Here is a 56,913-nt window from a genome sequence, read left to right as displayed (position 1 = left end):
CGGCTTGCGCCAGTCCGGCGAGGGCTTGCCCAGATCGGCTGCGGTGGCGCCGAATCGGACCACCAGGCCGTCGGCGTAGATCGGATCCACCTCACGCGTACCCGGGTCACGGCGTTGGACGAACTGCTGCCACAACCGATTCGAGTTGGGCGGGCCCACCCACAGCGCGCCGTCCACCTTGGAGCGCAGGTCGGCCAGCCCGTCGAAGGCCGACTCCGAGCCCTGCGAGCCCAGGGATTCGCCGTACACCAGCAGTTTCGGCCGATGGTCGGCCGGTTTCTGTTCCCAGCGCCGGTACACCGCGTCGAACATCTTGCGGCCGTTGATCGCCACCTTCTGCCGGTCCGCGAGGAACGACAGCACGCTGGGCAGATACGAGTACTGCGAGGCCACGATGGCGGTGTCGCCGCCCCACAGGTATTCCAGTGCGGCGGCGGCTTCCCCGTTCACCCAGCCGGTACCGGTGGTGGTGGCCAGCACCAGCACCTTGCGGTCGAAGGCCCCGGTGCGGTCCAGTTCGGCGACCGCCAGATCCTCCTCGGTGGTGTCCTGGCCCGCCGATTGCAGACCCACGTACACCCGGATCGGTTCGCGCGCGGGCTTTCCCGTCACGGCACTGATCAGCATGGGATCGGGTCCGTGCGAGACGAACCAGCGGCCCTCTGAGCCGAGCGTCTCCCATTTCGCCAGCGAGGCCGGGCTGCCGGAGCGTTCGGGCTTGGTCGGCTGCACCGCGTACGCGGTCATCTTGTCGTTGCGCACACTGAACGCGGAGTTGGCGACCGCGAAGAACGCGCGGGTGGCGACACCGTTGAACAGGGTCACGATGAGCACGGTGAGTAGCAGCGCGCCCACCGCTGGTGCGAAGGCGGGCGGCACCCGCACCCAGCGGCTGAGCAGCCGGGCGGTGAGACGCACGGCCGCGCGCAGGGTCCGGTAGACGGCCACCACGAGCGCGCCGACCGCGAAACTCAGTCCGCCCGTGCGCAGATACGCGGCGCGCGTGGTGCCTTCCATGTCCATGAGGGTGGTGATCTCGCGCTGCCAGTCGGCCGAGAGCACCAGCATGTACCCGGCCACCAGCACGCAGGCGATCACCACGACCACCTTGGCCAGGTACCGCACCCATTCGGGCGGCGTCTCGAGCTTGATGCGCGGCCGAATCCACTTGCGGAACAACCACTGCAGCACACAGCCGACGCCATACCCGATGGCGGCATTGATGCCGGAGATCAGACCCTGGAACAGCCAGTCGCGCGGCACCAGCGACGGCGTCACCGACCAGGCGAAGAAGATGGTCGCCACGACCAGCCCGGTGTGATTGAGGTCGATGATGTCCTCGACGCGTCGCGCGAACACCGCGACCTTGCGACCCCACCCGCGCCGGAACAGCTTCCGGTACGCCACTATCCCGCGCGCGTAGAGCACGGTGCCCCGCGTGCGCAACCGTGTCAGAGCGTCGACGGGTTCGGGCACCCGTCAAGTATGGAGGCAACCGGCCGGAATCCGGGGAGGCCCCGGTGTGAGAGCGGCCATCGACCCGGCGTGTCGGACACGGCATCTACCCATGCCACTCGAGTAGTTGTACGCGGTCGATCATGGCCGCCGGTCGACAGACTCGAGGACCATGAGCACCCCGAACGCCCAGAACAAGAGCACTACCGCGTTTCTGGCTCAGGCCATGATCGCCTTCGGAATCAGCTTCTCCGCCTTGATAATCGGCATCGCCTACCTGCCCTTGGATATGTGGCAGCGCGGATTCCTCCTGATGGCAACGCTGTTCCTGGTGAGCAGCTGCTTCACCCTCGCGAAAGTCATTCGCGATCAGCATGAATCCTCGAAGGTGCACAGCCGTATCGACGAGGCCCGGATGGAAAAGCTGATGGCCGAGCACGATCCCTTCAAGATCAGCTGATCCGCCGTTTTCCCCGCCGCGGCGCGCGCACCCGAGTTAGGCTGCGTCGTTACCTTTGATAAACAAAGGTATTTCGCAATGGGGAGTAAGAAAAGATGAAGATGTCGGTCCTCGGTCGATCGAGTGTCGGGTTCGCTGCCATGGCGGCGGCGGGGGTGGCCTCGATCGTGACGGCCACGACCGCCTCCGCGGGAGTCGTCAATACCCTGCAGTTGCAGCCCTCGACGGCTTACTGCGTCGGCACCACGTACACGATCTCGCTGTCCGCCACCGATGCCACGGCCCTCATGGCCCAGGCGGCGGGCTACGCGGACATCCAGTTCGGATGGGCGACGTATCCGGAGGGTGGCCTCGTCCAAATCGCCATGGTGCCCTATGTGGCGGGTCAGGGCATCACTGTCAATTGGACGCCCACCTACGCGGGAGCCACGACTCTCACGGCGAGCGCCAATGATCCGGTGAAGGGCCCCAACGCGGAGATCGACGACATGCTCGCCCCGGTCAATGTCGTACAGACGGCTCCCAGCGGCGCGAGCTGCACGCCGACCGCACCCGGTGGCGGCAAGGGCGGAACCGGTAGTGCGAGTTCGATTCCGGTGATCGGCCCGCTGCTGGGCAGCCTGTCGCAGTAGTCACCGAACGCGAAAGCCCGCCGAATCCGATACGCGGAGTATCGGATTCGGCGGGCTTCGTCGTTGGGCAGCTACCCGATCAGTGGTCGGAGTTGCCGAACAGGGCCGGGAGGGTGGCCTCGTGGGCGGCGCGCAGCTCGTCCAGCTTGACGCTGAACTGGCCCTGCACCTCGACCGAGTCCGAGCCGTCGTCGACCACGCCGATGCGCACCCACGGCAGGCCGCGGGCATCGCACATCTTGCTGAAGCGGGTCTCCTCCGAGCGCGGCACGGCCACCAGCACGCGGCCCGCGGACTCGGAGAACAGGGTGACGAACGGGTCCGCGCCCTCGGGAAGGATGATGCGGCAGGCGGTTTCGCCGGCCAGCGCGGCCTCCACGACGGTCTGGATCAGGCCGCCCTCGGAGATGTCGTGGGCGGCGGAGACCATGCCGTCGCGGGAACCGGAGACCAGGATGTCGGCGATCAGCTGCTCGCGGGCCAGGTCGACCTTGGGCGGCAGGCCGCCGAGGTGGTCGTGCTCGACCTGCGCCCAGATGGAGCCGTCGAGCTCGTCGCGGGTCTCGCCGAGCAGGATCAGGGTCTCGCCCGGCTCGGTGCCCAGGCCGGTCGGGATGCGGCGGTGCACATCGTCGATGACGCCGAGCACGCCGACCACGGGGGTCGGCAGGATGGCGGTCTGGCCGGTCTGGTTGTAGAAGGACACGTTGCCGCCGGTGACCGGAATGCCCAGCGCCGCACAGCCGTCCGCGAGACCGCGCACGGCCTGCTGGAACTGCCACATGACGCCCGGGTCCTCCGGCGAACCGAAGTTGAGGCAGTTGGTGACGGCCTTCGGCACCGCGCCGGTGACGGCGACATTGCGGAACGCCTCGGCCAGCGCCAGCTGCGCGCCGGTGTAGGGGTCCAACTTGGTGTAGCGACCCGACGCGTCGGTGGCCAGCGCGATGCCGCGGCCGGTCTCCTCGTCGATGCGGATGACACCGGCGTCGGCGTTCTCGGCCAGCACGGTGTTGCCGCGCACGTAGCGGTCGTACTGCTCGGTGATCCACTTGCGCGAGCACAGCTGCGGGCTGGCCAGCATCTTCAGCAGGGTGGCGCGCAGTTCGTCGCCGGTCTTCGGGCGGTTCAGGGCGGCGGCCGAATCCGCGTTCAGCGCATCCTGATCCGCGGGCCGCTGCACCGGGCGCTCGTAGACCGGGCCCTGGTGGGCGACGGTGCGCGGCGGCACGTCCACCACGGTCTCGCCGTGCCAGGTGATGAGCAGGCGGTCGCCGTCGGTAACCTCACCGATGACGTTCGCGTTGACGTCCCACTTCTTGCAGACGGCCATGAAGGCGTCCACGTTCTCGGGCGTCACGACCGCGCACATGCGCTCCTGCGACTCGCTCGAAAGGATCTCGGCGGCAGTCATATTGGCGGCGCGCAGCGGGACCTGGTCCAGGTCGATGAGCATGCCGCCGTCACCGGCCGCGGCCAGTTCGGAAGTGGCGCAGGACAGTCCGGCACCGCCGAGGTCCTGGATGCCCACCACGAGTCCGGCGTGGTACAGCTCGAGACAGCACTCGATGAGGACCTTCTCGGCGAACGGGTCGCCGACCTGGACGCTGGGGAGCTTCTTACGGCCGGAACCGGATTCGTCACCGGAGAAGGAGTCCGAGGCCAGCACGGACACGCCGCCGATGCCGTCGAGGCCGGTGCGCGCACCGAAGAGAATGATCTTGTTGCCCTCACCCGAGGCGAAGGCCAGGTGCAGGTCCTCGACCCGCATGACGCCCGCGCACAGCGCGTTGACGAGCGGATTGCCCTGGTAGGACGGGTCGAACACGGTCTCGCCGCCGACATTCGGCAGGCCCAGCGAGTTGCCGTAACCGCCGACGCCGCGCACCACACCGTCGACCACGCGCCGGGTGTCGGGGTGATCGGCCGCGCCGAAACGCAACTGGTCCATCACCGCGATCGGGCGCGCGCCCATCGCCATGATGTCGCGCACGATGCCGCCGACGCCGGTGGCCGCACCCTGGTAGGGCTCCACGTAGGAGGGGTGGTTGTGCGATTCGACCTTGAAGGTCACCGCCCAGCCGTCGCCGATGTCCACCACGCCCGCGTTCTCGCCGATACCGGCGAGCATCGACGCCTTCATCGCCTCGGTGGTCGTCTCACCGAAGTAGCGCAGGTGCACCTTCGAGGACTTGTAGGAGCAGTGCTCCGACCACATCACCGAGTACATGGCCAGCTCGGCGTCGGTGGGACGCCGGCCGAGGATCTCCTTGATCCGGGCGTACTCATCGTCCTTGAGGCCGAGTTCCTTGTAGGGCTGCGGGTGGTCCGAGGTGGCCGCGGCGTTGCTGACCGTGTCGACGTGGCTGGTCACGGGAATACCAGAGTCCTTTCGGCCGGGCAGGTCGAGAGCGATTGCCGGCGTTGCTGGAAGTCGGCGAGATATACGAACCGAGTCTAATTGCCTGCGTTTTCGTGCTTTACCCCGGCTGTCGCTGTGTTCGAGACCACTTTCTTCGTAGGTTCACACACCCGCGCCCATGAAACCGACCGCGACGGGGTACCCGCTACTCTGAGCCGGTGAACGATCGATCCGGGGTCGCGGATCCGACCGATGAAGCCATGCCCATGCCGGGAAAGCTGACTGCACAGCAGCGAAAGCTGTTGGTGCTGGCGGTCGCGCTGTTCGCGGTGTCCGCGGTGATCAGTTATGTCACCAAGTGGCACGGATACATCGATCTACGGGTGTATCGCAACGGTGCGCGAGCCTGGCTGGACGGGCGGGACCTGTACGGGCCGATGCCCGCGGTCTACGGGATCGGGCTGCCGTTCACCTATCCCCCGCTGGCCGCGCTGTTCTTCGCGCCGCTGGCGCTGATGCCGCTGGCCGTCGCCGAATGGGCGGTGCTGCTGGTGTCGCTCGCGTCGCTGGCGGTGACGCTGTGGCTGGTGCTGGATCGGTTGCGCCCGAGCCTGGCCCGGCCGACCCGGATCGCACTGATCCTCGGCGCGGTCGCGCTGACCCAGCTGCTGGAACCGGTACGCGAGACCTACGGGTTCGGGCAGATCAACCTGGTGCTGATGGCGGCGGTGGCACTGGATTGTCTGGCGCGCAAGCCGTTCTGGCCGCGCGGCATGCTGATCGGCATCGCGGTGTCGGTGAAGCTCACGCCCGGCGGCTACCTGCTCTACTTCCTGCTGCGCAAGGACTGGAAGGGCGCGCTCACCCTGATCGCGTCCACCATCGGCGCGGTGGCGGTGGGATTCGCGATCTTCCCGCACGATTCGGTGCAGTACTGGTTCCACACGCTGTCCGACACCGGCCGCATCGGTCCGCCCTGGTACGCGGGCAACCAGTCCATCAAGGGCTTCGTGTTCCGGCTCGGCTACTCCACCTCGGTGTCGACGGTGCTGTGGCTGATCCTGTCGGTGGTCGCCATCGCGCTGGCCGCGGTGTGGATGAAGCGGCTACTGGACGACGGTGAGACCGTCGCCGCGCTGATGGTGAATGCCGCTGCCGTGCTGCTGGTTTCGCCGGTCTCCTGGTCGCACCACTGGGTGTGGGTCGCGCCCGCCCTGCTGGTCGCCGCGGACGCCGTCGCCCGCGGCCGCCGCAACCCGTGGTTCCTGAGCGCGGTCGGACTGGCCGTGGTCATGTTCGCCATCGGCCCGATGTGGCTGCTCCCGCACAACGGCGATCGCGAACTCACCTGGAACTGGTGGCAGCAGCTCATCGGAAACAGCTACGTACTGTTCACGTTCGGGGCCTTCGTGGTGGCGGCACTGATGTACCGCCCGGCCACGGACCGCGTCGAGCCGGTCGACGCCTAGCGGGTCAGCTCCGGCGTCAGGAACGCCGCCAGCGCGGAGGCGTAGGCGGGAACGTCTGCGGCGCCCATCATTTCGCGGGCCGAGTGCATGGCCAGCTGGGCCGCGCCGACATCCACGGTCGGCATGCCGGTGCGGGCCGCGGTCATCGGGCCGATGGTGGATCCGCAGGGCAGGTCGGCGCGGTGGACGTAGCGCTGCACCGGGACCTTGGCCTGGGCGCAGGCCAGCACGAACGCGCCCGCGCCGGTGGCGTCGGTGGCGTAGCGGAGGTTCTGGTTGACCTTGAGCACCGGTCCGCCGTTGACCTCGATGCGGTGCGCGGGCTCGTGCCGCTCCGGATAGTTGGGGTGCGTGGCGTGGGCCATATCGCCCGAGGCGCAGATCGAACCGGCCAGTGCCGCCAGGTATTCGGCGCGCCCGCCGCCGCGGGTCAGCACGATGCGCTCCAGCATGGTGGGCAGCAGTTCGGATTGCGCGCCGCGGTCGGACTGGCTGCCGACCTCCTCGTGGTCGAACATGGCCAGCACCGGCACCGCCGCACCGGGTTCGGCGATGGCGGCCAGGAAGGCGCGCAGTCCGGCGTAGCAGGTGACCTGATTGTCGAGCCGGGGCGCGCTCACCAGATCCAGGTCGCGGCCGATCAGCTTGGACGGCACCAGATCATGGGTCATCAGCTCCCAGCCCAGGATGGCGTCGGCTTCGATGCCGCAACGTTCGGCCAGGAACGCCAGGAACGAGCGCGGCTCGCCGCCGATCCCCCACACCGCGTTCACATGCCGCTGCGGATCCAGCTGCACCCCGCGCCGATCCTCCGACAGGTGAATGGCCAGCTGCGGCACCCGCAGGATCGGTTCGTCGATGCGAATCAGGCGCTCCCGCACCACATTTCCGTCCCGCACCGACAACCGGCCGGAGATGCCGAGATCGCGGTCGAGCCAGGAGTTCAGCCAGGCCCCGCCGTAGGGTTCCAGCCCGACCAGCTGCCAGCCCGCCGAGGCCAGATCCGGGTGCTGCTTGACCCGCAGATTGGGGCTGTCGGTGTGCGCGCCGACCACCCGGAACGGGGTGGACTGCCCGACCCGGAATCCGGTGGGCGCGCCCGGCCCGCCGTCGGCCCAGGCCACCAGGGAGCCGCCGCGCACCACGTAGTAGCGGCCCGCGCTGCTGGAGGGCCAGGCGGCCGCCTCGGACAGCCGGGTGAAGCCGTGATCGTCGAGTTCCGCTGCGACAGTGCGGCAGACGTGGAACGGGGACGGCGAGGCGTCGATGAATTCACACAGTCCGGCGGCTGTCGCGGTGGTCTCGGCAACGGGCATGTGCACGATCCTAAGCACAGGCGCGTCAGATGGACTCTGGGACTCGCGCCCGGCGCTAGTCCGGCAGCGGCGCTTCGGCGACGCGGCCGAGCAGGCGGACCAGCTCCAGGTAGTCGTCACTTCCGAGACTGCGGCGCATTTCGGCCTCGGCGCGCACCTCCTCGGCCCGCACCTCCTCGACGAGCTCCTCACCGCGACGGCTGAGTCCGATGAGAATGCGACGCCGGTCGTCGGCGGCAGCCACCCGGAAGATGAGGCCGCGCTCGGCCAGATGGTCGGCATGCCGCGTCGCCGACGAAGGCGGCAGTTGGGTGCGCCCGGCCAGCTCGCTCATGGTGATGCCGATGTCAGGGGACAGATTGGTGAGCATGCACCATTGATCCGCGGTGAGTCGGCGCGCACACAAGGCAGCATCCAGGTGACGAAGCCAACTCCGCTCGGCCGCCCGGAGGGCTCCATGCAAGGTGGAAAATCCACCTAGAATTGTCGCCATATTTCCCGCCCGTCAGAAAACCGCTTGAACCAGGGGAAGGGTAACCGATGTCCCCGTTCGACGGGAATCCCGAGAACATCTTCGAGATCATCAACATAGTTCCCCAGCAGGGTCCCGGCGGAATCTTCGCACCTTCCTGTGAGGCCGCCATTTCTTTGGCGTTGGCGGAAATCAACTCCGGTGCCGGAATTCTGGGAAGGGAATTGCGCGTCACCCACATTGACGGTGGGCGGGAACCGCACGTGGTGGCGGGAGAAGTGGCGGCACTGCTAGCGACGGGCATGGTGCACGCGGTCACCGGGTGGCACACCTCGGCGGTACGACGGGCCGTGGAGCAGGTGACAGCGGGCCGCGTGCCCTACCTTTTCGCCACCGACCACGAGGGATCCGACGCCACCGCACCCGACGGGCTGTTCATGATCGGCGCCGATCCGGGGCATCAGATCCTGCCCGCATTGGACTGGCTGCAGCGGTCCTTCGAAGCGCGGCGCTGGGCGATCATCGGCAACGACTACGTGTGGCCGCGGCGGACGGCGCAGGCCATCCGGGCCACGCTGCTGGATCCGGATTTGATTCCGCTGGAGATGTTCGTGCCCATGGGAACCCGCGATTTCCGGCGGTTCCTCGGGGATCCGCTACTCGATCAGGCCGATGGCATCATCGTGCTGCTGGTCGGGGCCGACGTGGCGCGCTTCAACCTGCAGTTCTCCCGGACTGGCCGCTCGGATCAGCAGGTGCGGGTGAGTCCCGCGGTGGACGAGAACGTGCTGCTGGCCGCGGGCGGCGGAGCCAACCACAATCTGTTCGTGCCGTCGGGATTCTTCGTCAACGGCCCGCACGATCGGGAGCGGCTGGACCGGTATCACAAGCTGCACGGCTGGTTCGCGCCCACGCTCACCAATTTCAGCAATACCAGCTACGAGGCCATTCACACGCTGCGCGGTATGGCGGAGCTGGCGGGATCAATGAATGTACGACGCATCCAGCGGGCGGTCGCGGACCGGCCCGTCATCGAAACCCCGTGGGGCGAGGTCGGTTTCGAGGGCAATCAAGCGGTCCGCCCGACCTGGATGGCCAGGGCGGGCGGCGTCGACTTCGAGATTTTGGACGGGATTTAAGCGGAGACCAGGCTGTCCAGCACGGACAGGAACAGGCCCAGGCCGTCGTCGCTGGGGCCGGTGAGCGGCTCGGTGGCGTGCTCGGGATGCGGCATCAGGCCGACCACCCGGCGGTTGGCCGAGGTGATGCCCGCGATGTCGCGCTGCGAACCGTTGGGGTTGCCGCCCGCGTAGCGGAACACCACGCGGCCTTCGCCCTCGAGCTCGTCGAGCACCTCGGCGGTGGCCTGGAAGCGGCCCTCGGCGTTCTTGACCGGCACCAGGATCTGCGCGCCCTTCTCATAGCGCGAGGTCCAGGCGGTATCGGTCTGCTCGACGGTCAGCCACTGGTCGCGGCAGACGAAGTGCAGGCCCTCGTTGCGGGTCAGCGCGCCGGGCAGCAGGCCCGCCTCGCACAGGATCTGGAAACCGTTGCAGATGCCCAGGATCGGCATGCCGCCCTGAGCGGCCTTGATGACCTCGCCCATGACCGGGGCCATGGCAGCGATCGCACCCGCGCGCAGGTAGTCGCCGTAGGAGAAGCCACCGGGGACCACGACCGCGTCGACCTGCTTGAGGTCGGCGTCGGCGTGCCACAGCGAAACCGGCTCGGACCCGGCCAGTTTCACCGCGCGGGCCGCATCGACATCATCGAGCGTGCCCGGGAAGGTGATGACACCGATGCGAGCGCTCACAGCCGGACGACCTTCCAGTCCTCGATCACGACGTTGGCCAGCAGCGATTCGGCGATCTGCTCCAGGTCGGCGTCGGTGACATTGTCATCCACGTCGAGCTCGAATCGCTTGCCCTGCCGCACATCCGAGATACCGGGATGTCCGAGACGCCCCAGCGCGCCGACAATGGCTTGTCCCTGGGGGTCCAGGATCTCGGCCTTCGGCATCACCTCGACCACGACACGTGCCACGCGTTGCTCCTCAGCTGGTGGGGCGGGCCCGGCGGCAAACGGCCGGGCTGGTTCGCTGCTCAGAGTAGTTGCTATGGCTACGCGCCCAACCTTCGGGGCAAGCCGGTTGTGGCCCCCGACACAGCGGAACCTCCAAGCTCGGCCGGACTCGAGCCGCTCCGGCTTGGACGGAGCTACGGTTACGTATGCGCATAGCCCATTTCGGACATTCCTGCATTCTCGTGGAGATGAACGGTATCCGGGTGCTATTCGATCCGGGCACCTTTTCGCACGGTTTCGAGGGCATCACCGGATTGGATGCCATCGCGGTCACCCATCAGCATCCGGACCACATCTGCCCGAATCGCATCCAGGCGCTGATCGACGCCAATCCCCAGGCCAGGCTGTTGTCGGATCCGCAGACGGCATTGCAGCGGGGCGAACCCTGGGAGGCCGTTCATGCCGGAAATGTCCTAAAAGTCGGAGATGTCCAAATAACCGGCGGTGGCGGCCGGCACGCGGTCATTCATCCCGAAATCCCTGTCATCGACAACACCGTTTTCCAACTCGGCACCCCGGAGGATCCCGCACAACTCGTGCATCCCGGAGATTCCCTGTGGGTGCCCCCCACTCCGGTGGGCGTACTCGCCATTCCCGCCGTCGCCCCGTGGATGCGGATCAGCGAGGCGGTCGATTACCTCCGCGCCGTCAATCCCCGCGTCGCCTTCCCCATCCACTACGGCATCATCGAGCCCCAAGCACAGGGCATCTATTTCGGTCGCCTGAACGAAATGGGGCCCGCGAATACCGAATTCAAGATCATAGAACCCGAGGACCACGCCGAATTCTGATCATTCCGAACGCATTACAACCAGCCGAGCGCACCGAAGACGAGTAGGCCGAGGGCGTCGATGCCCAGAATCGCGCCCACCGCAAGGACTTTCGCGCGCACGGTGGGTAGGTCGTGCACCCAGAAGCAGGCGACGAAGAACGGGACGTAGCCGATCAGCCAGATCAGGTACGGGAAACCGGCGTGCCACCAGGACCAGTCCCAGGTGAGCACACCTGCCTTGTTGAGCAGCACCTCGACACCCACGGCCGCCGCCGAGTTCGCCGCGATCAGCACCGGGCGATTGGGCAACCCGAGGATGCGGGTTTCCTTGGGCGGCAGCATCTTTGCGGCCGCCACGCCCATAATCGCGAACATGAAGCAGATCTCGATATTGAGGCCGATCAGGATCTGATACGCCGTCGGCCCGGTCGCGCCCCAGACCGGTGCACGGCCGGTGGCATGGAAGACGAGCGAATTCCAGATCTCGTTGAACCAATCCATGCCCCAGAGCGCGAGACCGGCGAACAGCACGTTCCAGTTCCGGCGCTCGACCTCGGTCGCGTAGACGTAGATGACCACCAGCAGCAACGGGATGACGTACCACTGAAAATGACTGCTGTCGCGCACGCCCAGAGTCTTTACAGAGCGCCACTCATTGTCAACGTGTAAGTACCTCTTCTTGCCCCTCCTCGGCCTCCCGGGCCTGGATCTCGCGCAGGCGCGCGCCCTCCACGTCGATGTCCGGCACGATCTTGCTCAGCCAGTTCGGCATCCACCAGGCCCACTTGCCCATGAGCACCAGCAGGGACGGGATGAGGACCATGCGGACCAGGAAGGCGTCGAAGAAGACACCGGCGGCGAGGGCGAAGCCCATGGACTTGGCGCTGATGTCGGGCTCCATCATGAAGGAGCCGAAGACGAAGATCATGATGACCGCGGCGGAGGTGACCACGCGCGCGCCGTGATGGTAGCCCTTGATCATGGCTTCCTTCGGCGGTTGCCCGTGCACGAACTCCTCGCGCATGCGGGTCACCAGGAACACCTGGTAGTCCATGGCGAGGCCGAACACCAAGCCGATCAACATGATCGGCATGAAGCTGATGATCGGGCGGGGTTCGGAGATGATGCCGAACTTGCCGTCCTGGAAGATCGCCACGGTGGCGCCGAAGGTGGCGGCCATGGACAGCAGGAAGCCCAGCGCGGCGGTCAAAGGCACCAGGACGGAACGGAATACGGCGATCAGCAGCAGGAAGGCCGCACCGGCCACGATGGCCAGATAGGGCACGATCTTGCCCAGCAGCACATGGTCGATATCGGCGTAAATGGCTGTGGTGCCGGTGATTCCGTACTGCATGCCGTAGTCGGCGTTGAGTTTCGCCTCGGCGTCGCGGGCGTCGCGCACCAGATCCTTGGTGCTCTGGTCGTTGGGCCCGGTCTTGGGCACGCCCTCGAATCGCGCGCCCTGCCCGTCCTGACTCAGCACCGGATCGGTCACGTAGTTCATGTCCGAGTACCCGGCGAGCTTGTCGTGCAACGCCGTAAGAGCGGCCTGGCGCTGGTCGGGTGCGACCTCCGACAGGTCGACCGCCACCTGCAACACGCCATTACTGCCCGCGCCGAACCCGTGGGTGCGCAGTTCGTATGCCTTTCGCGCGGTGGAGGTCTTGGGCAGGCTGTCCTCGCCGGGCAGGCCGAGCTGCAGGTGGGTGGCGGGCGCGGCGATCAGCCCCAGCACGATGATGCTCAGGATCAGGGTCAGCACGGGCACCCGGCCGATCATCCGGGCCACCCGCACACCATTGGTGACCTGGGTGTCGTCCTCGGGATCGCCCTGGGCGACCAACGGTAGCTTCGGTTTGAAGATGGAGCCGCCGAACGCACCCAGTAGCGCGGGCATCAGGGTCAGCGCCACCAGCACGGCGAAACCGGCCGCGATCGCACCGCCCAGACCCATGAAGGTCAGGAACCGCACGCCCACGATGCTCAGCCCGACCAGGGCGATGATCACGGTCAGACCGGCGAACACCACGGCCGAACCGGCCGTGCCCAGCGCCACGCCCGCCGCCTCGGCGGGTGAATCCTGTACCGACAGTTCATGTTTGTAGCGGGACACGATGAACAGCGCGTAGTCGATGGACAGCGCGATGCCGATCATGGAGGCCAGGAAGGTGGTGAAACTGGGGACGTCGAGGAAGGACGTGCCCAGGAAGATCATCATGGTGGCCGCGCCGAGTCCGACGACGGCGGTGATGATCGGGACGAAGGCCGCGACGATGGCGCCGAAGCAGACGATCATGACCACGAAGGCGAAGGCCATGCCGACCATCTCGGACTTGCCGCTGGGCTGCGTCTGTTCCATCGCGATGGTGCCCGACAGTTCCACGGTGAGCCCGGCATTGCGGGCGTCGTCGGCCACGTCGTAGGCGGCCTTGCGGTCGTCGGCGGTGATCGCCCCGAAGTCCTTGATGGTGAACGGCACGCTGAGCACCGCGACGGTATCGGGCTCGTCGGGGTTGAGCACGTTCAACGGCGCGTTGCTGCACTTGCTCACGAAGTCCCGGGCGTTGCGGTCACCGGTGAGGCAGCCCATCTGCTCGGCCGTGGTGAGCGGGGAGGCCAGCGGCTTGGTGTGGTCCACGATGCCGAGCTCGTTGAGTTTCTGCACCAGCCCGTCGAGCGCCTGCCGGTTCGCGTCCGAGGTGAGTTTGCTGCCGCTCGGCGCGCCGATCACGTACACGCCGGTGACCGCGTCGAACTTGTACGCCTGCGACATGCCCGGGAAGTGCTTGTCGAGAATCTGATTGGCCCGCTCCGACGGCAGGTTGGGGATGTCGAAGGAGTTGCTCATCGGCTTCTGCAGGGCCACCCCGAGGATGCCGAGCACGATGAACAGGATCAGCCACACCGGCAGCACGATCCACTTCCGCCGATACGCGAACTTGCCCCACCGGTACAGATAGACGGACACGAGCTCTCCTAGCGGTCGCCGGGCGTGCTGTGGTCTTCGTACTACCGGTACCCGAGTTTGCTATCGAATTGCCATCGAAGCAAGCGGCAGCGGATTTGGGGCCGCACCGCCGGGCAGGTCGAGGCACCGCCCGGCGGCGCGAGCTGGAGGGAATTGTCGAGATTCCGACGATCCGACCAGTTCATACTTCACTGTTTGCGACAGATTAGCGGTGGAATTGTGAAAATGGATCTCCCACCAGCGTCAACGGTAGGAAGCCAGGAACAGGGCCTCCGCGAGCGCCATGTTCTCGATCTCCGTCGGATCGACGCTCTCATTGGGTGCGTGGATGAGGCATTTGGGTTCCTCGACGCCCATGAGCATGATCTCGGCCTGCGGGTAGGTGTCGGCGAAGACGTTGCACAGCGGGATGGAGCCGCCCTGCCCCTCGGTGGTGGCGGGGCGGCCGTAGGCGGCTTCCATGGCCGCGGACATGGCGTTTCGGGCCGGGCCGTCGGTGCTGCCGACGAACGGGGAGCCGGTGGCCTCGGTCTCGACGGTGACCTTCGCATTCCACGGGGTGTGCGACTTCAGGTGTGCCGTCAGGGCTTTCAGGGCGTCGTCCGGCTTGATGCCGGGCGGGATGCGGAGGTTGAGGCGGGCGCGGGTCTTGGGCTGGATGGCCGCCGAGGAGCCGACCACGGGCGGGACGTCCATGCCGAGCACGGTGAGAGCCGGTCGCGCCCAGAGCATGTCGGCGGGCTTGCCGCTGCCGAGCAGGTCGACACCGTCCAGAACGACCGCGTCGGAACGGAATTGGTCGACCGGGTATTCGTGGCCCTGCCAGACCTGATCGTTGCGCAGGCCGTCGACGGTGGTGTTGCCGTCGGCGTCGCGCAGGGTACCGAGCAGGCGGATCATGGCGGCCAGGGCGTCGGGGGCGGGGCCGCCGAACATGCCGGAATGCATGGGGCCGTTGAGGGTTTCGATGGTGACGACGACGTTCACATTGCCGCGCAGGGTCTGGGTGAAGGTGGGCACGCCGACCGCGAAATTGCCGCAGTCGCAGATGAGCAGGGTGTCGGCGCGCAGCAGCTCCACATTGTCGGGCACGAACTCCTCGAGCCCGCCGGTGCCCTGCTCCTCCGAGCCCTCCGACACCAGCACCAGCCCGACCGGGAAGTCGTCGCCGTACACCTTGCGCAGCGCCCGCAGCGCGGTCAGGTGCATGACGATATTGCCCTTGCAGTCGGCCGCGCCTCGCCCGTACCAGCGGCCGTTCTGCTCGGTGAGCTGCCAGACCGGGGTCTTCCAGGCGGCGTCGTCGAGCGGCGGCTGCACGTCGTAGTGGCAGTACAGCATCACCGTCGGCTTACCGGCCGGGGTCTTGCTGCGCGCCACCACCGCATTGCTGCCGTCGGGCGTCTTGTGCAGGCCCACGTCGGTGAGGCCCTCGGCCTTGAAGGCGTCGGCCACCCACTGCGCGGTCTTCTCGCACTCCTCGATCGGGAACTGCCGGGCGTCGTAGACGGATTTGAACGAAACCAGCTGCGTGAGATCGCTCTTCGCGCGCGGCATGAGTTCCTTGACGGCGGCGCGCAGCGCGGCCACCTTCGAATCCTCCCGCACCCCTGCGGTTGTGGTCATGAGGTCCTCCTGATCACTTGGCGGTATCGGGTTTCAGCGTGCCACCCCTTTTGAGGTGACCGGTGGTTTCCAGATAGGCGGCCAGCTTGTCCGGGCAATAGGTCTCGATGGCCAGCGAGGTGGCGGTGAAGACATCGGTGTCGGCGATTACGGGCCGGCTCCCGGGCCCGGACGCGCCATTGCTGATGGCCTCGTTGTAGCGGGCCTTGATGAGCGGAGAGGACGGGTCGGAGCACACCAGCCCACCGTCCTCACCCAGCGAGTCGGCGATCACCTGCGGGTCCGGTGCGTCGAAACCCGCTGCCACCAAACGGGATTGCAACACCTGCGCCTTGCGCAGCGCCTCGTCGCTGGAGTGGTCCCGTTTGAAGATGATGGCCCCGCCCACCGCGAGCGCCACCAGCACCACGGCCACCGAGATGTAGACCAGCCGCCGGGCACGTTCGGGCGCGCCCTCGAAATCGAATCCGTCGGTCATGCCAGCGCCTCCTGCGGAACGTCGATCTTCCAGCCGGGCTTGCGGAATCGGAAGAACAGGTACGGGATGAGCAGGCCGACCACGCCCATTCCGGCTCCGATGAGCAGCACGTAGCTCAGGGCATTGCCGTTGCCGTACTGCGAGGGCGGCACGAATCCGATGAGGAAGGCCGCGATGGAGGCCGCGGTGCCCAGCCCGCACAGGGCGACCAGCGCGGGAGCCTTGTATCCGCGGGGATGGTCGGGCTGGTTGCGGCGCAGGCGAATCGCGGCCACGAACATGAGCACGTACATGATCAGATACACCTGGGTGGTGATCACCGACAGGATCCAGTAGGCGCTGGAGACGTCGGGGATGAAGGCGTAGAGCAGCGCCAGCAGGGTGGTCACGATGCCCTGCGCGACCAGCATGTTCTGTTGCACGCCATGCTTGTTCATCCGGGTCAGGATGGGCGGCAGATAGCCTTCCTTGCGCCCGATCAGCAGCAGCCCCTTGGACGGCCCGGCCAGCCAGGTGAGCATGCCGCCCAGCGCCGCCGCCACCAGCATGATGCCCAGCACCGGGGTCAGGAAGCCGATGTGGAAGTGGCTGAAGAACCCGTCGAACGCCTGCATGACGCCGGCGGTGAGGCTCAGGTTCTTCGACGGCACCACCCAGCTGATCACCACCGCGGGCACGATGAAGATGAGCAGCACCAGGCCGACGGCCATGGCCATGGCCTTGGGGTATTCCTTGCCCGGATCCTTCAGCGACGACACGTGCACGGCGTTCATCTCCATGCCCGCGTACGACAGGAAGTTGTTTACGATGAGCACCAGGCTCGCCAGCCCGGTCCAGGCGGGGAGCAGGTGCCCGCTGTCCATCGGCGCGGCGGACGGATTGCCCTGCGCCAGGAATACGAAACCGAGTATCACCAGCAGCGCCCCGGGAATCAGCGTCCCGATGATGAGACCCATACTCGACAGTCCCGCAACGGTTTTGGTGCCCTGCGAGGACACGTACACCGCGACCCAGTAGATGGTGATGATGACGATGGCCACGTACGTCCCGTTGGCGGCCAGCGACGGATTGATGATGTAGGCGAAAGTGCTTGCCACATAGGCCAAGAGACTCGGGTAATAGAAGATCGTCATGGCGAACTGACACCACACCGCCAGGAACCCCAGCGGCTGCGAAAGCCCCTCCCCGACCCACTTGTACACCCCGCCGGTCCAGCCCGAGGCCAGCTCGGCGGCCACGAACGCGGTCGGCAGCAGGAACAGCAGCGCGGGCAGCAGGTAGAGGAAGACGCAGGCCAGACCGTAGACCGCCATGGTCGGCGCGGCGCGCAGACTCGCCACCGAGGAGGTGGTCATGAGCGCGAGCGTCACCCACGACATGTATTTGGTGGCGGTCGCCGCCTTGGTCACCGTGCCGGTCATCACCGATCCTTTCCGAACCGTCGACAATCGAGAACTACTCAGCGCCAGGCGAATCCGTGGCGCGGCGAGTCAGAAGACCGAGAATTTGCCCGCCCGCACGAACGCCTCGAGCGCGACCCCGCCGGAGGCGGAATTGCCCTTGGCGTCGAGCCCGGGCCCCCACGCCGCCACCGCGCACTGGTCCGGAACCACGGCCAGCAGACCACCGCCCACACCGGACTTGGTGGGCAGGCCGATGCGATATGCGTATTCGCCTGCGCCGTCATAGGTTCCGCACATGGTCATGAGCGCGGTGATGTGGCGGGCATCCTCGCGGGCGAGCAGGCGGCTGCCGTCGGCGCGTAGCCCGTGCCGGGCGATGAGCAGGCCCGCTTTGGCCAGTTCGGCGCAGGTGATGCTGAACGAGCACTGCCGGAAGTAGTGGTCCAGTGCGAGATCCACCGGATTGCGCATGTTTCCGAAGCTGGACATCAGATAGGAGATGGCGCGATTGCGGTCGCCGGTGCGCAATTCCGATTCCGCGATGACGCTGTCGACCTCGAGCGTCGAGTTCCCTGTTTCCGCCCTGAGCAGATCCCGCAGCGCGCTCACGGCGTCGCCGGTGTCGGCCAGCAGCTGATCGGCAACCACGATGGCCCCGGCGTTGATGAAGGGGTTGCGCGGGATCCCGTTCTCCAATTGCAGTTCGATGAGGTCGTTGAAGGCCATGCCGGAGGGCTCGCGCCGGACCCGCTTCCAGACGTCGGAGTCCTTGCGGCCGAGCACCAACGCCAGCGCGAAGGCCTTGGAAATGCTCTCGATGGCGAAGGGGACATCCACGTCACCGCCGGTGTAGAGCTGTCCGTCCACGGTCGCGATGGCGAATCCGAACTGCTGGGGATCGACCTTCGCGAGGCCGGGAATGTAATCGGCAACCGCACCTTCCCCTACGTGCGGCTTCGTGGCGGACATCACCTGCTCTATGACATGCTGATAGTCCATAAGGCTGAATAGTAACCGTTCAGCAACTATCTCTTGATTACGAAACGGTAGCTTGCAGAACCAGTTTCGATCATGGGTATCTGGCTACCATCACCTCGGCAAACCCCTGCCGTATTTCGATCGGAGGCCGCATGACCGCCTTGGAACCCGACGACGTCTTCGCGATGCCCGGCATCAAACGGGCCGCCCCGCATCGCGGATTCCCCGACCGCGAGATCTTCCCGCAGGTCGCCTACCAGATCATCCACGACGAGCTGCTGCTCGACGGCGTCTCCCGGATGAACCTGGCCACCTTCTGCACGACGTGGGTCGACGACCAGGCGCGCCGGCTGATGAACGAGTGCCTCGACAAGAACATCGTCGACAAGGACGAGTACCCGCAGACCGCCGAGATCGAGCAGCGCTGCGTGCACATGCTGGCCGATCTGTGGAACTCCCCCGACCCGATGGGCACCCTCGGCACCTCCACCACCGGCTCCAGCGAGGCCGCCATGCTGGGCGGGCTGGCCGCGAAGTTCCGCTGGCGCAAGCGCGGCGGCAAGGGTGTCCCCAATTTCGTGTGCGGCCCGGTGCAGGTGTGCTGGGAGAAGTTCGCGCGCTACTTCGATGTGGAGATCCGCCAGATCCCGCTGCGCGGCGAGCGCTACACCATGCACCCGGACGATGTCGCCGCCTACTGCGACGAGAACACCATCATGGTGGTACCGACGTTCGGCCAGACCTTCACCGGCCTGTTCGAGGACGTGGAAGGCATCAGCAAGGCCCTCGACGAGCTGCAGGCCAAGACCGGCCTCGACATTCCCATTCACGTCGACGGGGCCAGCGGCGCGTTCCTCGCACCCTTCTGCGCACCCGAAATCTGTTGGGATTTCCGGCTTCCGCGCGTGAAGTCGATCAATGCCTCCGGCCACAAGACCGGTCTCGCCCCGCTGGGCGCGGGCTGGGCGATCTGGCGCACCAAGGAGGATCTGCCCGACGACCTCATCTTCAATGTCGACTACCTCGGCGGCAATATGCCGACGTTCAACCTGAACTTCTCCCGGCCGGGCGGGCAGGCCGTCACCCAGTACTACGAGTTCATCCGGCTCGGCCGCCCCGGCTACCGCAATGTGCAGACCGCCATCTACACCGCGAGCCAGCACCTGGCCAAGGGCATCGCCGAGACCGGTCGGTTCGAGATGATTCACGACGCCGACCCGCGCCACGGCATCACCGCCGTTTCGTGGAAGTTGGCCAAGGGGCAGGACTTCAACCTCTACGACCTGTCCGATCGGCTGCGCACCCGCGGCTGGCTGATCGCCGCCTACCCGCTGCCCGCCGACCGCGAGGACGAGACCATCATGCGCGCGGTGCTGCGCCACGGTTTCACCATCGACATGGCCGACCTGTTGCTCGCCGACCTGGACCGCAGCCTGAAGGTGCTGTGCAAGCACCCGATGAAGGTGCCGCTCACGCAAGAAGAAGCGGGCGGGTTCCCGCACAACGCGCACGCCGTGGTGCCGACGCCAAAGGCGAAGCCGGTACGCAAGGCGGTCGGCAAGCCCGAAAGCAACGGCAAGGCAGCCACTTCCAAGGCCACCAAGGCGGTCACCGCAAAGGCCAAGGGCGCGAGTAAGTCCAAGGGCGGCAAGAAGTGACCGCGGCCGAGAGTTCGGCCGCCACCGGGACTTCCACCGCGACGCCTGCGAAACGCGGTGCGGGAGTCAAGTATCTGACCGTCTCGGCGCTGGGCTTCACCACCGCCGCCTCCATCGTCACCAGCCTGCGCGGGCTGCCCATGATGGCCAAGGAAGAGATGACGATGTTCTTCTACATCGGCTTCTCGACCGTGCTGTTCCTGATCCCCGCCGGGCTGGTGGCCGCCGAACTCGGAAGTATGTACGCGGACAAGGCCGGTGGTCTGTACGCGTGGATCAGCGGGGCGTTCGGCAAGCCGGTGGGCTTCTGGATCATCTTCCTGTCCTGGATCCAGGTGATCGTGTTCTATCCGACCGGCATGAGTTTCGCCGCCGCCGGTGTGGCCTTCGCCTTCGACCGGCCCGATCTCGCCCAAAACCATATCTATGTGGGCATTTTCGCCATCGCGGCGTTCTGGCTGTGCACGGGCGTGGCCTTCATCAGCAATCAGTTCGCGCTGAAGGTGACCCGCTGGGGCTTCCTGGCGGGCACCGCGCTGCCGGGCATCATCCTGGTCGTCATCTTCATCTGGTGGATCTCCACCGGGCACTCGATCGGCTGGCAGCACACCCACGACACCGCGGTCACGGTCGTACAGGACGGCCACGATTCACCACGGTTCTTCCCCTACCTGGTCGGACTGTCAGGGCTGTCGTTCCTGGCGGGCATCCTGCTGAATTTCGCCGGTGTGGAATCGCAGGGTGTGCACTCGACCGAGTTGAAGAATCCGGCCAAGGGTTATCCGGTCGCCATCATGATCGCGGCGGCCGTGGCCTTCGGCATCTTCACCCTCGGCGCGCTGGCGGTCGCGGGCATCGTGCCCTACAGCAAGATCGACCTGAACACCGGCGTCTTCGACGCCTTCAGTTCCGGATTCACCGAGATGATCCACTCCACCTGGCCGGTGCGCATCCTGTCCGCGCTCATCGCCTACGGCGCGCTCGCGGGCGTGCTGGCGTGGATCCTCGGGCCCAGCCGCGGTGTGCTGGCCACGGCGCACGACGGGATGCTGCCGCCGGTGCTGCAGAAGGTGAATTCCCGTGGCGTGCAGGTCAATATCCTGATCATCCAGGGCATCATCGTCACCGGGCTGTCGTCGATCTACCTGTTCATGACCGACGTGAGTTCGGCGTTCTTCCTCATCTCGGCCATGGCGGTGAGCCTGTACTTGATCATCTACATGTTCATGTACGCCGCCGCGATCCGGTTGCGCTACACCCAGCCGGATCTGCCGCGCGCCTTCAAGATTCCGGGCGGCACGGTGGGCATGTGGCTCTTCGCCGGAATCGGTTTCCTGGCAGTGGCTTTCGCGTTCGTGCTGGCCTTCGTGCCGCCGTCGCAGCTGCCGATCGGCAACCCGGGTACCTATATCGCCCTGGTCGCGGGCGGTGCCATCGTGTTCAGCGCGGTGCCGTTGATCATCGAACGGATGAAGAAGCCGTCGTGGATTCCGCCGGACGATGTGAAGGCGAAGGCGCTGGGCCCCAGCGCCGACACCTCGCATCTCACGACGACCGGATAACAGCTCAGCCGACCAGCGCGCCCAACGGCAGTCCGATGGCGATCGCCACCAGCATGAAGATGGTGTTGGGCAGCTGGAAGGAATGGTCGAGCACGAACCGGCCGATCCGGGTGGATCCGGTCTGATCCATGGCGACGGTGGCGATCTGGGAACCGTTCGCCGGCAGGATGTACATGCCCTGGCAGGCGGGCCACATACCGGTGATCACCGCCGGTGTGAGGCCCAATGCCACACCGATCGGCACGATGGCCTGCGTGGTGCTGGACTGGCTGGTGGTCAGCATGGCCACCACCGCCAGCGCGACCGCGAACAGCCACTTGTGGTCGGAGACGGCCTGTCCCAGCCCGTGTTCGATCTGCTTGTGGTTCTCGGCCACGAAGGTATTGGCCAGCCAGGCCAGGCCCAGTACCGCGACCGCGCCGACGATGCCGGGGCCGAAGATGGACTGCTTGGGCACCTGCGCCGGATCGGCCTTGCAGATCACGAAGATCAGCGCCGCCACCAGACCCATCACCAGCTCGATGGTGGTGACGACGCTGAGCCGGTCCCCGCCAACCATCGGCCGCAGGCGCGAGAACAATCCCATGGCCACCACCAGCAGCACACCGCCGAGGAAGATGAGCGCCGAATTACGGGCCGCGGCAGGCAGTTTCGAGTTCAGATCGACCGGCTCGGGCGGGGTGATCTCGCCCGCGGCCAGCCGCCGCTGGAATTCGGGATCGTCGGCCAGCCCCTTACCCACCCGGGTCTCGACCAGCGCCGCCACGAACAGCCCGGTGATACACGCGGGCCAGGTCACCAGCAGGATCTTGCCGAGCGGGAAGCCGTGCGGCTCCAGCAGTACCGCCAGGGACGCGGTGGCCGCCGACACCGGGCTGGCCAGAATGCCGGCCTGCGAGGCCACCGCCGCCATCGCCAAAGGCCGTTCGGGGCGCAGCTTCTGGTTGTAGGAGACGCTGTAGATGACCGGCAGCAGCGCGTAGTAGATGAACCCGGTGCCCGCGCCGACGGTGAACAGGAACGACATGGCCGGGGCCAGGAACACCACCGCCTTCGGGCGGCTCATGATCACCCGGGTGGCCTGGCGGACCATCCAGTCGGTGCCGCCGACGGTCTGCATCACCGAGGCCGCGGTCACCACGGTCAAGACGATGAGAATGATGTCAACGGGCGGGTTGCCCGGCTTCACGTGGAATCCGAAGACCAGCACCAGCAGTCCGACCAGACCCCACGCGCCGATCCCGACGCCACCCGTGCGCACGCCGAGCAGGATCGCCAGGATGACGATCGCGCCCTCGATCGCCATCATCATGTGCTCGGACCCGTCATCGGCCCGCCGGTGCTCACCAAATGCCGCACCGGGATGGGGGTTTCGACCACGCGATCCCCGTCTGCGGCGACCCGCCAGGCCCGGCCGTGCACGTTCGAACTCACCGCGTCGATCAGCTCGCCGCCGTGGAAATGCAGCGAGACCATATTGTCGATGGCGTAACCCGGTGGTAGCTCACCCTTCTGGATGGCCCGGTGATAGAGCGGTTGCCGCTGATCCTCGGCGTCGTAGTGCGGGCAGCAGCTGCCCGCCAGCAGGCCCAGCCCCTCCGGCAGGATCTGCAAGGTCGGTCCATAGGAATCGGTGGTGCCGCCCTGGAACCAGCAGATCGCGCCCGCGCTGCCGCCGGTCATGACCGCGCCGTTCTCCCATGCCTCGCGCAGCAACACATCCACGCCCTGGCGTCGCCAAACATCCAGCATGTTGGCGGTATTGCCGCCCCCGACGTGGATCACGTCCATGCTCAGGATGTATTCACGCAGGTCGGTAATGCCCCGCGAGAACAGCCGCAGGTGAAAGGGTGCGCAGCGATCGGAGTTGTAGGTCTCGTAGAAGCTGACCGTGTAGTCCGAATTGTCCCCGGTGGCGGTGCCCAGAAACAGCACCCGGGGTCGGGGTTTCCCGGTGAGGCCGAGGATGAAGTCGTGCAGCGGGTCGCCCCGCCGATCCATCATCGCCCGGCCCGCACCGGTGGCTACCACGTGACCGAGCATGAATCCGCCTCTCGCCGAGGGAGATCACCGAATAGTCGTTCACATGGTAGCCGTGATGTTGCTATCTAGTTGTCACCGGCGCCCGCGGTCTCGATGATCCAGGCGAATTCGAAGGCCGCTTCCTTCCACTTCTCGTAGCGGCCACTGACGCCACCGTGACCCGCGCTCATCTCGGTCTTGAGCAGCAACGGGGCATCGCCGGTCTTGGTGGCGCGCAGCTTGGCCACCCACTTGGCCGGTTCCACGTACAGCACCCGGGTGTCGTTGAGCCCGGTGATGGCCAGGATCGCCGGATAGTCCTTGGCCTCGACATTCTCGTAGGGCGCGTAGGACTTCATGTACTCGTAGACTTCCTTGTCCGCCAAGGGATTACCCCACTCGTCCCATTCGGTGACGGTGAGCGGCAGACTCGGATCCAGGATCGAGGTCAGCGGGTCCACGAACGGCACATTGGTCAGGATGCCCGTGAACAACTCGGGAGCCATATTGGCCACCGCGCCCATCAGCAGGCCGCCCGCGCTGCCACCCTCGGCGACCATGCGATCGGGCGCGGTCACCCCGGCGTCGATCAAATGCCTTGCCACCGCGACGAAATCGGTGAAGGTGTTCTTCTTCTCCAGGGTCTTGCCGTGCTCGTACCACAACCGGCCCAGCTCACCGCCGCCACGCACGTGCGCGACCGCGAACACCATGCCGCGGTCCAGCATCGACAGCCGTCCCACCGAGAAGTACGGGTCCATCGGAGCCTCGTAGGAGCCGTAACCGTAGAGCAGCAACGGCTTCGGGCCATCGACGGCGTCCTTGCGCATCACCAGCGAGATCGGCACCCGGGTGCCGTCCGGCGCGACCGCCCAATCCCGTTGCTGCACATAGTCACCGGACTCGTAGCCGCCGAGCACCGTCTGCTCCTTGCGCAGCAACAGTTCCCCGGTCTCCGGCACGTAGTCGAAGATCTGGGTGGGCGTGATGTAGGACAGCAGCGCCACCCGCAGCAGGGGCTGCTCCCATTCCGCGTTCGCGCCCAGCATCGCGGAGTACAGCTCCAGATCGAACTCGATGTCGCGCAGTTCGCCGTAACCGTCGGCGGTCAACGGCCACACCGCGACTCGCGGCAGCGCCTCGCGGCGGTAGCTCAGCACCAGCTTGTCGGAGAATGCGTCGATGTCCTCGAGCCGCACATCGTCGCGATGCGCAATCAGCACGGTCATGTTCGACGGATCGTCCAGCGGGGCCTCGGCCAGCACGAAGTTGACCGCCTTCACCCCGTCCACCACGTCGTTGTGCCGGATGAGCAGCCGGTCCTCGCCGCCGATGACGGCGTGCTCGGCGGAGTACTCGACGCCATCGCGGCGCGGCATCAGCACCCGGAACTCGCCCTCGGGGTTGTCGGCCTCGAGAATCCACTCCTCGCTGGTGATCTTCGAACTGGTGAAGATGACCAGGAACTTCTCCGAACGGGTCGACCCGATCCCGACCGAGAAACGCTCGTCCTCCTCGTGGAAGATCAGCACGTCCTCGTCGTTGGCGGTGCCGAGGCGGTGCCGCCAAACCTTGTCGGCGCGCCACGCGTCATCGAAGGTCTGGTAGAAGACGTGCACCCCGTCCGGCGCCCAGTGCGCCCCGGCCACATTCGGAATCTCGTCGGCCAGCAGTTCGCCGGTCGCCAGATTCTTGAAGCGCAGCGTGTAGCGCTCGTCGCCGACGATGTCGATCGCGTAGGCCAGCAGATCGCCCGCCCGGCTGACCGTGGAGATGCCCAGCGAGAAGAACTCGTGCCCCGCCGCCAACTCGTTGGCGTCCAGCACGACCTCCTCGCCCGGAATCTCGACGCCCGGCTCCAGCGTCGGCGGCGTCCAATCCGCGGGGTCTGCGATCGGGCAGCGGCACTGCACGCCGTACTGCTTGCCCTCGAAGGTCCGCATGAAGTACCAGTACTGGTGCATGCGGGTCGGCAGCGACAGGTCGGTCTCCTGCGTGCGGCCCTTGATCTCTTCGAAGATCTTGCCCCGCAGCCCGGCCAGCTTCGCGGTCTGCGCCTCGGTGTAGGCGTTCTCCGCCTCGAGATAGGCGATGACCTCGGGATCCTTCTTCTCCCGCAGCCATTCGTACTCGTCGATGAAGACGTCCCCGTGGTGCACGCGCTCCTTCGGCACCCGCTTGGCGATCGGCGCCACCACGTCGCCGCTTACCGATGTCGCGCTTCCACTGTCCAAAGCCATGGGGACCACGTTAGTGGCGATCCACCACCGACGATCCCCGACCCGGCGGGTGGCGGAAACTCCCGCGCGGGGGACGGACGCCCGGGCTAATCTGCGGACATGCTGTTGCGCAGGGGAGCGCGTCTGCTGGCGGTCCTGGGGATCGTGGTGGGTGCGGGGGGAATCGGTGTGGCGACACCGGCTTACGCGTGTGCGTGTGGCGGGGCGGCCTGGCAGCCCGGGGACAACGGTCGCGTCGCCGACGAGACCGCACTCGTGGCCTGGGACGGACAACACGAGACCATCGACATGCGGCTGGGCCTGCAGGCTTCCGGGCAGCAGGCCGCGTTGATCGTGCCGACACCCGCCCCGGCGACCGTGACGCTGGGGAACGCGAGCACCTTCACCGAGCTCGAGCGCCTGTCCGCGCCCGAGGTCGTCACCGACCGCAAGTGGTTCGGGAATTTCAACCTCGACTTCTTCACCTTCGGTGGCGCCGCCGAATCCGCCGCGCCGACGGGAGCGGCGGGGGCCGGCGCGCCCACGGTGCTCGATCGAGTACAGCTGGGCCCGATGGAGGCCACCACCTTTACCGGCGGTGACCTCACCGGCATTCGCAAGTGGTTGTCCGACAACGGATATCAGATGCGCGACGAGGTGATCGCCACACTGCAACCGTATCTCGACGGCGGCTGGTCGTTCGTGGCCATGCGGCTCACCTCGACCGCCGCCCTCAACGGCGCACTGGATCCGGTACGGCTCACCTTCGCCGCGGATCAGCAGGTCTATCCGATGCGCATGTCCAGCGCGGCCACGCACGACCAGTCGGTCAAGATCTACGTGCTCGGGCCGCATCGGGTCATGCGCGATGACCCCGACTCCCGCACACAGCTGCCGGATGTCATCTTCGCCGGGCGCATCGATCCGGTGGACGCGGATCTGAAACAGCTGAGCGCGAACGGGAACAACTTCCTCACCGTCACGAACTACCGAATCTGGTCCCCCGGGAGCATCACCTCGGACTTCACCTTCACCCCGTGGTTTGCCGACATGGACTACCGGGAGGTGGACCATCGCGTGGACTATGTCCAGTTCCTGGGCATTCCAGCCGGTTTCGCGATACTCATCGGCATCATGCTGCTCGGACCGGCGCTGGGCGTGCTCACCATCGTCCGGCGACTGGTGCGCCGAGTGCTGGCCTGAGCCTCAGCGGGCGCGGCGGCGCGGCTGGACGACCTGGCGCTGGTCGTAGAGATAGAAGACGGCGGCCTTGCGTCGAGCGCACTGGTCGGTCGGACAACTCTGGTGGATCCGCAGAATGCTCTGCGCCAATTGCACGGTGAACCGCTCCGGCACGGCCGCACAACTGTCGGAGATGGGGGCCGCCCGCTGCGCGGACCATGGTGTACGCACCACGCACCTCCTTCCGCTGACAGAAGATGGAATATCCGATCCGAACCCCTCACAAACCCTGGCATGATGATTGCGATCTACATCACCGACCAGTACTCGCTGGTGCCGCACAGGGGAGGCCGACAGTGGAATCGAAGAATCGCGTCATCGATGCCGACGCGGTGTGGCGACGCGGCGACGACAATGCCGACGGCGTCGAAATCGCCTTTCTGACCAGTGGAAACATCGGACTGCGGGACTCCCGCAATCCGGACGGGCCGGTCCTCATCTTCACGCCCGGCGAGTGGGAAGCCTTCGTCGCCGGGGCCAAGGACGGCGAATTCAACCGGCCCGGAGCCTGATACCCGGGAGCCCGGCTCGAAACGAGCCGGGCTCACCGAAATTCGTCCAGCGGACTTGGCATTACGCCTGGGTAATCAGGCCCCGAGCGCACCGCCGATGGTCGGCCAGGACTCGTGCAGCGTGTCCTGCCAGTACGACCAGGAATGCGTGCCCACCGGCGAATGCTCCACGCGCGCCGGGATATTCATCGACCGCAGCCGCTGCTCGAACGCGGTGACGCAGGCGTCCACCCCGAATTCGATGGGCCCGCCGAAGAAGATGTTCTCCGGCAGCTGCGGCTTGATCTCCAGTTCGTGCGGGCCGGGAATGCCGGTGCCGGTGGACAGGAAGATGGTCTTGCCGCGCAGCGCCTCGGTCAGCACCGCCGGATTGTGGTCCGTCCAGGCCGCGCTGCCCGGCGCGCCCCACATATTCAGTGGATTGCCACCGCGATTGGCCACCGAGAACATCATGGCCCCCTGCGCGATGGTGGTGTCCGGGCAGGCGCTGTAGCCGGCCACCGCGCGGTACATGTCCGGATGCCGGACCGCCAGCACGAAGGCCGCGATCCCGCCCATCGACAGACCGCCGATGGCGTTCACCCCGCTACCGCTGAAGTAGTCGTCGATGATGGGCGGAAGCTCTTGTGTCAGAAAGGTTTCCCACTTGTACCGGCCGAACCGTGGGTCGTCGGACACCCAGTCGGTGTAGTAGCTGGCCTGGCCGCCCATGGGCAGCACCACGTTCACGTTCTTGCCCTGGAAGAAGGGTTCGGCGTCGGTGGCATTGGTCCAGGTGCTCTGGGTGGCACCGGGATCGAGGCCGTCGAGTAGGTAGTAGCTGGGGCGGTCGCCGCCACCGGCCGGATGTAGGACCTGGACCTGGATGGTGCGGCCCATGGCCGCGGAGTCGATGAAGATCGCCGAGCGGGTGGCGCTCAACTGATCGACGCGGACCACCTGGGCCGCGCCCGCGGTTGCCGGTGACGTTGCCACCGGGTACAGCAAACCTGCCGCAATCGCCAAAACTGCTGCGGCAACGACTCTTCTACGCACGCCCCACCTCCATCAGCCCAGCACAATCCCAGTCAAAAGTAACTCGAGTGGCTGCTGTGACGCGGCGAAATCCGGCTATGGCGTGTCGTTGGCAAACCAGACGGTTCGCATATGGTAATGCCGATCGGCTATGAATCGGAAGGGATTCGGGACAATGCGCCCCGAATGGATCCGGCCAGGTAATCCAGGTCGGCCCGGGCCGGGGAGGTCGGCCGCGCCCGCAACCCGAACCCGTCGCCGGGAGTGCGCGGAATCACGTGCAAATGCACATGGAACACCTCCTGCCCCGCCGTCACCCCGTCGGCCAGGAAGAAATTCACCCCGTCACACCCCACCTCGGACTCCCGCAGCCCCGCCGCGATCAACTGCCCCACCCGAAACAGCTTGCCGCCCATGGCCGGATCCAACTCCGCCAGACTTCGCGCCGGAACCTTCGGCACCACCAGCACATGCCCGGGCGTCACCGGCCGAATGTCCATGAACGCCAAGCAATCTTCGTCCTCGTACACCTTGGACGAAGGGGCCCGCCCGGCAACGATGTCCGAGAAGATGGTGTAGGGATTCATGGCCCGCATCCTACTGAGCGCGAAAGTCGCGAAGTCCCCCCGTCATTCCGGCGCGCTTTTGGCCGGAATCCAACATCTCGGCGTGTGGATCCCGGCCAAAAGCATGCCGGGATGACGGGGTGGATGTCGAGAGTTCTTGTGTACCTACAGAATCGGGGACGGGGTGTAGCGGGCGGCGGCCGGGTTGGCGTCGACCAGCTTCTGGACCTGGGCGATGACGTCGGAGACCTGCGCCTCGGCCGCGCCGATGAAGGCCGAGCGGTCGACGAGGGCCGCGTCGAGGGCGGCGCGGTCCAGCGGCATGCGATCGTCGGCGGCCAGACGGTCCAGCAGATCGGGCTCGCGGCCCTGCTCCCGCATGGCCAGGGCCACGGCCACCGCGTGCTCCTTGATGACCTCGTGGGCGGTCTCGCGGCCCACGCCCGCACGCACCGCGGCCATCAGCAGGCGAGTCGTGGCCAGGAAGGGCAGGTAGCGGTTCAGCTCGCGGTCCACCACGGCCGGGTAGGCGCCGAACTCGGCCAGCACGGTCAGGAAGGTCTCCATCATGCCGTCGATGGCGAAGAAGGCGTCCGGCAGCGCGACGCGGCGCACCACCGAGCAGAACACGTCACCCTCGTTCCACTGCGCGCCCGCCAGCTCCGCGCCCATCGAGGCGTAGCCGCGCAGCACCACCTGCAGGCCGTTGACGCGCTCGCACGAGCGGGTGTTCATCTTGTGCGGCATGGCCGAGGAGCCCACCTGGCCGGGCTGGAAGCCCTCGGTGACCAGCTCGTTGCCCGCCATCAGGCGAATGGTGTGCGCGAACGAGGACGGGCCGGCGCCCACCTGCACCAGCGCGGAGAGCACATCGTGATCCAGCGAACGCGGGTAGATCTGGCCGACGCTGGTGAAGACGCTCGCGAAGCCGAGATGCCCGGCCACCTTCTGCTCCAGCTGCGCGAGCTTGCCCGCGTCACCGCCGAGCAGGTCCAGCATGTCCTGGGCGGTGCCCATCGGGCCCTTGATGCCGCGCAGCGGGTAGCGGTCGATCAGCTCCCGCACGCGGGTCAGCGCGATCAGCAATTCGTCTGCGGCGGAAGCGAATCGCTTGCCCAGCGTGGTGGCCTGCGCCGCCACATTGTGCGAGCGGCCCGCCATCACCAGGGTCTGGTACTGCGCCGCCCGCTCCGCCAGCCGCGCGGCGATCGCGACACCGTGGTCGTAGACGTGCTCGAGCGAGAGCCGGATCTGCAGCTGCTCGACATTCTCGGTGAGGTCGCGGGAGGTCATGCCCTTGTGCACGTGCTCATGCCCGGCGAGCGCGTTGAACTCCTCGATGCGGGCCTTCACGTCGTGGCGGGTGACCCGCTCACGCTCCGCGATGGACGCCAGATCGACCTGATCGATGACCCGCTCGTAGTCCTCGACGACCCCCGCCGGAACCTCCACCCCCAATTCGGCCTGCGCCCGCAACACCTCGAGCCACAGCCGCCGCTCGAGCACGATCTTGTGCTCCGGCGACCACAGATGAACCAACTGCGGACTGGCATAGCGAGTGGCGAGGACGTTAGGCACGAAGGTCACGTTGTCCCAGTTTACCGGTGGGTTTCCCGCCCGTTTGCCCCAGTATCGCCACCCACAGCCCAACTCCCGCCCCACACCTTGTTTGCTGTCCCGCACTTGGCCTTTGGGGCTTACGCCGGTGGGGCGACGATGTCGATGATCTCGAGCAGCGCCACCCGGGCCATGCGGCGCGGTTGCGGGTCGAGTTCACCGAGCGCGGTCACCACCGCCCCATCGACTACCGCCACCAAACGGCGGGCCTGTTCCGCGCGCACGATCCGATCGGAGCGGCGCAGCACGTCGGCGAGCAGCTCGTCGAGCTGCGCTCGTAGTCGGAGCTGCACCTCGCGTAGTTCGGGGTGCCGGGCCGAGGCCACCGACCGCTCGTACCGGGCGATGAGCTGCCCGCGGGCGTCCTCGTCCTGAATCTCCGGACCCACCAACAGGTCCAGCACGAGTTCGACGGTGGCGTCCGCGCCGCGGCGGCGATGCGTCACCTCACCGACGCGGCGGCGCATGGCATCCAGTTCGGCATTGCCGGAGAATTCGACCGCGCGCGCGATCAGATCCTCCAGCGATTCGAAGTAGTAGGTGGTCGACGCGAGCGGTAAATCCGCGCGGGTGGCCACCGAGCGGTGCCGGACCGCCTCGAAGCCGCCCTCGAGCAGTAGCTCGGCGGCGGCACAAACCAACGCTTGGCGACGCCGTTCGCCTTTCGGAGTCGTCGCAGTGGTCACGGTGCAATCGTGCCAGTCATCCTCGACGCTGTACGCATTTTGCCCACCGCGTTCAAACTGCTTGGCAGATCAGGCCAAATAGCGTCCCAACCGGTCGAGTGCCTCTTCGATGTCGGCACTCGCTCCGGCGAACGAGAAGCGAACTGTGTGATGGCCGTTGCGGGTGTCGAAATCGATGCCGGGGGCCAGTGCCACACCGGTGGCATCGAGCACCTCGGTGCACCAGCGCATCGAATCATCGGTCAGGTGGGCGATATCCGCGTAGGCGTAGAACGCGCCATCGGCCGGGGCCAGGTCGGTGATGCCGAGTTTCGGGAGCCCGGACAACAGCAGCTGACGATTTGCCGCATAGCGCTGCACATGACCGTCCAGTTCAATTTTCGACTCGGCGCTGAAAGCGTGCACGGCCGCAAACTGGGAAATAGCGGGCGGGCACACGGTCATATTGGAAGCCAAGCGCTGCAAGGCCGGACGCAAAGATTCCGGCACCAGCATCCAGCCCAGCCGCCAGCCGGTCATGGAGAAGTATTTCGACACCGAGCCGATCACCACCGCCTCGCGCGAGGTCTCCCAGGCCGACGAGGTCGGCTCGGTCTCCTCGTCGTAGACGATGCCGTGATAGATCTCGTCGGAAATGAGCAGCGTCCCGTGCGCGTCACACCAACGGGCCAGCGCCGCCAGCTCGGCCGGCGCGATCATGGTGCCGGTCGGATTGGCCGGGCTCGCCACGATCAATCCCGCGGGCGGCTCGGGCAGCGCCTCCAGCATGGCCACGGTCGGCTGGAACCGGGTCTCCGGGCCGCAATCCAGCTCCACCACGTTGCAGCCCAGCGCCGTCAGCGTGTTGCGATACGCCGGATAGCCCGGCCGGGCCACCACCACGGTGTCGCCGAGATCGAACGCGGCCAGGAACAGCAGCGTGAACGCGCCGGAGGACCCGGTGGTCACCACGACATCGTCGGCGCTCACCGTCACCCCGTAGGTGCCGCGGTGATGCTCGGCAATGGCCTCGCGCAATTCCAGGATCCCGAATGTCTCGGTATATCCCAGCAATTCACTGTCCATCGCGGCCTTCGTGGCCCGCAATACCGCCGCCGGAGCGGGCGTGGACGGCTGCCCCGCGGCCAGCACCAGCACATCTCCGTGTGTCCGGGCCCGTTCAGCAGCTGCTTTCCAGACGTCCATCACGTAAAAAGGTGGAATGGTCGACCGGCGAGATTCGATACGCACCCGACAGACGGTAGAGCACCCGCTCCCCCGCCTGTCCGGGAACGGTCGTGCGAATGCCTGAGGAGGGCACTGTGCAGGGGGGACCAGCAACCACCGGGAACACCCCGGACACCGACCCACACCCACCCGAACCCGACCCGACCACGGAGTCACCAGCCCGCACCGACCGGTCGGCCCGACGCTTCGTGCGAGCCATCGTCCGCAGACGGCCGCCCGCGGCGCAGCCGAACTCCGACGCCGCCCCGGACCTCACCAGCACCGGATCGGCAGCCCCGCCGAATGCGGATGGCCGCTCGGCCGAGGCGAGCGCACCCCGCGGCGCGGCGAGCGCCACCGAATCCGACGATGACGGATACGAGCCGGACGGCGACGATACCGCCGACGTAGAGGACACGGCCGGCGATCGGAAGTGGGTGCCGGGCGGATCGTTCCGGTCGGCGGGCAGCTATACGCCGGGGGTGCGGTCGCAGCTCGCGGACGAGTCGCGGCCGTCTCGGACTCGGGAGTTCGTCGACGAGGCCGGGCGGGACCTGCGCGTGTTCGCCGGACAGGTGGTCATCTGGGTGCGGGAGACCGCGCCGATCGTGCGGGCGTGGCTGATCCGGATGTGGCGGCAGCGGCCGCGGTCGTGGGGCGAGACGGTCGAGCTGGCGCGGCGGGGGCGGAGCGAGGCGCGGCGGCAGTGGCCGGTGGTGCGGGCGTGGAGTATTCAGCATCGGGTGTTCATCGGGGGGATGGTCGCGGTGCTGGTGTTCGCGAGCGCGGACGGGGCACTGGGGTTGATTCCGACCGATGCGCCGGTGGGTCCCGGTGTGGCGCTGCGAGTTCCGGTGCAGTACCCGCTGCAGGTGCAGGCCACGCCCGAGACCTCGAAGCGGTATCTGGACGCCATCAACAACGGTGAGCATCTGCGCGAGCAGGCCGTGGTATCGGCGGCCGCGGCGTCGACGCTGGAACGGGCCAAGGCGGAGGCCGCGGCCGCGGTGGCCGGGCAACCACAGCCGTGGATGACACCGGCGCCGGACAGTTCGCTGCCGCCCGGCTTCGTGATCCCCGGCGTCGGCGGGTTCGCCCTGCCGGCGAAGGGCGTGTTCACCTCCGGATTCGGCTCGCGCTGGGGCACTTTCCACGCGGGCATCGATATCGCCGCCCCGATCGGCTCACCGATCTACGCGGTCGCGGCGGGCACGGTCATCGACGCGGGCCCGGCGTCCGGTTTCGGGCTGTGGGTCCGCATCCGCCACGACGACGGCACCATCTCCGTGTACGGGCACATGTACGACTTCTCGGTGTCGGTCGGCGAACGCGTCCCGGCGGGCCTGCAGATCGCCCGCATCGGCAATCGCGGCGACTCCACCGGCCCGCACCTGCATTTCGAGATCATCATCGGCGGCCAGCACGTGGACCCCCAGCCCTGGCTGGCCGCACACGGCATCATCGTAGGCTGAATCGAATACGACAGCGCCCGCCCGAACTCGGTTCGGGCGGGCGCTTTTTCGAGTCTCGGGTCAGACCGCGGCCGGGATGCTGATGCGGCCTTCCACGGCCGCCAGCCCGATGTCGGAGCGGAAGTGGCCGCCGGGCAGCTTGATGGTGGCAAGCCGGTCGTAGGCGTTCTGACGGGCCTCCGCCAGATCCGCGCCCTGACCGACGATGGCGAGCACGCGCCCACCGGCGGAGACCAGCGCACCGTCCTCGCGCTGCGCGGTCCCGGCGTGCATGACCTCGGATTCGGTTCCGGTGCCGGTGGATTCGGCCCCCGTGATGACGTCCCCGTTGCGCGGGCGCCCCGGGTAGTTCTCGGCGGCCAGCACCACGGTGACGGCCGAGCCGTCCTTCCAGCGCGGCGCGGCCACCTGGTCGAGGGTGCCGGTGGCGGTGGCGTGCAGCAGCTCACCGAGCGGGCTGTCGAGCAGCGACAGCACGGCCTGCGTCTCGGGATCGCCGAAGCGGCAGTTGAATTCGATCACGGCGGGCCCGGCCTGCCCGATGGCGAGCCCCGCGTACAGCAGGCCGCTGAACGGCACGCCCCGGCGAACCATTTCGGCCGCAACGGGTTTCACCACGTCGTCGACGATGGCCTGCAGCGTCTGCTCCGGCAGCCACGGCAGTGGCGTGTACGCGCCCATGCCGCCGGTATTGGGCCCGGTGTCGCCGTCACCGACGCGCTTGTGGTCCTGGGCGGGCAGCAGCGGCACCACGGTCTCGCCGTCGACCAGGCAGAACAGCGACACCTCGGGTCCGTCGAGGAAGGACTCCAGCAGCACCGGGTGTCCCTGCTCGAGCAGTTCCGCGCCGTGCTCGCGGGCGACCGAGCGGTCCGCGGTCACCACGACGCCCTTGCCGGCGGCCAGCCCGTCGTCCTTGACCACCCAGGTCGGCCCGAAACGGTCCAGTGCCGCATCCAATTCGCCCGGGTGATCGACGATCTCGCTGTGCGCGGTGCGTACCCCGGCGGCGTTCATGACGTCCTTGGCGAAGGCCTTCGAGCCCTCGATGCGCGCCGCGGACGCGGACGGCCCGAAGGTCGGGATCCCGGCGGCCCGCAGCGCGTCGGCCACCCCGAGCACCAGCGGCACCTCGGGCCCGACCACCACCAGATCGGCGGCCAGCTCCTGCGCCAGCGCGGTCACCTCCGCCCCGGAGGACGGATCGACGGCCCGCACCTGCGCGTGCTGGGCGATCCCCGCATTGCCGGGCGCGGCGTAGACCGCGCTCACCGCCGGGTCCTTCCGCAGCGCCAGGACGAGGGCATGTTCACGGGCTCCGGAACCGATGACGAGTACGCGCACGGCAGACAGCTTAAAGGGCTGGCCCGCGGCAATCGGTAGCGGTCCGTTGTGCGTTCGGGCGAGCCCGAACATCCGCGCGTAATCTCCCGTGCATGGCTTCTGTTTTCTCCGCAATCATCAACGGTCAGCTGCCGGGCCGGTTCGTCTGGGAGGACGAGGAATTCGTCGCCTTCCTGACGATTGCCCCGGTCACGCAGGGGCACACCCTGGTGGTGCCGCGCCAGGAGATCGACCAGTGGCAGGACATCGACCCCGACACCTTCGCCCGCCTCAATGTCGTGGCCCAGAAGATCGGCAAGGCGGTGCGCGCGGCGTGGGACGCCCCGCGCGCCGGTCTGCTCATCGCGGGCCTGGAAGTGCCGCACCTGCACATGCACGTGTTCCCGGCCTTCGAACTCGACAACTTCGACATCACCAGCGCCAACCCGGAACCCAGCAAGGAATCCCTCGACGAGGCCCAGGCCATGATCAAGCAGGCCCTGCGCGATCTCGGCTACGGCGCGAACGTCCCGGAGTAAAGCGAACGTCTCGGAGCGAAACGATGCCGGGGGCAATGACCCCCGGCATCGGCGCTTTCCGGCCTCAGCGCTGATCGCGGGGCAGCCGCACCGTGAACGTGGTGCCTTCGCCCGGCGCACTGGTCACCGACACCTTGCCGCCGTGCGCGGCGACCAGCGCCTGCACGATCGACAGCCCCAACCCCGAACCGCCGCTCTCCCGGCTGCGGGACGCGTCGGCGCGATAGAACCGCTCGAAGACCCGCTCGGCCTGTTCCGGATCCAACCCCGGACCGGTGTCGGCGACCTCCATGGCCACCTCGTCCTCGGCCGGGGTGAGCCGCACCGTCACCTCCGCCTCGGGCGGCGTGTGCACCAGCGCATTGTTGAGCAGATTGGCCAGCACCTGCCGCAGCCGCGCCTCGTCGCCGAGCAGCTCCAAAGTGCCGGGCCCGGGCCGAATTTCGAGGTCGATCTTGCGTTCCGGCCCGTCCGGCCGCTGCGCGGCGGCCAGCGCCCGCGCACTGTGCACGGCATCGCTGGCCAGCATGAGCAGATCCACCGGCCGCCGTTCCACCGGCCGCTGCGCGTCCAGCCGGGCCAGCATGAGCAGGTCCTCCACCAGCAGACTCATCCGCTTGGATTCGCGTTCGATGCGGTCCATCAGCATGCCCGGATCGGTGATCGCGCCCTGGCGGTACAGCTCGGAGAAGCCCTTGATGGTGGTGAGCGGCGTGCGCAGTTCGTGGCTGGCGTCGGCGACGAACTGCCGCATCTTGGATTCCGAGCGCCGCGCCGCCTCCTCGGACGCCTCGGTGGCGGCGAACGCCTGCTGGATCTGGGTCAGCATGGTGTTCAACGATTGTGAGAGGTGATCGACCTCGGTATCGGTGCCGCGCACCGGAACTCGCTGATGCAGGTCGCCACCGGCAATCGCGGCCGCGGTGCGCTCGACCTCCCGCAGTGGTCGCAGACTTCGCCTGATCACTATGCGCGCGACCGCGGCCAGCGCGGCCAGCACCAGCGCGCCGATCACCAACTGCAGCACGATCAGCTTGTCCAGCAACGAGTTCGTCTCGTCCATGCGCAGCGCGATAGTGCTGGTGCCGTATTCGTTGACGGTCCGCAGCACCCGCCATTCCTCGGTGGAGGCGCCGACCGAGCCCACCGTCTGCGGCCGATTGCCCAGGTCCGCAGGCACATCCGGCTGCTGCACGCCCGCGGACAGGCTCAGCGTGACCGCGCCGGTGGCGTCCTGCACCTGCACCCAGTACAGGTGCGGGGGACGTTCGCGACCGCGCACGGTGGGCAGCGGTTCGGGTCGCTGCGCGCCGGGCGCGGCCCAACTGTGCGCGGCGTCGTAGAGCTGCCGGTCGATGCGTTCGACCAGCACGTTGCGCATGAGCGAGGTGACCGCGATGCCGGAGACCAGCAGGCCGAAGCCGACCAGGGCGACCAGCGCCACCACCAGGGTGGTGCGGAGCGGCACGGCCGCGAGCCGGTCGGTGATCTTGCCGCGCAGGGTTCGTGTCGCCCGCTTACCTTCTGCCAGCGCGGCGGCGATCACGCGTTGGCCGTCCTACCGCGCGGCTCCCGCATCACGTAGCCGACCCCGCGCAGGGTGTGGATCAGCCGATCCGGTCCGGTGTCGACCTTCTTGCGCAGGTAGGACACATAGGTTTCGACCACGCCGACCTCGCCGCCGAAGTCGTAGCGCCACACGTGATCCAGGATCCGCGGCTTGCTCAGCACCGTTCCAGCATTGACCAGGAAGTACCGCAGCAGCGTGAATTCGGTGGGCGACAACGACACCGGCTCGCCGGCCTTCCACACTTCGTGGGTGTCGTCGTCGAGTTCGATATCGGCGAAGCGCAGCCGCGAGGACTTGGTCTCGGGCGCGGACCGCCCGGCGCGCCGCAGGATGACCCGCAGCCGCGCCACCACCTCTTCGAGGCTGAAGGGTTTGGTCACGTAGTCGTCGGCGCCGAGCGTCAGCCCGGTGATCTTGTCGTCCACATCGTCGCGCGCGGTCAGGAACAGCACGGGCGAATCGATCCCGTCGGCCCGGAGCCGCCGCAGCAGCCCGAATCCGTCCATCCCCGGCATCATCACGTCGATGATCAGCGCATCCGGCCGGAAGGTCTTGGCCTTGTCCAGCCCTTCGGTGCCGCTGGCGGCACTCGCGACCTCGAACCCTTGATACCGGAGGCTCACAGACAGCAGCTCGACGATCATGGGCTCATCGTCGACGACGAGCACCCTGGCCTCCGGTTCACGCACCTGCGCGGGCACACCTGTCATGGGCTCATATTCTGCGCCTCGCCCGCGAGGAACCTGGCCCTTCCCTGGGAGTTTCCTGGGAACGGGAGTGTCGCGGACATGAAGAACGCCGGTCGAATCATCGACCGGCGTTCATCTTCGAGCCCCCTGTCAGGATTGAACTGACGACCTTCGCTTTACAAGAGCGGTGCTCTACCACTGAGCTAAGGAGGCGGGAAATTTTGCGGTGCCCATCATAACCGGGGTCGTCGGCTGCGCGGAAAAGCCGACGTCCCGGTCAGCACGATGCTGGTCCCGGCCCGGAGCACGGCCCGGCGAGGCTGGTTGCCTCACCCGGCCGCGTTCGGAAGCCGTTCGCGCAGTATCGGACTAACCGCAGGGTGTCAGGACTGCGCCGCCTGACGTGCCGCGTCATCCGCCGCCATGGCGTCACGCAGGCTCTTGGGACGCATATCCGTCCAGTTCTTCTCGACATACTCGACGCACGCGGCGCGGCTGTCCTCGCCGAAGACGACTCGCCAACCCGCCGGAACCTCGGCGAAGGCGGGCCACAGGGAGTGCTGTTCCTCATCGTTGACCAGGACGAAGAACCGGCCGTCTTCGTCATCGAAGGGATTGGTGCTCATTTCACCTCACTGGATACTGGCGCTGTGTACGGAGTACGTAGACGGATCGTCCAGTCACCGCAGTGATTGGAACGAGCCCCCGACGTTGATTCGACCCTAGCAAGGCAGGTGTTACCGCTGGGCGGTTACCTGCACTTCGTTGAATAGGCCCGGTGTTCAGGCCGCGAAGAATTCGAGCAGGATCTTGTTGACGGCTTCCGGCTGCTCGAGGTAGCCGAAGTGCCCGGCGTCGGGAACCTCCTGGTAGCGGGCTCCCGGAATGATATCCGCGACCTCGCGGGAAAGGTAGGGCGGAATCATCCGGTCGTCGGCGAAGCCCATGGACAGGCAGGGCACGGTGATGCCGCGGTAGGCGGCGGTGCGGTCGAAGTCGTGGTCCATGCGGCGCTGGGCACGGATGCCGGGAGTGGCCGGGCCACCGGTGAATTCGAACAGATCCAGCCAGTCACGGGCGGCATGGGTGTCTGCCATGGTGGCCGGGGAGAGGTTCATCAGGGCGGTGATGGCGGCCTCGTACTTGGCGGGCAGCCGCACCCCGGAGGCGTCGAATTCGTGTTCGCCGAGCGAAAGTGTCTTCTGGAACTGGTCGAGCCGGGCGTGTCCCGCCATGAAGACGGCCTTGCGGACCAGATCGGGCCGGGCCAGCGCGAGTTCCTGCGCGACTCGCGAGCCCATGGACTGTCCGACCACCAGGGACGGTCCCTCGCCGAGGAATTCGATCAGGGCGGCGGTGTCGCGGACCAGATCGTCGATGGTCATCCCGTTGGCCGCCTCGAAGGACGGTGCGATGCCGCGATTGTCGAAGGTGCAGACCCGGTATCCGGCGGCCACCAGCGCGGGCACCTGGTGCAGTTCCCACACCCGGCCGCCGCTGCCGGTGCCCATGATCATGACGACCAGCGGCGCGGACCCCTTGACGTCGGTGCCGCGTGACCGGTCTCCCTTGACCTGGTAGTTCAGTGAGATTCCGTTCACCGTCGCCAACGGCATGCTGCGTCCCTTCATCAGGTGGTTCGGTTCCTGCGTTCGTTCACCGTATAGCTATCGGGACCCGGAATGTTTCGCCCCGTGACCATTGCGGTTCGGGCTCGCAATCCGAGCAGCGGACGGGCGCGACTTTCCTGGCAGATACGATGGAGCCCTCGAAGAGAGCAGACTTCCCCGAGAGGACATCGATATGGCCGCGAAGACCGGCGCGAACGACATCGCGGACGACGATCTGGAGCCGCTCGCCGACGAAACCGCTCGTCAGGCACAGAAGGTGGTAGCCGCGTACGCGACCGACGCCGACGAGTGCCGCATGCTGCTGTCGATGCTGGGCATCGCTCCGACGCGAGGCGAATAAGCCCGTGCACCCGGACAGCTCCGGTTCCGGATTCGTCGTCGTCGCCAACCGTCTACCGGTCGACCTGGAACGACTGCCCGATGGCACCACCCGCTGGAAGCGCAGTCCCGGCGGCCTGGTGACGGCCCTGGAACCGGTGCTGCGCAACAACAAGGGGGCGTGGGTCGGCTGGGCGGGGGTTCCGGACGTCGAGCTGGATCCGATCATCGAGGACGGCCTGGAACTGCATCCGGTGCCGCTCTCCGGCGATGAGGTCGCCGACTACTACGAGGGCTTCTCCAACGCGACGCTGTGGCCGCTGTATCACGACGTGATCGTGCGGCCCGTCTACGACCGGCAGTGGTGGCAGGCGTACGTGCAGGTGAACCGCCGCTTCGCCGAGTACACCGCGAAGGTGGCGGCGGAGGGCGCGACGGTCTGGGTGCAGGACTACCAGCTGCAGCTGGTGCCCAAGATGCTGCGCATGCTGCGCCCGGATCTGACCATCGGCTTCTTCCTGCACATCCCGTTCCCGCCGGTGGAACTGTTCATGCAAATGCCTTGGCGCACCGAGATCGTCGAGGGTCTGCTGGGCGCCGACTTGATCGGCTTCCACCTGCCGGGTGGTGCGCAGAACTTCCTGTACCTGGCCAGACGCCTTGCCGGGCAACCGACTTCGCGCGGCAATGTGGGTGTGCGCTCGAAACTCGGTGTGGTGCAGGTGGGTTTCCGCACCGTGCGGGTGGGCGCGTTCCCGATCTCGATCACCTCGACCGAGCTGGACGAGTACTCACGGCGCCGTGATGTGCGGGAGCGGGCCGCGAAAATCCGTGCGGAGCTCGGCAATCCGAAGACGATCCTGCTGGGTGTGGACCGCTTGGACTACACCAAGGGCATCGACATCCGCCTTGCCGCGCTGGAGGAACTGCTACACGAGGGCCGCATCGATCCGGCGGACACGGTGATGGTGCAGCTGGCCACGCCGAGCCGGGAACGGGTCGAGTCCTACATCCAGATGCGCGGCGATATCGAGCGTCAAGTGGGGCGGATCAACGGCGAGTTCTCCCGGGTGGGCTATCCGGTCGTGCACTATCTGCACCGGCCGATCCCGCGCGACGAGCTGCTGTCGTTCTTCGTGGCCGCCGACGTCATGGTGGTGACGCCGCTGCGCGACGGCATGAACCTGGTGGCCAAGGAGTACGTGGCCTGCCAGGGCGGCCTCAACGGCGCCCTGGTGCTGAGCGAATTCACCGGTGCGGCAGCGGAATTGCGGCAGGCCTACCTGTGCAACCCGCACGACCTGGACAGCGTGAAGGATGCCCTGATCGGCGCGATCGACGATGACCGCGACACCCGTCGCCGGCGCATGCGTTCGCTGCGGCGGCAGGTGCTGACCCACGATGTGGATCGCTGGGCGCGCGCCTTCCTGGACGCGCTGGCGACCGATCGGGTGGCGGGCAGCGCGCTGCTCACCGATGACGACGTGGATCCGGACATGAGTCGCTGATTCGGCTGAAACACGAACGCCCCCAGAGGATTCTGGGGGCGTTCGCTGTCGAGGGGGCTACTCGCCGAAGCGGTAGGTGACGCCGGTGAGCCGTTCGGATTCGTCCCACAGCGCCGCCGCGACCTCCGGATCGCGGGTCTGCTCGCTGGTGTCGTTGGGCACCGGATAGCCCTTGGTGGTGCCGGTGGGCCCGTAGAAGTCGCCGCCGCGCACGCCGGGGTCGGTGGCGGCGCGCAGGGTGGGCAGCGCGCCCATTTCCACGGTCTGCATGATGATCCGGAACACCCGGTTCAGCGGCGGCCGCGACAGGAAAGTGACTACGGGACCGAAGTTCTGGGCGAAATCGGATTCGGCGGCTCCCGGATGCACCAGCACCGAGATCAGTTCGCTGCCGGTGCCGTTCAACCGCCGCTGCAGTTCCAGCGCGAACATGGCATTGGCCTGCTTGGACTGCGCGTAGGCGGGGTAGCCCTTGTACTTGCGCCGTTCGAAGGTCAGGTCATCGAGCTCGAGCCAGGTCCCCTTCTGCGCAGGCACCCCACTGACGACGGTGACGACCCGGCCGTGCGGCGCGGCCTGCAGCAGATCCAACACCAGCCCGGTGAAGGCGAAGGGACCCAGATGGTTTGTCCCGAAGGTAGTTTCGAACCCGTCCACGGTGACGCCACGCTCCCGACTGAGCGTCCCCGCATTGTTGATCAACAGATCGATCCGCTCGAAGTCGTCCCGAATCCGCCCCGCCGCCTTACGCACCGATTCGAGCGAACCCACATCCAGCTCCACGAACGGCAATTCGGCCCCCGGCACCGTCTCCCGAATGGATTCCGCTGCCGCCGCGGCCCTTTCGACATTCCGACACGCCATCACGACCCGTGCCCCGTGCTCGGCGAGCCGCCGCGCGGTCTCGAGCCCGAGCCCGCCACTGGCCCCGGTGACAATGGCGGTGTGCCCGTTGAGATTCGGAATGTCGGCCGCGGTCCACGGCGTCGAAGTGCTACCCACGGTGCGATCCTGACTGTGCTGGCGATCGTGCAGTTCCGTCAAGCAGCCTAGAACGAGTTCCACCCGGGTACCACTCGGCCGCCCGCCGCGAATCATGCGGTGGGCGGCCGAGTTTCAGCTCTTCGAGATCGAGCGGTGGCTCAGATCGGAGTGACCTCCGAGACCAGCCAGCGGCCGTTCTCGCGGTCGAGGTCCACGCGGACGCGGCTGCCGCTGGCGGTGGCCTGCGGGTGGTCCTTGCTGGTGGTCATCTGGTTGAGGAACAGCAGCACCTTGGCGTGCTTGGTGTCCACGTCGATGACTCCGGCGGCCTGGGTGGAGGCGATCACGGTGAGCTGCTTCTCCTTCGCGCCGGGCGCGATGGATTCGTTGACCAGCTTCAGATAGTCGCCCTTGAAGCCGCCCGACAGATCGTCGGCCACCTTCGGCAGCGCCTTGTCGACGGAGTTGAAGTCGTAGCTGAACATGGACTCGACCGTCTTGCGGGCCGCCGCGACCGAATCGGCGCGGGCGTGGTCGAGCTGCTTCAAATGCCAAGCGTCGTAACCGAACCAGCCCGCGCCCGCCAACATGACGACCATGAGGACGCCGGTGACCGGGACCAGAATGTTCTTGATGCCCATGATGTTCTTGATGCTCATGCCACGAACTCCAGCTTCGCCGCCGTGTAGTGATCGCCGTCGTGGACGATGGTCACCCGGAACCGGTACACCCGCTGTTGCGGGTCCGGGGAACCGGCATTGGTGAGGGACTGCTTGGCGGCCACCAACACCTGCGCGGAATTGGTGTCGTAGGACTCGATGGCGGTCTCGACGACCTCACCGGTGGCCTTGACGTTCGCGGACTTGATGACATCGGCGTAAGCGTCACTGCGCGAGGAGTATTCGTCCTTGAGCTGGCCCGACGCCACCGAGAGCACCCGGTTGATGTCGTCCTTGACGCTGTCCACCTTGATGGTGGTGATGTTCAGGACGGCCTGCTTGGCGGTCTGCGTGTAGTCCGCGCGCAGCTGCTGGTCCTTGTCGGCGGTGCGGTAGGCGGGAACCCAGAAGACCAGGCTGGCGACCAGCGCGATCAGGCAGGCCACCGCGGCCGTGCCGAGTACGTACATCGGCCAGTTGCGGGTCCGCTTCAGCACGTCCTCGGCGGTCGGATCGGATTCCGCCGCAGCGTCTTCCGTGTCCTCGCCCGGGGGCACCACCACGATGACGGGTTCGTCCTCGACCGCGATCTTCTCGGTCACGGTCTCGGCGGCGGCCTCGGAGTCGGCATCCTTGTCCAGGCGCACCGTCTCCGTGACCGCGTCACCGGCGTTCGCCGGGGCGGCCTCGGCCGGGTCGGGCACCGTAGCGGCTGCCACGGTGACCTTCACGGTGGTGTCCTCCGCTATCGCGGCGTCCCCGTCGTGGACCGGCGGACCTTCGGTCCGCGTCGCCTTGCGCCGGTTTCGGCTGTTCACCACCGTGCGATCACTCATCGTTGCTGCTCCTGAAGCATTGTCTGCCAATTGGCCGGGATGATTCCCGAACCATCGGGCCCGATATCGGCCTGACGAGTAAGCCGACCGTCCGGTCCGAGATATGTGCCACTCTTCGGATCGTACGTTCTCGTCGTCACACTTGCCGGTGCGGCTCCCGGTTGCCCGTCCGACGGCTGCGAACTCGGAGCAAACTGGGGCACACCGTTGTTGTCCACCGGCTTCGGCTTGCCGAATGCCGGGTTGTCACCCAGCGGCTGGTAACCGTTGGGATCGTTGCACTGCTCCACCGTCGCGGCCCGCTTACCCGGGAACTCCATGCAGGGGTTGTTGCGGACACCGCGCACCACGTCCGGCGAGTTCTGCGGAATCTTGCAGTACAGCCCCTTCGGAGTGTCGGGGGTCCCCTGGTCGTAGACGTTGGGCGAGAGCCGATCCTCCGGCGCCAGGAATCCCGTGGTGCAGCCCTTCGGGTCATTGAGGCCGACCATGAAGTCGACCTTGCCGCCGTATTCCGTCGGACTGCCCTTGGCGAGCGTCATCAGGGCCGCGATCAGCGGCGGGAAGACGACCAGCAACTGCTCGACACTGGCGTGGTAGATCACGCCGACCTGACCGATGCTGACCAGGTTCTGCGCCAGCAGCGGGACGGTGGGCTTCAGATCCTGGAAGAGCTTGGTGGCGGCGCTGAGCGCACCGGGACCGTTGCTGATCACATTGCGCAGCGCCGGATCGTGCTCGCGCAGTTGGTCGGTCACGGTGGCCAGGTTCTTGGTCCACTCGCGGATGGCGGAGTCGGACTGCACCTGGGTGTCGAGCAGCGGGCCGATCTTGTCGATCAGGTCCTTGGTGGCGTCGGTATTGGTCTTGGCCTCCTGGACCAGCAGCGACGCGGAGTCGATCAGCCGTTCCAGATCCGGACCCGCGCCGTTGAAGGCGGTGAACGCGTCCTCGATCACCTGCTGCAGACGGGTGTCGGCGACGCTGGAGAGCAGCCGGTCGGTGCGGTCCAGGATGCCGCCGATGTCCATCGGCAGCTTGGTGCGCTCGACCGGGATGACCGAACCGTCGGACAGGTTGCCGCCCTGCGGATTCGTCACCGGGATCAGATCCACGTACTGCTCACCGATGGCCGACACCGACTTGACCCAGGCGTCGATATCGCTCGGGATCTTGTAGTCGGAGTCGATGGACAGCTTGGCGTCGACACCCTGCGGGGTCAGCACCACCGAATCCACCTTGCCCACATTGGTTCCGCGGTAGGCGACATTGGCGTGCTCGTACAGGCCACCGGTGCCGATGAGCTTCACCGTCACGTCGTAGCGGCCGATGCCGAACATGGCGGGCAGCTTCACGTACTCCCCGCCCATGACCGAGATGCCGATCACGGTGAGGATGGTGAAGATGGCGAGCTGAATCTTGACGAAGCGACTCAGTTTCATTTCCCGGGTCCCCCCTGCGGCACGGTGATTCCGGGGATCGACGGCAGACCCGGAACAGACAGCCCCGGCAGACCGGGCAAGGTCGGCGACGGCTGGGTCGATTCCGGTTGCAGCGGAGCCTTACTCGGATCCCCGGCGTCGGCCGCGACTCCGGCGGACTGACCGAGCGCGCCCTCGACGCCGCCGAAGCGGCCGCCGAGCGGCGTACCGGTGAGGAAGTTGGAGTCCAGCCGGGCCGCGGTGATGTCGAAGGTGATCTTCACGTTCATGTAGTCGCCGCGGATGTACCGGTCGATGTACTTGAAGGGGAACGGGAAGGTCAGCAACATATTCAGCGACTTGGCGAAGTTGGTGCTGGTGTTGGCGATCTGCTCCAGGGTGGGCCCGAGATCGGCCAGTTCCGCCTTGAGCGAGTCCCCGCCACCGTCGATGATCCGCTGCACCACATCGCTGAGGTCGCCCACGGCGGTCAGCGCGTGCGTGATGTTCTCCCGCTTGTCCGCGAGCACGGTCAGCGCGGGGTGGATGTTGTCGATGGCGGCGGCGAGCCGATCCTTTTCCTGCGACAGGGTTCCCGACAGGCGATCGAGCCCGCTCATGGCGTTGATGATGTCGGTGGTCTGCGCGTTGAGCGTCCCGACCATCTGGTTCAATTGCGGCAGCAGATCGTGGATCGCATCGGTGCGGCCGGTGAAAGCGGTGTTCAGTTCGTGGGTGATGTTCTCCAGCTGGCTGATGCCGCCGCCATTGAGCACCACCGACGCCGCGGACAGCGTCTGCTCGGTGGTCGGGAACACGCTCGCCCGCTCCAGCGGGATGAGATCGCCGTCGTGCAGTTCACCGTTGGCGGGAACATCTGTCGGCGAACCCAATTCGACGTGATTGCTGCCGAGCAGCGACGTCTGGCCGATCTTGGCGGTGGCATTGGCGGGCAGCTTCACGCCCTTGTCGAGCCCGATGGTGACCAGCGCGTGCCAGTTCTCCACATCGATGCCGGTGACCGTGCCGACCGTCACGTCGTTCACCAGGACCGGCGAATTGCGGGTCAGGGTGGTGACATTCGGCATCTGCACCTTGATGTGCCAAGCGTCGGAACCGGTTCCGGCGGCGCCCGGCATCGAGACGGTGTTGAGGCCGTCCCAATCACATCCGGTCGCGCTCAAGGCGACCGCGACACCGATCGCCAGGCCCGCCACCGTGCGGCGACGAGTATTCATCACTTCCCTCCCGGAACAGCAAGGCTCGCAACACTATCCGGAATCGCGACCGGCACCGGACCACCCGAGCCCGGCTCCACCCGCGCACCGACATCCGGTGTGCTGGCGACGATCTGGCCCGGCAGGGCCGATGCGCCGGTGCCATCACTGGCCAGCAGCGGCGGGTAGTTCATGGCCAGGTTCTGAATGACCGGGGCCAGGTACTGGGCACACATCTTGGCGCTCTCGTTGCCGTTGCCGGTCGAGAGCGTGTCGATCGAGCCGCAGATGAAGCTCAACGGCGAGTTGAAGCCCGCGAACACCGGGTAGCCGGTAACCGTGCCCTGTGCGGGCTTGTAGAGCTGGTAGAAGTTCACCAGTGCGGTCGGCGCGGTGTGCAGCACCTGCTCGATTTGCGGCTTCTTCTCCACCAGCAGGCTGGTGATATCGGCGAGCTGCGCCAGGTCGGTGGTCAGCGGACCGCCGCGCGAGTCGATGAACCGCTTGATATCGGTAACCGCGGAGTCCAGGTTGTCCAGACCCGCGCCGAGATCATCGGAGGTGCTGGCCAGCACCTGCGACACCGACGCCAGCCGGCCACCGAACTGCACGATCTGGTCGTTGCTCTTGGAGATCACGTCCACGAACTGCTGCAGGTTCTTGATGGTGCCGAACAGGTCGGTACGCCCGTCCGAGAGCGTGGTCAGCGTGGCCGACAGCTCCTTGAGGGTGTCGCGGAAGGCCTGGCCGTTGCCGTCGAGGTTGTCGGCGGCGGTATTGACGAAGCGACCGAACGAGCCCTGCTTGTCCTCGCCGACCGGCCCGAGAGCCGTTGCCAGCTTGGACAGTTCGGCCTTGATGTCGTCCCACTCGACCGGGACGGCGGTGTGCTCGATCGGAATGACCGTGCCGTCGTGCATCTTCGCGCCGCCGGTGTAGGCGGGGGCCAACTGGATGAAGCGGGCCGACACCACCGACGGCGAGACCAGCACGGCCTTGGCATCGGCGGGGATGTCGATGCCGCGGTCGAGGGTCATCTTCACCGTCGCCCGGTCCTTGCCCGGTTCGATGGAGTCGATGGTGCCCACCTTGACACCCAGCACCCGCACCTCGTCGCCCTTGTACAGGCCGACGGTGGACGGGAAGTAGGCGGTGATCTGCGGCTTGCCGATGCGATCGAAACCGGTGTACACGCCACCGGCCACGATCGCGATGGCGACCACCGCCGCCGCGATGCGGGTCCAGCGCGGCAGACCGCGGATTTTACCGAGCAGGTTGGTCATTTCGGCAGCTCCGTGATGATCGGCTTGGGTTGCACGCCACCGGACATCATGTTCTTCAGCGCCTCGGGCAGGTTCTGCGGCCAGACCAGCGCATCCGAAAGCACCTGCAGCGCGGGGCTGTTCCAGTTCACGATGTACGCCTGGAAGTAGGGACCGCTACCGACCTGCTCACCGAGCGCACCGGCGTAGGGACCCAGCGCGTCGAGCGCGTCGGAGATGTTCTGCTTGTTCTTCTGCAGCAACGACAGCACCGAATTCAACTTGTCCAGAGCCGGTTTCAGCGCCGCCTCGTTGTCGTTGACGAAGCCGCTGAGCTGCTTGGACAGACCGTTGATGTAGGTGATCAGCTGGCTGATCGCGCCCCGGCGGGCATCCAGCTCGCCGAGCAGGTTGTTGCCGTCCACGAGCAGCGAATTGATCTTCTCGGCGCGATCCGAGAGCACCTTGGTGACGCCCTGGGCCTTGGACAGCAGATCCGTCAGCGCCTTGTCACGGGTGTTGATGCTCTTGGACAGCTGGGTGATGCCGTCCAGCGCCGAGCGCAGCGGGGCCGGGGTGTCCTTGAAGGTGTCCGAGAGCGCGTCGAGGGTCTTGTTGACCTGATCGAGGTCCAGATCCTTCACGGTGCCCGACAGATCCGACAGCGCGTCGTTGAGCGAGTACGGAGATGTGGTGCGATCCAAGGGAATCGCCTGATCGCGGGTCAGCGCGCCGTTCCCGGTCGGGGTCACCTCGAGCGACTTGCGGCCCAGCACCGTATTGGTCTTGATCGCGGCGGAGGTCTTGTCCCCCAGCACGATCGACTCGTCCAGGGTGAAGGAGACCTTCACCTTGGCGCCGTCCAGCGCCACCTTGTCGACCCGGCCGGACTTCACCCCGGCCACCTGCACCTGATCACCGGGCAGCAGGCCGCCCGCGTCCGCGAAGTAGGCGGTGAACACCGCGCCCGACTTGATGAAGGGCAGCCGGTCGAACTGCAGGGCGGTCAGGCAGATGGACACGACCACGACGATGCCGATAACGCCGATATTCATCACGCGTTGTCCCATGACTACTTACACCTCCCGTCGTACTGGCTGCCGGGCAGAGCGATCCGCACGTCCTTGCCGTCCAACCCCGTGTACAGCAGGTCGGTGCTGCAGGCGTAGATGTTCAGGAACGATCCGTACGAGCCGATGCGGGTCAGCTTCTTGTAGGTATCCGGCAGCGCCGAGAGGACCGTCTGGAACTCTTCCTTGCTGTCGTCGAGAGTCGTTGCGGCACGGCCCAACTGGTCCACGGTGTTCTTGAGGTCCGGGCGGGCCGTCTTCAGCAGCTCGGTGAGATCACCGGTGGCTCCGGCGATCTTGGGCAGCGCCGCGCCGATCGGATCCTTGTCCGCGGCCAATCCGCTGATCAGTCGCTGCAATTCGTCCAGCGTGGTGCCGAACGCCTTGTCGCGGTCGTCGATGGTGGCCAGCACCGTCTTCAGGTTCTCGATCACGCTGCCGATCAGGGCATCCCGCGAGGCGAGGGTCTTGCCGAAGTCACCGCCGCTGTTGAGCAGCGCGACCAGCGTGCCGCCCTGCCCCTGGAAGACCTGCAGCAGCGCCTCGGTCAGGCTGTTGACCTGGGTCGGATCCAGGCCGCGCAGCAGCGGTTTGAAGCCGCCGAGCAGCATGTCCAGATCCAGCGCGGGCTTGGCGTGGTCGAGATCGATGGTGCCGCCGGAGCGCAGCGGGGTCGCCGCACCCGGGCCGTCCATCAATTCGAGGTAGCGGTCGCCGACCAGGTTCTCGTAGCGGATGGCGACCTGGGTGGTGGAGTACAGCCGATACTTGCGGTCCACATCGAAGTCGACGTGCGCCTTGTGGTCCTTGCCGACGTAGACCCGGCTCACCGACCCGACGGGCACACCCGCGATGCGCACCTTCGACCCGGGCAGCATGCCCGAGGACGAGGTGAACACCGCGTGGTAGCCGCTCTCGCGGGCGAACCGCATCTGGCTGAAGACGACCACGAGCAGTGCCAGCACCAGCAACATCGCAAGCGCGAAGACACTGAGCTTCACCGTGGTGGCATGTGGTTTGAACTTCACTTCCCCACTCCCGGCAGCTGATCGAAGAGAATCTCGAACACGGTCTTGTTCAGGTGCGGGACCATCGGCGGAGCCCAGACGTGACCCTCGGACGTATCCGTCGCCAGGTACGGGGACTTCTCACCGCCGTGCAGATCGACGGAGTTCTGGCAGTGCGGGCCACCGGTGGCGTTCACCTTCGGCAGGTCGTCGGGGTACGAGTACGGCGTACCGCTCGGCATGAAGCTGGCGTCCATCGCGAAGGCCGGGTACTTGCCACCGATCAGATCGTCCATGAGCGGCAGGTTCTGTCCCATGGTGGTGATCACGCAGTAGAGCCCCGCCCGGTATTCGTAGAGCAGATCCGTGGTGGGCTGCAACAGATTCAGCGACTTGATCAGATCGTTCTCGCTCGGCTTCAGCACCGAGTTCGAGGTGTCGGCCAGCCCGATGAGGTTGGTCAGCAGATCATCCACGCGGGCCTGCTCGTCGACGATGGTCTTGCCGGTGACCTGCACATTGTCGGTGGTGCGCAGCAGATCCGGCACGGTGTCGGCATAGGTGCCGGTGACCTGCGCGGTCTTGCGGAGATCATCCTGCAGCGTGGGCAACGACGGGTTGATCTGCTTGAGGAACTCGTCGGAGTCGCTCAGCAGCAGCCCCAGCTTCTCGCCGCGACCCTGCAGGGCGGTGCCCAGCGCGGTCAGCGTGGCGTTCAGCTTCTCCGGCTGCACCTTGTTGAGCACATCGCTCAAATGCTGGAAGAGCGTATTGAATTCGACGGTGACGCCCTCGGCCTGCACGACCGAGCCCGCGTGTAGCGAACCCGTCGGGGTCTGCGGCTCGATGAAGTTGATGTACTTCGCGCCGAACACGGTGGTGGAGTTGATGTCCACGGTCGCGTTGGCGGGCACCAGCTTCAGCTTGTCCGGGTCCATCGCGAGTTCGATGCGGGCGCCGTCGGGCGTCTCGCTGATGTTCTTGACGCGGCCGATCTCGACGCCGCGGATCTTCACCTTGGCGTCGCGGTCCATGACCAGACCGGCGCGCGGCGAATTGACCGTCACCATCGCGGTATTGGTGAAGCCGCCGGTGAAACTCACCATGCAGAGCGTGACCACCGCGACGACCCCGAGCACGAGCCCGGCGCCGGACAACCGGATCACCCACCCCTGTTCGAGGTAGCGCTTCGGCGCCGGCTTCGGGACGAATGGCGAGCCGATCGGGCTCGGCATTCCGCCTTCTTGTTGAACCATGTCGTCCCGCCCCTACCCGGAGAGATGGAAATTGCCGGAGGTGCCGTAGATGGCCAGCGACATCAGCAGCGTCACCATGACGACCGCGATCAGCGAGGCCCGCACCGCATTACCTACCGCCACGCCGACGCCGACCGGTCCGCCCGCGGCGTGATAGCCGTAGTAGGTGTGGATCAGCATGACCGCCATGGCCATGAAGATCGCCTGCGCGAAGGACCAGAGGATGTCGCTGGGGATGAGGAAGGTCGAGAAGTAGTGGTCGTACACACCGGCCGACTGACCGTAGATCACCACGGTCGCAAAGCGACTCGCGATGAACGAGGCGATGACCGCCAGTGAGTACAGCGGGATGATCGCGAGCATGCCCGCGAGCATGCGGGTGCCGATCAGGAACGGGATCGGCCGGATCGCCATCACCTCGAGGGCGTCGATCTCTTCGGAGACGCGCATGGCCCCCAATTGTGCCGTGGTACCCGCGCCCAGCGTCGCCGCCAGGCCGATGCCCGAAATGACCGGGGCCGCAATGCGAACGTTGATGAACGCGGCGAAGAAGCCGGTCAGGGCCTCGACACCGATATTGCCGAGCGAGCTGTAGCCCTGCACGGCGATGACGCCACCGGCCGCGAGGGTCAGGAAGCCGACGATGATGACGGTGCCGCCGATGACGGCCAGCGCGCCGGTGCCCATCGAGATCTCGGCGATCAGCCGGATGGTCTCGGTGCGGTAGTGCACCAGCGCCTTGGGCACCGACGCGATCGAGCGCGCGTAGAAGACAGCGTGCTTGCCGACCGCGTCGAGCGCCTCGGTGAAGCGCTGAAAGCGCTTGGTCACCTTGGGAAAACGAGACTGGATCACAAAGGCCATCTGATCACCGCGCCGTGAACTTGATGCTGATCGCGGTCATCACGACGTTGATAACGAACAACGCCATGAAGGCGAACACGACGGTCTGGTTCACGGCGTCGCCGACACTCTTGGGGCCGCCCTTGACGTTCAGACCCAGGTAGCAGGCGACCAGTCCGGCGACGAGACCGAACAGCATGGCCTTCACCTCGGAGATGACGAGCTCCGGGAGATGGGTCAGCAGCGTGATGCCGTTGACGAAGGCACCGGCGTTCACGCCCTGCAGGTACACCGAGAAGACGAAACCGCCCAGGATGCCGATCGCGGCCACCAGGCCGTTGAGCAGGAAGGCCACGAACATGGAGGCCAGCACGCGCGGAACCACCAGGCGCTGAATCGGATCGATGCCGAGCACCTTCATGGCGTCGATCTCTTCGCGGATGGTGCGTGCGCCGAGGTCGGCGCAGATGGCCGTCGCGCCCGCGCCGGCCACGATGAGCACCGTGACCATCGGGCCGATCTGGGTGATCGCGCCGAAGGCCGCACCCGCGCCGGAGAGGTCGGCGGCGCCGATCTCGCGCAGCAGGATGTTGAGTGTGAACACCACGAGCACGGTGAACGGAATCGCCACCATCAGTGTGGGGAACATGGAAACCCGGGCGATGAACCAGGACTGATCGATGAATTCCCGTCGCTGGAACGGGGGCCGCACCGTGGCGCGGGCAACTGATCCGGCGAGTTCGAAGAACCCTCCGACCGCCCGCAGCGGTACGGCAAGGACTTCATTCATTCCCGCTATTCCTCCTGCCCCTGCCTTGCTATAGCAACCGAGATTTGATTGTGATCTCGGTCCCGCTCGAAGATTAGAACACGTTCTCATACGGTTCGGGAAGGTTTCGACGGTTTTGAACAGGGCTTCTTTCTGAACTGGTGTCCAGTTTCAAGAACGTGTTCATGCCACCCTAACCGTCACATGTATGCCACAGTGTGAGGCGACACACATAGCTGATCCCCATTCCTACCAACGATCGATCCCGTGATCAACCGCAGCGCGGGGGGCCTGAGCGTGTCTATAGAAACTCACAGACCCCACGCGGGGAAACTGAGGTAAGCCTCAGCCGAGATCCTTCAGCGAGGAAGCGGAAAACGTAGCGTCCGAACCACGTTCGGCGAAATAACCGCCCAGGCTCGCGGCCAGACCCTCGCGGGTGAACTCGCCCTCGGCGTCGAAACGCTTCTCCACCACCGGAGCCGCCATCAGGGCCACCATCGGGCCGTAGACGACGAAGAGTTGGCCGGTGATCGCCTCGGCGGCCGGGGAGGCCAGGTAGGCCACCAGGCGTGCCACGTGATCGGGCGAGAGCGGGTCCGGGCCCTCTTCGGGGGCCGCGGAGAAGACCTGTTCGGTCATGGCGGTACGCGCTCGCGGCGCGATGGCGTTGGCCTTCACGCCGACGCTCTCCAGCGCCCGCGCCGCCGACAGGGTCAGTGCGGTGATTCCGGCCTTGGCCGCACCGTAATTCGCCTGTCCGGCCGGGCCGAGCAGGCCGGCTTCGGAGGAGGTGTTGATGATGCGCCCGTAGACCGGCGCACCCGTCTCCTTGTACTTACCGCGCCAGTAGGCGGCGGCATTGCGGGTCAACAGGAAGTGCCCGCGCAGGTGGACGGCGACGACCGCGTCGAAGTCCGCGTCGGACATGTTGAACAGCATCTTGTCCCGGGTGATCCCGGCGTTGTTCACCACGATGTCCAGGCGGCCGAAGGTCTCCTCGGCGGTCCGGATCAGCGCCTCGGCGGTGGCGCTCTCGGCGATGCTGCCGCCGACGAACTCCGCCTTCACGCCCAGCGCCCGGATGTCGGCGAGGGTCGCGCTCACCGCGTCGTTCTCGGTCAGGTCGTTGACGATGACCGAAGCACCGGCCCGGGCCAGCTCGAGGGCCTCGGCCCGGCCCAGCCCGGCGCCCGCGCCGGTGACGATGGCAACCCGGCCGGAAAGACTTACATCAGAATCGCTCACGCGGCCGACTCTAGAACGTGTTCCACCCGGCGGGCAAGCATGCGCTCAGACCAGCTTCAGAGCGGCCTTGGGGCACTGGGCGACGGCCGACTCGATATCGCGGCGGTTGGCCTCGGTGACCTCGGCCTCGTTGACGAACAGGTTGTCGTCGTCATCGAGATCAAAGACGTCAGGGGCGATTCCGACGCAGATTCCGTTGGCTTCGCACTGATCGAAGTCGACGATGACCTTCATGTTTCTCTCCTTAACCACTGGTTGTGCCCGAGCCTAACAATCAGGATCGCGGTGCAACAGCAAAGTAGCCCTAACCGGAACCGATACTGGAACATGTTTCAGTTGCGTGCGATGATCGGCTGAACCGAGAAACGAAGGCTAGAGGTACAGCTATGCGTATCGCCTACACGCCGCAACAGGAACAGCTGCGTGCCGAGCTACGTGAATACTTCACCAAGCTCATCACTCCCGAACGGCGGCAGGCGCTTTCGGCGCAGACCGGCGAATACGGCGAGGGCAATGTCTACCGCGAGGTCGTCGAGGAGATGGGCCGCGACGGCTGGCTCGCCCTGGGCTGGCCCAAGCAGTACGGCGGCCAGGACCGCTCCACCATGGATCAGCTGATCTTCACCGACGAGGCCGCCATCGCCGGCGCCCCGGTGCCGTTCCTGACCATCAACTCCGTCGCGCCGACGATCATGCACTACGGCACCGAGGAGCAGAAGAAGTTCTTCCTGCCCAAGATCGCCGCCGGTCAGCTGCACTTCGCCATCGGCTACTCCGAACCGGGCGCCGGCACCGACCTGGCCTCGCTGCGCACCTCCGCGGTCCGCGACGGCGACGACTGGATCATCAACGGGCAGAAGATGTGGACCTCCCTCATCGCCTACGCCGACTACATCTGGCTGGCCGCCCGCACCGATCCGAGCGCCAAGAAGCACAAGGGCATCTCGATGTTCATCCTGCCGACCACGGCGGAGGGCTTCTCCTGGACCCCGGTGCACACCATGGCCGGGCCGGACACCTCCGCCACCTACTACCAGGACGTGCGGGTCAAGCACTCCGACATGGTGGGCCCGGAGAACGGCGGCTGGGCGCTGGTCACCAACCAGCTCAACCACGAGCGCGTCGCGCTGACCTCGTCGGCGCCGCTGGCGCTGGCGGTCGCGCAGGTCACCGAGTGGGCGCGCAACACCAAGGCCGCCAACGGCTCCCGCGTCATCGACCAGGAATGGGTGCAGATCAGCCTGGCCCGCATCCACGCCAAGGTCGAATACCTGAAGCTGACCAACTGGGAGATCGCCTCGCGCGCCGATGCGGGCGGCGACGCCGCGCCGCGCCCGTGGGATGCCTCGGCCACCAAGGTGTACGGCACCGAGCTGGCCACCGAGTCCTACCGCGCGCTGATGGAGATCCTCGGCCCGCAGGCCTACCTGCGCCAGGACTCGAAGGGCGCGCAGCTGCGCGGTCGCCTCGAGCGCATGCACCGCGCCTGCCTGATCCTCACCTTCGGCGGCGGCACCAACGAGGTGCAGCGCGACATCATCGCCATGACCGCCCTCAAGCAGCCCGCCGCCGCGCGTTAATCGAAACCAAGGTAGCCATCATGGATTTCACTCTTACCGAGGCGCAGCAGGATCTGGCCCGCCTCACCGCCGAGGTCACCGGCAAGCTGGTCACCGCCGACCGGCTGCGTGAACTCGACAAGAACGTCACCGCCGACGGCGAGCCGACCGTGCGCTTCGACGAATCGCTGTGGAGCTCGCTGGCCGAGACCGGCGTGCTGGCCGCGGCCCTGCCGGAAACGGTGGGCGGCAGCGACTTCGGCGTGCTGGAGCAGACCGCCATCCTGCGCGAGATCGGCAAGTCCGTCGCGCCCGTGCCGTACCTGTGGTCGATCGTGCTGGGCGCGGGCGCGCTCGCGCAGTTCGGTTCCGCGCCGCAGCGCGAGCTGGCCGCCAAGGCCGCATCCGGCGAGGTCATCCTCACCGCGGCGCTGAGCGAGGAGCGCAACTGGGAGCTCGACAAGCCCGTCACCACCGCCATCGCCGGTAACGGCTGGCTGCTGACCGGGCTCAAGACCACCGTGCCGTTCGCGGCGCAGGCCACGCGAATCCTGGTGTCCGCCAGCGTGGACGGCTCCCCCGCCGTCTTCCTGGTCGACCCGTCGCACCCGGCGGTGCGGGTCGAGAACCAGATCGTCACCGACCGCTCCCCCGAGGCCGAGGTCGAATTCTCCGGTGCCCCCGCGGAATTGGTCGGCACCCTCGACCAGGGCGGCGAGATCCTGACCTGGCTGCTCGAGCGCGCCTGGCTCGGCCTGGCCGCCACCCAGCTCGGCGTGGTCGAGAAGGGCTTGGAGCTGGTCGCCGACTATGCCCGCGAGCGCGAGCAGTTCAACCGCAAGATCGGCAGCTTCCAGGCCGTGGCCCAGCGCCTCGCCGACGCCTACATCGATGTCCAGGGTGTGCGCCTGGCCGTGCAGCAGGCGGCTTGGCTGCTGTCCGAGGGCCTCCCGGC

At 66.7% G+C, this 56,913-nt stretch carries 54 protein-coding genes and 1 tRNA gene (2 of these 55 cut by a window edge); 15 read left to right on the top strand and 40 right to left on the bottom strand.

Going from position 1 to position 56,913, the window contains the following annotated elements; translation table 11 throughout:
- Positions 1 to 1,407, bottom strand: the 5' portion of a protein-coding gene (locus tag ACYVN4_RS18160) for an alpha/beta hydrolase (protein ID WP_460722750.1). It extends 327 nt beyond the left edge of the window; only the first 1,407 of its 1,734 coding nucleotides appear in the window; it begins with the start codon at positions 1,405 to 1,407; its stop codon lies beyond the left edge, outside the window.
- A 220-nt stretch (positions 1,408 to 1,627) separates the two neighbouring features.
- Between ACYVN4_RS18160 and ACYVN4_RS18155 the strand changes: the two genes are divergently transcribed.
- Both ACYVN4_RS18155 and ACYVN4_RS18150 read left to right on the top strand, forming a co-directional pair.
- A complete protein-coding gene (locus ACYVN4_RS18155) occupies positions 1,628 to 1,915 on the top strand; it encodes a YiaA/YiaB family inner membrane protein (RefSeq protein WP_460722467.1) in 288 nt (95 codons plus the stop codon).
- A gap of 95 nt (positions 1,916 to 2,010) precedes the next feature.
- Complete coding sequence (locus ACYVN4_RS18150) at positions 2,011 to 2,547, top strand: hypothetical protein (protein ID WP_460722465.1); 537 nt, start codon at positions 2,011 to 2,013, stop codon at positions 2,545 to 2,547.
- Positions 2,548 to 2,626: 79 nt separating this feature from the next.
- Here the strand turns inward: ACYVN4_RS18150 and purL are convergent, their stop codons facing one another.
- The gene (gene purL, locus ACYVN4_RS18145) at positions 2,627 to 4,921 is read right to left on the bottom strand and encodes a phosphoribosylformylglycinamidine synthase subunit PurL (protein ID WP_460722463.1); all 2,295 of its coding nucleotides are present in this window, start codon (positions 4,919 to 4,921) and stop codon (positions 2,627 to 2,629) included.
- 206 nt (positions 4,922 to 5,127) lie between these two features.
- On the opposite strand from purL, the gene ACYVN4_RS18140 reads away from it, so the two are divergent.
- Complete coding sequence (locus tag ACYVN4_RS18140) at positions 5,128 to 6,378, top strand: glycosyltransferase 87 family protein (RefSeq protein ID WP_460722461.1); 1,251 nt, start codon at positions 5,128 to 5,130, stop codon at positions 6,376 to 6,378.
- Here the strand turns inward: ACYVN4_RS18140 and ACYVN4_RS18135 are convergent.
- On the bottom strand, positions 6,375 to 7,694 hold the full coding sequence (locus ACYVN4_RS18135; RefSeq protein ID WP_460722459.1) for a M18 family aminopeptidase: 1,320 nt from the start codon (positions 7,692 to 7,694) through the stop codon (positions 6,375 to 6,377). The genes ACYVN4_RS18140 and ACYVN4_RS18135 overlap by 4 nt on opposite strands.
- 55 nt (positions 7,695 to 7,749) lie before the next feature.
- The gene (locus ACYVN4_RS18130; RefSeq protein WP_460722457.1) at positions 7,750 to 8,187 is read right to left on the bottom strand and encodes a MarR family winged helix-turn-helix transcriptional regulator; all 438 of its coding nucleotides are present in this window, start codon (positions 8,185 to 8,187) and stop codon (positions 7,750 to 7,752) included.
- 47 nt (positions 8,188 to 8,234) lie between these two features.
- On the opposite strand from ACYVN4_RS18130, the gene ACYVN4_RS18125 reads away from it, so the two are divergent.
- Positions 8,235 to 9,305 carry a substrate-binding domain-containing protein gene (locus ACYVN4_RS18125; RefSeq protein WP_460722455.1) on the top strand — a complete coding sequence of 357 codons (1,071 nt, stop codon included), beginning with the start codon at positions 8,235 to 8,237 and terminating at the stop codon, positions 9,303 to 9,305.
- Here ACYVN4_RS18125 and purQ read toward each other — a convergent pair.
- Positions 9,302 to 9,979, bottom strand: coding sequence for a phosphoribosylformylglycinamidine synthase subunit PurQ (purQ, locus tag ACYVN4_RS18120; RefSeq protein ID WP_460722453.1), 678 nt, complete (start codon positions 9,977 to 9,979; stop codon positions 9,302 to 9,304). The two genes, ACYVN4_RS18125 and purQ, sit on opposite strands and share 4 nt — an antisense overlap.
- Positions 9,976 to 10,209: a phosphoribosylformylglycinamidine synthase subunit PurS gene (gene purS, locus ACYVN4_RS18115; protein ID WP_040803258.1), complete on the bottom strand. Its 234-nt coding sequence runs from the start codon at positions 10,207 to 10,209 to the stop codon at positions 9,976 to 9,978. The genes purQ and purS overlap by 4 nt, the downstream gene beginning before the upstream one ends.
- A 185-nt stretch (positions 10,210 to 10,394) precedes the next feature.
- Between purS and ACYVN4_RS18110 the strand changes: the two genes are divergently transcribed.
- Positions 10,395 to 11,039 (top strand): MBL fold metallo-hydrolase, encoded by a 645-nt coding sequence (locus tag ACYVN4_RS18110; RefSeq protein WP_460722451.1) that lies wholly within the window; start codon positions 10,395 to 10,397, stop codon positions 11,037 to 11,039.
- A gap of 14 nt (positions 11,040 to 11,053) precedes the next feature.
- Here the strand turns inward: ACYVN4_RS18110 and ACYVN4_RS18105 are convergent, their stop codons facing one another.
- The 6 genes from ACYVN4_RS18105 to ACYVN4_RS18080 form a co-directional block, all read right to left on the bottom strand.
- Complete coding sequence (locus ACYVN4_RS18105) at positions 11,054 to 11,647, bottom strand: hypothetical protein (RefSeq protein ID WP_460722449.1); 594 nt, start codon at positions 11,645 to 11,647, stop codon at positions 11,054 to 11,056.
- 31 nt (positions 11,648 to 11,678) lie between these two features.
- The gene (locus ACYVN4_RS18100) at positions 11,679 to 13,988 is read right to left on the bottom strand and encodes an MMPL family transporter (protein WP_460722447.1); all 2,310 of its coding nucleotides are present in this window, start codon (positions 13,986 to 13,988) and stop codon (positions 11,679 to 11,681) included.
- A 243-nt stretch (positions 13,989 to 14,231) separates the two neighbouring features.
- Positions 14,232 to 15,614 (bottom strand): M20/M25/M40 family metallo-hydrolase, encoded by a 1,383-nt coding sequence (locus ACYVN4_RS18095; protein ID WP_460722445.1) that lies wholly within the window; start codon positions 15,612 to 15,614, stop codon positions 14,232 to 14,234.
- 13 nt (positions 15,615 to 15,627) lie between these two features.
- On the bottom strand, positions 15,628 to 16,092 hold the full coding sequence (locus ACYVN4_RS18090; RefSeq protein WP_460722443.1) for a hypothetical protein: 465 nt from the start codon (positions 16,090 to 16,092) through the stop codon (positions 15,628 to 15,630).
- Positions 16,089 to 17,513 (bottom strand): APC family permease, encoded by a 1,425-nt coding sequence (locus tag ACYVN4_RS18085; protein ID WP_379354356.1) that lies wholly within the window; start codon positions 17,511 to 17,513, stop codon positions 16,089 to 16,091. Before ACYVN4_RS18085 ends, ACYVN4_RS18090 begins: the two co-directional genes overlap by 4 nt.
- Before the next feature lie 69 nt (positions 17,514 to 17,582).
- Entirely contained in the window at positions 17,583 to 18,494 is a 912-nt protein-coding gene (locus ACYVN4_RS18080; protein WP_460722441.1) for a glutaminase, read from the bottom strand.
- Positions 18,495 to 18,625: 131 nt separating this feature from the next.
- On the opposite strand from ACYVN4_RS18080, the gene ACYVN4_RS18075 reads away from it, so the two are divergent.
- Together ACYVN4_RS18075 and ACYVN4_RS18070 are read left to right on the top strand one after the other, a co-directional pair.
- Complete coding sequence (locus tag ACYVN4_RS18075; protein ID WP_460722439.1) at positions 18,626 to 20,131, top strand: glutamate decarboxylase; 1,506 nt, start codon at positions 18,626 to 18,628, stop codon at positions 20,129 to 20,131.
- Positions 20,128 to 21,693, top strand: coding sequence for an amino acid permease (locus tag ACYVN4_RS18070; RefSeq protein WP_460722437.1), 1,566 nt, complete (start codon positions 20,128 to 20,130; stop codon positions 21,691 to 21,693). The genes ACYVN4_RS18075 and ACYVN4_RS18070 overlap by 4 nt, the downstream gene beginning before the upstream one ends.
- A 4-nt stretch (positions 21,694 to 21,697) precedes the next feature.
- On the opposite strand, the gene ACYVN4_RS18065 is transcribed toward ACYVN4_RS18070, so the two are convergent.
- The 3 genes from ACYVN4_RS18065 to ACYVN4_RS18055 form a co-directional block, all read right to left on the bottom strand.
- Entirely contained in the window at positions 21,698 to 23,005 is a 1,308-nt protein-coding gene (locus tag ACYVN4_RS18065) for an anaerobic C4-dicarboxylate transporter family protein (protein ID WP_460722435.1), read from the bottom strand.
- Complete coding sequence (locus ACYVN4_RS18060; protein ID WP_460722433.1) at positions 23,002 to 23,736, bottom strand: Type 1 glutamine amidotransferase-like domain-containing protein; 735 nt, start codon at positions 23,734 to 23,736, stop codon at positions 23,002 to 23,004. Before ACYVN4_RS18060 ends, ACYVN4_RS18065 begins: the two co-directional genes overlap by 4 nt.
- A 65-nt stretch (positions 23,737 to 23,801) precedes the next feature.
- Positions 23,802 to 25,955, bottom strand: coding sequence for a S9 family peptidase (locus ACYVN4_RS18055; RefSeq protein WP_460722431.1), 2,154 nt, complete (start codon positions 25,953 to 25,955; stop codon positions 23,802 to 23,804).
- A 99-nt stretch (positions 25,956 to 26,054) separates the two neighbouring features.
- On the opposite strand from ACYVN4_RS18055, the gene ACYVN4_RS18050 reads away from it, so the two are divergent.
- A complete protein-coding gene (locus tag ACYVN4_RS18050) occupies positions 26,055 to 27,137 on the top strand; it encodes a DUF2330 domain-containing protein (protein ID WP_460722429.1) in 1,083 nt (360 codons plus the stop codon).
- A 3-nt stretch (positions 27,138 to 27,140) separates the two neighbouring features.
- On the opposite strand, the gene ACYVN4_RS18045 is transcribed toward ACYVN4_RS18050, so the two are convergent.
- The gene (locus tag ACYVN4_RS18045; RefSeq protein ID WP_460722427.1) at positions 27,141 to 27,347 is read right to left on the bottom strand and encodes a hypothetical protein; all 207 of its coding nucleotides are present in this window, start codon (positions 27,345 to 27,347) and stop codon (positions 27,141 to 27,143) included.
- A 125-nt stretch (positions 27,348 to 27,472) separates the two neighbouring features.
- Here ACYVN4_RS18045 and ACYVN4_RS18040 point away from each other — a divergent pair, with 125 nt between their 5' ends.
- Positions 27,473 to 27,688 carry a DUF397 domain-containing protein gene (locus tag ACYVN4_RS18040; protein ID WP_452396615.1) on the top strand — a complete coding sequence of 72 codons (216 nt, stop codon included), beginning with the start codon at positions 27,473 to 27,475 and terminating at the stop codon, positions 27,686 to 27,688.
- A gap of 75 nt (positions 27,689 to 27,763) precedes the next feature.
- Here ACYVN4_RS18040 and ACYVN4_RS18035 read toward each other — a convergent pair whose 3' ends face one another.
- From ACYVN4_RS18035 to ACYVN4_RS18015, 5 genes are all read right to left on the bottom strand, one after another.
- Positions 27,764 to 28,723: an alpha/beta hydrolase gene (locus ACYVN4_RS18035; RefSeq protein ID WP_460722425.1), complete on the bottom strand. Its 960-nt coding sequence runs from the start codon at positions 28,721 to 28,723 to the stop codon at positions 27,764 to 27,766.
- 128 nt (positions 28,724 to 28,851) lie between these two features.
- On the bottom strand, positions 28,852 to 29,289 hold the full coding sequence (locus tag ACYVN4_RS18030) for an HIT family protein (RefSeq protein ID WP_379354377.1): 438 nt from the start codon (positions 29,287 to 29,289) through the stop codon (positions 28,852 to 28,854).
- A 144-nt stretch (positions 29,290 to 29,433) separates the two neighbouring features.
- Complete coding sequence (gene purB, locus ACYVN4_RS18025) at positions 29,434 to 30,855, bottom strand: adenylosuccinate lyase (protein ID WP_460722423.1); 1,422 nt, start codon at positions 30,853 to 30,855, stop codon at positions 29,434 to 29,436.
- A gap of 110 nt (positions 30,856 to 30,965) precedes the next feature.
- Positions 30,966 to 31,571, bottom strand: a complete 606-nt coding sequence (locus tag ACYVN4_RS18020; RefSeq protein WP_379354380.1) for a TetR/AcrR family transcriptional regulator — start codon at positions 31,569 to 31,571, stop codon at positions 30,966 to 30,968.
- 69 nt (positions 31,572 to 31,640) lie between these two features.
- Complete coding sequence (locus tag ACYVN4_RS18015; RefSeq protein WP_460722420.1) at positions 31,641 to 32,801, bottom strand: pyridoxal phosphate-dependent aminotransferase; 1,161 nt, start codon at positions 32,799 to 32,801, stop codon at positions 31,641 to 31,643.
- Between the two features lie 605 nt (positions 32,802 to 33,406).
- On the opposite strand from ACYVN4_RS18015, the gene ACYVN4_RS18010 reads away from it, so the two are divergent.
- Positions 33,407 to 34,249 (top strand): M23 family metallopeptidase, encoded by an 843-nt coding sequence (locus tag ACYVN4_RS18010; RefSeq protein WP_460722748.1) that lies wholly within the window; start codon positions 33,407 to 33,409, stop codon positions 34,247 to 34,249.
- Between the two features lie 60 nt (positions 34,250 to 34,309).
- Here ACYVN4_RS18010 and purD read toward each other — a convergent pair whose 3' ends face one another.
- A complete protein-coding gene (gene purD / locus ACYVN4_RS18005) occupies positions 34,310 to 35,593 on the bottom strand; it encodes a phosphoribosylamine--glycine ligase (RefSeq protein ID WP_460722418.1) in 1,284 nt (427 codons plus the stop codon).
- Between the two features lie 92 nt (positions 35,594 to 35,685).
- On the opposite strand from purD, the gene ACYVN4_RS18000 reads away from it, so the two are divergent.
- Positions 35,686 to 36,111 (top strand): HIT family protein, encoded by a 426-nt coding sequence (locus ACYVN4_RS18000; RefSeq protein WP_460722416.1) that lies wholly within the window; start codon positions 35,686 to 35,688, stop codon positions 36,109 to 36,111.
- 64 nt (positions 36,112 to 36,175) lie between these two features.
- On the opposite strand, the gene ACYVN4_RS17995 is transcribed toward ACYVN4_RS18000, so the two are convergent.
- The 5 genes from ACYVN4_RS17995 to ACYVN4_RS17975 all read right to left on the bottom strand — a co-directional run bounded on the left by ACYVN4_RS17995 (position 36,176) and on the right by ACYVN4_RS17975 (position 39,986).
- On the bottom strand, positions 36,176 to 37,654 hold the full coding sequence (locus ACYVN4_RS17995; RefSeq protein WP_460722746.1) for a sensor histidine kinase: 1,479 nt from the start codon (positions 37,652 to 37,654) through the stop codon (positions 36,176 to 36,178).
- Positions 37,654 to 38,391, bottom strand: a complete 738-nt coding sequence (locus ACYVN4_RS17990; protein ID WP_379354390.1) for a response regulator transcription factor — start codon at positions 38,389 to 38,391, stop codon at positions 37,654 to 37,656. Before ACYVN4_RS17990 ends, ACYVN4_RS17995 begins: the two co-directional genes overlap by 1 nt.
- A 120-nt stretch (positions 38,392 to 38,511) precedes the next feature.
- A tRNA-Thr gene (locus ACYVN4_RS17985) sits at positions 38,512 to 38,583 on the bottom strand.
- Between the two features lie 170 nt (positions 38,584 to 38,753).
- Positions 38,754 to 38,996, bottom strand: coding sequence for an MbtH family protein (locus tag ACYVN4_RS17980; protein ID WP_019931522.1), 243 nt, complete (start codon positions 38,994 to 38,996; stop codon positions 38,754 to 38,756).
- Between the two features lie 156 nt (positions 38,997 to 39,152).
- Positions 39,153 to 39,986, bottom strand: a complete 834-nt coding sequence (locus tag ACYVN4_RS17975; RefSeq protein WP_460722744.1) for an alpha/beta fold hydrolase — start codon at positions 39,984 to 39,986, stop codon at positions 39,153 to 39,155.
- A gap of 187 nt (positions 39,987 to 40,173) precedes the next feature.
- Between ACYVN4_RS17975 and ACYVN4_RS17970 the strand changes: the two genes are divergently transcribed.
- Both ACYVN4_RS17970 and ACYVN4_RS17965 read left to right on the top strand, forming a co-directional pair.
- On the top strand, positions 40,174 to 40,341 hold the full coding sequence (locus ACYVN4_RS17970) for a hypothetical protein (protein WP_379354393.1): 168 nt from the start codon (positions 40,174 to 40,176) through the stop codon (positions 40,339 to 40,341).
- A 4-nt stretch (positions 40,342 to 40,345) separates the two neighbouring features.
- Complete coding sequence (locus tag ACYVN4_RS17965) at positions 40,346 to 41,827, top strand: alpha,alpha-trehalose-phosphate synthase (UDP-forming) (RefSeq protein ID WP_460722414.1); 1,482 nt, start codon at positions 40,346 to 40,348, stop codon at positions 41,825 to 41,827.
- Between the two features lie 57 nt (positions 41,828 to 41,884).
- Here ACYVN4_RS17965 and ACYVN4_RS17960 read toward each other — a convergent pair whose 3' ends face one another.
- The 13 genes from ACYVN4_RS17960 to ACYVN4_RS17900 all read right to left on the bottom strand — a co-directional run bounded on the left by ACYVN4_RS17960 (position 41,885) and on the right by ACYVN4_RS17900 (position 54,633).
- Positions 41,885 to 42,829 (bottom strand): oxidoreductase, encoded by a 945-nt coding sequence (locus tag ACYVN4_RS17960; protein ID WP_460722412.1) that lies wholly within the window; start codon positions 42,827 to 42,829, stop codon positions 41,885 to 41,887.
- Positions 42,830 to 42,969: 140 nt separating this feature from the next.
- The gene (locus ACYVN4_RS17955) at positions 42,970 to 43,470 is read right to left on the bottom strand and encodes a h domain protein (protein WP_460722410.1); all 501 of its coding nucleotides are present in this window, start codon (positions 43,468 to 43,470) and stop codon (positions 42,970 to 42,972) included.
- Positions 43,467 to 44,306, bottom strand: coding sequence for a hypothetical protein (locus ACYVN4_RS17950; RefSeq protein WP_460722408.1), 840 nt, complete (start codon positions 44,304 to 44,306; stop codon positions 43,467 to 43,469). The genes ACYVN4_RS17955 and ACYVN4_RS17950 overlap by 4 nt, the downstream gene beginning before the upstream one ends.
- Positions 44,303 to 45,748: an MCE family protein gene (locus tag ACYVN4_RS17945; RefSeq protein WP_460722406.1), complete on the bottom strand. Its 1,446-nt coding sequence runs from the start codon at positions 45,746 to 45,748 to the stop codon at positions 44,303 to 44,305. The genes ACYVN4_RS17950 and ACYVN4_RS17945 overlap by 4 nt, the downstream gene beginning before the upstream one ends.
- Entirely contained in the window at positions 45,745 to 46,965 is a 1,221-nt protein-coding gene (locus ACYVN4_RS17940; RefSeq protein ID WP_460722404.1) for an MCE family protein, read from the bottom strand. The genes ACYVN4_RS17945 and ACYVN4_RS17940 overlap by 4 nt, the downstream gene beginning before the upstream one ends.
- Positions 46,965 to 48,227 carry an MCE family protein gene (locus tag ACYVN4_RS17935; protein ID WP_460722402.1) on the bottom strand — a complete coding sequence of 421 codons (1,263 nt, stop codon included), beginning with the start codon at positions 48,225 to 48,227 and terminating at the stop codon, positions 46,965 to 46,967. The genes ACYVN4_RS17940 and ACYVN4_RS17935 overlap by 1 nt, the downstream gene beginning before the upstream one ends.
- Positions 48,224 to 49,276, bottom strand: coding sequence for an MCE family protein (locus tag ACYVN4_RS17930; protein ID WP_460722400.1), 1,053 nt, complete (start codon positions 49,274 to 49,276; stop codon positions 48,224 to 48,226). Before ACYVN4_RS17930 ends, ACYVN4_RS17935 begins: the two co-directional genes overlap by 4 nt.
- Positions 49,277 to 49,278: 2 nt before the next feature.
- Complete coding sequence (locus tag ACYVN4_RS17925; RefSeq protein WP_460722398.1) at positions 49,279 to 50,304, bottom strand: MCE family protein; 1,026 nt, start codon at positions 50,302 to 50,304, stop codon at positions 49,279 to 49,281.
- Positions 50,301 to 51,518, bottom strand: coding sequence for an MCE family protein (locus ACYVN4_RS17920; RefSeq protein ID WP_460722396.1), 1,218 nt, complete (start codon positions 51,516 to 51,518; stop codon positions 50,301 to 50,303). Before ACYVN4_RS17920 ends, ACYVN4_RS17925 begins: the two co-directional genes overlap by 4 nt.
- A 33-nt stretch (positions 51,519 to 51,551) precedes the next feature.
- Positions 51,552 to 52,403, bottom strand: coding sequence for an MlaE family ABC transporter permease (locus ACYVN4_RS17915; protein ID WP_460722394.1), 852 nt, complete (start codon positions 52,401 to 52,403; stop codon positions 51,552 to 51,554).
- A 4-nt stretch (positions 52,404 to 52,407) separates the two neighbouring features.
- Positions 52,408 to 53,172 (bottom strand): MlaE family ABC transporter permease, encoded by a 765-nt coding sequence (locus tag ACYVN4_RS17910; RefSeq protein ID WP_460722392.1) that lies wholly within the window; start codon positions 53,170 to 53,172, stop codon positions 52,408 to 52,410.
- Between the two features lie 324 nt (positions 53,173 to 53,496).
- A complete protein-coding gene (locus ACYVN4_RS17905) occupies positions 53,497 to 54,399 on the bottom strand; it encodes a 3-oxoacyl-ACP reductase (protein WP_379354416.1) in 903 nt (300 codons plus the stop codon).
- 45 nt (positions 54,400 to 54,444) lie between these two features.
- Positions 54,445 to 54,633, bottom strand: a complete 189-nt coding sequence (locus ACYVN4_RS17900) for a ferredoxin (protein WP_040803134.1) — start codon at positions 54,631 to 54,633, stop codon at positions 54,445 to 54,447.
- A gap of 152 nt (positions 54,634 to 54,785) precedes the next feature.
- On the opposite strand from ACYVN4_RS17900, the gene ACYVN4_RS17895 reads away from it, so the two are divergent.
- On the top strand, positions 54,786 to 55,979 hold the full coding sequence (locus ACYVN4_RS17895) for an acyl-CoA dehydrogenase family protein (RefSeq protein ID WP_460722389.1): 1,194 nt from the start codon (positions 54,786 to 54,788) through the stop codon (positions 55,977 to 55,979).
- Between the two features lie 20 nt (positions 55,980 to 55,999).
- Positions 56,000 to 56,913: the 5' portion of an acyl-CoA dehydrogenase family protein gene (locus tag ACYVN4_RS17890; RefSeq protein ID WP_460722387.1), read on the top strand. It continues 208 nt past the right edge of the window; 914 of the gene's 1,122 nt are visible here — the first part of the coding sequence; the start codon lies at positions 56,000 to 56,002; the stop codon falls past the right edge of the window.

Source organism: Nocardia heshunensis (assembly GCF_054782115.1).
Note: the sequence above shows the minus strand (reverse complement) of the source record. Positions and strands in the feature narration are given on the sequence as shown.

Bases quoted from the DNA above. Each gene is read 5' to 3' on its own strand.
- ACYVN4_RS18055 (WP_460722431.1), bottom strand. From the start codon at position 25,955: ATGGCTTTGGACAGTGGAAGCGCGACATCGGTAAGCGGCGACGTGGTG.
- ACYVN4_RS18135 (WP_460722459.1), bottom strand. From the start codon at position 7,694: ATGCCCGTTGCCGAGACCACCGCGACAGCCGCCGGACTGTGTGAATTC.
- ACYVN4_RS17940 (WP_460722404.1), bottom strand. From the start codon at position 46,965: ATGAATACTCGTCGCCGCACGGTGGCGGGCCTGGCGATCGGTGTCGCG.
- ACYVN4_RS18090 (WP_460722443.1), bottom strand. From the start codon at position 16,092: ATGACCGACGGATTCGATTTCGAGGGCGCGCCCGAACGTGCCCGGCGG.
- ACYVN4_RS18125 (WP_460722455.1), top strand. From the start codon at position 8,235: ATGTCCCCGTTCGACGGGAATCCCGAGAACATCTTCGAGATCATCAAC.
- ACYVN4_RS17950 (WP_460722408.1), bottom strand. From the start codon at position 44,306: ATGAGTGATCGCACGGTGGTGAACAGCCGAAACCGGCGCAAGGCGACG.
- ACYVN4_RS17955 (WP_460722410.1), bottom strand. From the start codon at position 43,470: ATGAGCATCAAGAACATCATGGGCATCAAGAACATTCTGGTCCCGGTC.
- ACYVN4_RS17915 (WP_460722394.1), bottom strand. From the start codon at position 52,403: ATGGCCTTTGTGATCCAGTCTCGTTTTCCCAAGGTGACCAAGCGCTTT.
- ACYVN4_RS18150 (WP_460722465.1), top strand. From the start codon at position 2,011: ATGAAGATGTCGGTCCTCGGTCGATCGAGTGTCGGGTTCGCTGCCATG.
- ACYVN4_RS18030 (WP_379354377.1), bottom strand. From the start codon at position 29,289: ATGAATCCCTACACCATCTTCTCGGACATCGTTGCCGGGCGGGCCCCT.
- ACYVN4_RS18095 (WP_460722445.1), bottom strand. From the start codon at position 15,614: ATGACCACAACCGCAGGGGTGCGGGAGGATTCGAAGGTGGCCGCGCTG.
- ACYVN4_RS18010 (WP_460722748.1), top strand. From the start codon at position 33,407: ATGTGGCGGCAGCGGCCGCGGTCGTGGGGCGAGACGGTCGAGCTGGCG.
- ACYVN4_RS18000 (WP_460722416.1), top strand. From the start codon at position 35,686: ATGGCTTCTGTTTTCTCCGCAATCATCAACGGTCAGCTGCCGGGCCGG.
- ACYVN4_RS18155 (WP_460722467.1), top strand. From the start codon at position 1,628: ATGAGCACCCCGAACGCCCAGAACAAGAGCACTACCGCGTTTCTGGCT.
- ACYVN4_RS18130 (WP_460722457.1), bottom strand. From the start codon at position 8,187: ATGGCGACAATTCTAGGTGGATTTTCCACCTTGCATGGAGCCCTCCGG.
- ACYVN4_RS18050 (WP_460722429.1), top strand. From the start codon at position 26,055: ATGCTGTTGCGCAGGGGAGCGCGTCTGCTGGCGGTCCTGGGGATCGTG.
- ACYVN4_RS18065 (WP_460722435.1), bottom strand. From the start codon at position 23,005: ATGATGATGGCGATCGAGGGCGCGATCGTCATCCTGGCGATCCTGCTC.
- ACYVN4_RS18085 (WP_379354356.1), bottom strand. From the start codon at position 17,513: ATGACCGGCACGGTGACCAAGGCGGCGACCGCCACCAAATACATGTCG.
- ACYVN4_RS17895 (WP_460722389.1), top strand. From the start codon at position 54,786: ATGCGTATCGCCTACACGCCGCAACAGGAACAGCTGCGTGCCGAGCTA.
- ACYVN4_RS17930 (WP_460722400.1), bottom strand. From the start codon at position 49,276: ATGGGACAACGCGTGATGAATATCGGCGTTATCGGCATCGTCGTGGTC.
- ACYVN4_RS18060 (WP_460722433.1), bottom strand. From the start codon at position 23,736: ATGCTCGGTCACGTGGTAGCCACCGGTGCGGGCCGGGCGATGATGGAT.
- ACYVN4_RS17910 (WP_460722392.1), bottom strand. From the start codon at position 53,172: ATGAATGAAGTCCTTGCCGTACCGCTGCGGGCGGTCGGAGGGTTCTTC.
- ACYVN4_RS17935 (WP_460722402.1), bottom strand. From the start codon at position 48,227: ATGACCAACCTGCTCGGTAAAATCCGCGGTCTGCCGCGCTGGACCCGC.
- ACYVN4_RS17920 (WP_460722396.1), bottom strand. From the start codon at position 51,518: ATGCCGAGCCCGATCGGCTCGCCATTCGTCCCGAAGCCGGCGCCGAAG.
- ACYVN4_RS17975 (WP_460722744.1), bottom strand. From the start codon at position 39,986: ATGCCGTTGGCGACGGTGAACGGAATCTCACTGAACTACCAGGTCAAG.
- ACYVN4_RS17900 (WP_040803134.1), bottom strand. From the start codon at position 54,633: ATGAAGGTCATCGTCGACTTCGATCAGTGCGAAGCCAACGGAATCTGC.
- ACYVN4_RS17970 (WP_379354393.1), top strand. From the start codon at position 40,174: ATGGCCGCGAAGACCGGCGCGAACGACATCGCGGACGACGATCTGGAG.
- ACYVN4_RS17945 (WP_460722406.1), bottom strand. From the start codon at position 45,748: ATGAAACTGAGTCGCTTCGTCAAGATTCAGCTCGCCATCTTCACCATC.
- ACYVN4_RS18075 (WP_460722439.1), top strand. From the start codon at position 18,626: ATGACCGCCTTGGAACCCGACGACGTCTTCGCGATGCCCGGCATCAAA.
- ACYVN4_RS17980 (WP_019931522.1), bottom strand. From the start codon at position 38,996: ATGAGCACCAATCCCTTCGATGACGAAGACGGCCGGTTCTTCGTCCTG.
- ACYVN4_RS18110 (WP_460722451.1), top strand. From the start codon at position 10,395: ATGCGCATAGCCCATTTCGGACATTCCTGCATTCTCGTGGAGATGAAC.
- ACYVN4_RS17990 (WP_379354390.1), bottom strand. From the start codon at position 38,391: ATGACAGGTGTGCCCGCGCAGGTGCGTGAACCGGAGGCCAGGGTGCTC.
- ACYVN4_RS18080 (WP_460722441.1), bottom strand. From the start codon at position 18,494: ATGGACTATCAGCATGTCATAGAGCAGGTGATGTCCGCCACGAAGCCG.